The following is a 56809-nucleotide window of genomic DNA, read 5'->3' on the forward strand; positions in this document are numbered from 1 at the left end:
CGATGCTAGCATCGTTGAACTTTAAGTAATAAATTTAATCCTTTAATAATCTGTATCGGTTATTTAGGACTGGACAAAAGTATTTAACTTAATGAAAGAAATGCTTTTCAAACTCAGAAAAGGTGGACTTTATGTCATTTTTTGTGCATTTCATCGATCATTTTGCATTTCATCGATCTTTTAACAATATCTGCTCTTACAAAATTTATACAGGCATAAGAATTTATATATTTGTGGTACACTGTTTGTATACCATTACTTATGAAGCACTTTTACCTACTAATTTTCTTTTTATTCTTTTCTTTTAGCTATGCACAAAGCGCTAATAGCAAAGGAGAAATTAATGGGTTTAAATTATATCCTAACCCTGTTACAAACAGTAAAGTTTTTATTAGTACTTCTGAAAATGGCCCAAAGAAAATATTAATTTTTGATGTCTTTGGTTCTCAAATTCTTAAAACCACCATATTAGGAAAAGAGCTAGGGCTAAATAATATAGATGCAGGGGTTTATGTTCTACGCGTTTATGAAAAAGATAAAGTTGCTACTAGAAAACTTATTATTAAGTAAATAACCTCGGGGCAAGCCCGCGAGGCATTAGAAGGAAAATTAGTATTGATTTCGACGCAAGCGTCGGAGCATTTAAATCTCGATTATCGAGTAACAAAGCTTATTTTACTTTCGTTGTTTTACCAACTTTATCGATGAAATACACTTCATAATTCATTGACATACAATTTATTGTAATTCACAACATTTTAGAATTTTACATAAAACTATAACATACCTTTACAGTATTGATCCCAAATCAATACTTATGAAAAAAATCTACTTGCTCCTACTAATAGTAGTTACCTACACTGTATCTGCACAAGAAGATAAAAATTCTTTTAATTACACTAGCAGTGAAATTGCAGAATTTAAGTTGTACCCTAATCCGGTATCTAACGGATTGGTTTATATTACTACAAAAAATAATTACGAAAAAGAAGTTATAATTTATGACGTCTTTGGTGAAATTGTTTTAACAAATAGGATTAATAATAAAAACTTAGATGTGTCTAGATTAGTTTCTGGAGTATATGTGGTTACTGTTATTGAAAACGAAAAATCTACTAGTAGAAAATTGGTGGTTAAATAAATATATTTAGACTACATACTAACTTATATATAAATTACCTCTTGACATTTTTGGCTATTTTTGCAATCGCGAATGATAGACATAAAAGACATCTTTACCATAAATTCTAAAGCAGACTTTAATGCTTTAACACTACAAGTTTTTAAACATCAATTTAAAACAAATTTGGTGTACCAAGAATTTTGTAATCATTTAGGAAAAGATAGTTCCAATGTGTCCCAAATCCAAGATATTCCTTTTATTCCTATAGATTTTTTTAAATCTAAAACAATACTTTCTGGAAAAGAAAAAGCAAGTACAATATTTACGAGTAGTGGTACTACTGGATCTATTACCAGTAAACATTATGTTACAAACACCAAACTATATGAAGAAAGCTATTTAAAAGCTTTTAAGCATTTTTATGGCTCTGTAAAGGATTATTGTGTTTTAGCATTATTACCTTCTTATTTAGAGCGTAAAGGCTCTTCTTTAATTTATATGGTAGACGATTTGATAAAAAAAAGTGAACACCCAAAAAGTGGCTTTTTTTTAAATAATACGGATACTTTACTAGAAACTTTAAAAACACTACAAAATACCAAAACAAAAATACTTTTAATAGGGGTTTCTTTTGCTTTATTAGACTTGGTTGAAGCCAACCAATTACATATAAAAAACACTGTTGTAATGGAAACTGGTGGAATGAAAGGTAGACGTAAAGAAATGATTAGAGAAGAACTACATGAAACTTTAAAAAAAGGTTTTGGGCTTTCTAAAATTCATTCTGAATATGGTATGACGGAGCTCTTGTCTCAAGGGTATTCTAAAGGCGATGGTATTTTTAATTGCCCACCCTGGATGAAAATACTAACCAGAGACACGGAAGACCCATTAACATTACAAGACTATGGAAAAACTGGTGGTGTTAATGTAATAGATTTAGCCAATATAAACTCTTGTTCTTTTATTGCAACTCAAGACCTTGGTAAGGTCTATGAAAATGGTAGTTTTGAAATTTTAGGGCGTTTTGACCATTCAGATATTAGAGGTTGCAATTTAATGGTGCTTTAATTTACTTTTTTAGCTGTTTATATTCTAAGCTTGGACCATCACAAGCATCCCAGCTACCTCTTAAAACATCTCCTTTTTTATAAAAAAGTTGTTCTTTATTGTTGCTTGTACAGCCAGCTACAAGTTCTGTTCCTTTAGAATAAGTAAGTTCTAAATACTCTTGAGTATCAAAATTTTCTCTTGTGTAAGTTCCAGAAGATTCTTTTACCTCACCTGCTATATCTTTAGATTTAATAAAAGTAGCATTAGAATTAAAAATATAGTATTCTTGCCACTCCATATCCTCCCCTGTAGTTTCTATACCTTTACTACTAGATATCATTTTTACAAGCTCCCATTTTTCAGAATTAACATCTAAAGTAGGTTCCTTTACCTCATCCTTAGAGCTACAAGAAATAGCTAATACCATTAATAAAACACAATGTAAAACTATAGCTCTCATAACTATTTATTTTAAGATGTCTGTACCTTTATATAGTTACTTTAATTTACAACTAACACAAAATAGTTCTTTTTACCACGTTGTAACAAAACAAACTTTTCATTAATTAAATCTACCTTTGTAATCTTAAAGTCTTCTTTTACTTTTTCTTTGTTTACAGAGATAGAGTTCTGTTTTAATTCTCTACGTGCTTCCCCATTAGACCCTAAAAATCCTGTTTTTGCAGCTAATGCACCAATCATATCTAAGCCTTCCTCTATTTCAGATGCAGAAATTTCTGCTTGTGGCACTCCTTCAAAAACATCTAAAAAAGTTTTTTCATCCAACTTTTTTAAATCCTCAGAAGTAGATTTTCCAAATAATATTGCACTTGCTTGCAACGCATTATCTAAGTCTTCTTTAGAGTGTACCGCTACCGTAATTTCTTCGGCTAATCTTTTTTGTAATAAACGCATATGTGGCGCTTCTTGGTGTTCTTTTACCAAAGCTTCTATCTCTTCTCTAGAAATAAAAGTGAATATTTTTATATATTTCTCTGCATCTGCATCCGAAGTATTTAACCAATATTGATAAAATTTATAAGGTGACGTTCTATTTGCATCTAACCAAACGTTACCACCTTCGGTTTTTCCAAACTTAGTACCGTCTGCTTTTGTAATTAATGGGCATGTTAATGCATAACCTTTACCACCACCTATTCTTCTTATAAGTTCTGTTCCTGTAGTAATATTTCCCCATTGGTCGCTACCGCCCATTTGTAGGGTACAATTATGTTCTCTAAAAAGGTGTAAAAAATCATAGCCTTGCACCATTTGGTAGGTAAACTCTGTAAATGACATTCCTTCTTTAGCTTCGGAAGAAAGACGCTTTTTTACAGAATCTTTTGCCATCATATAATTTACCGTAATATGCTTACCCACATCACGAATAAATTCTAGGAATGAAAAATCTTTCATCCAATCATAATTATTTACAAGAACAGCAGCATTTTTAGCATCACTCTTAAAATCTAAAAAACGAGATAATTGTTCTTGTAATCCTGCTTGGTTATGACGCAACGTTTTTTCATCTAATAAATTACGTTCTGCAGATTTTCCAGAAGGATCCCCAATCATACCTGTAGCACCACCAATTAAAGCATACGGTTTATGGCCTGCTAATTGAAAGTGTTTTAACATCATTACTCCTACTAAATGACCAATATGTAAAGAATCAGCAGTTGGATCAATTCCTACATAAGCAGATTGCATTCCAGATAATAAATGTTCTTCTGTTCCTGGCATTGCATCATGCAACATTCCACGCCATTTTAACTCTTCTACAAAATTGGTAGCCATTATAATTCTATTTTCAATAAGTAAGATGCAAATATAAAAGTTATTAATACATTCTCCCATCTACATAGCTAATCTTATTACTGCTAGATTCTAAAAAAATCTATTTCTAAAAATTATAAATAACATTATGCGAACTCTCCTTGCTTTTGCTACATTTGAAGTATGATTCTTGTTACTGGTGGTACTGGTTTAGTGGGCTCGCATCTTCTTCTGCAATTGGTACAGAACAAAGAACGTATTAGAGCAATTTATAGAGAAGGTAGCAATCTAAAACGTGTTGCTACTATTTTTTCTTATTATGTTGAAAACCCTCAAGAGTTATTTGATAAAATAGAATGGGTAAAAGCAGATTTATTAGATATACCGGCTCTAGAAGCTGCCTTTTTAGATATTGAATATGTTTACCATGCTGCTGCATTTATTTCTTTTAACCCCAAAAAATACCATCAATTAAAAAAAGTTAATGTCCTAGGAACCGCTAATATTGTAAACCTTTGTATTGCGCATAGCATTAAAAAATTAGCGTATGTTAGCACCATTGGCACCATTGGCAGAAGCCTTAAAAACCAAAAAGCAACTGAAGAAAATGAATGGAAAGAAGACCATACCAATGTATATGCTTTAACAAAATACAAAGCAGAGATGGAGGTATGGCGAGCATCTCAAGAAAATGTTCCTGTTGTTATTATAAATCCTGGGGTAATTATTGGCCCTGGTTTTTGGGAAAGTGGTAGTGGAGCCTTTTTTACAACTGCAAACAAAGGTTATTCTTATTATCCTCCTGGGGGAACAGGTTTTATATCTGTTATGGATGTTGTTAAAATTCTTGAGCAATTAATGATTCTCCCAATACAAAATGAACGCTTTATTACAGTATCTAACAATCTAAGTTTTAAAGAAATTCTAAGTTTTATTGCCACTAATTTAGATAGAAATATCCCCAAAAAAGAACTTAAAATTTGGCAACTGCAACTTGGACGTTATGTAGATTGGCTTATTTGTTTATTAACTAAAAAAGAAAGACGCATTACAAAAAACTCTATTTTTTCTTTAAAAAACAGAGAAATATATTCTAGCGAAAAAATATTAAAAAGAATGCCTTTTAAGTTTGAAAACATTAAAAAAACCATAGATTTTTGTTCCTCTCTTTATAAGAAAGAACGTTAATTATTGGTCTTTTTTAACTATCCTTTTTCTTTTTTAATGCCTGTTTTTCAATCCTCTTTAAACTATCCTTTTCTTTTTTTAGATTTTGCAACCTTACTTTATCAATATTAAGTAAGGTATCTACCTCTTTATATATAGACTCATACTCTAAAGGTATTGCTGCGTAATACTTATCGCTTAAAACAAATTGAGCACTATCTATCTTAAATTTATTAAAAACATAGGTTGTAGGGTCTATTTTATTATCCCTTAACAAATCTATATTCGTGTTTTTTGAAGCATTAATAATGGCCATTTCTTTAAGAATCATAACCATTTTATCTCTAGGAATAAGATTTTCCGGTTTTTCTACTAGTTTTTCATTACATGCAAAAAAAGTAACTAGTAAAATAAAAGCTCCAATTTTTTTCATGTTTACCTATTAAAAGTTAGCCTTTTTCCGTTTCGCTTATCCGAAAATTTTCCGTTTTCATAAGCCAAATGTCCATTAACGAAAGTATGTGTAATTTTAGAGTTAAAGGTTTGCTCTTCAAAAGGAGACCAACCACATTTATACGCAATATTTTCTTTAGTTACTTTCCAAGCATCATTTGTATTTACAACAACTAAATCTGCAAAATAGCCTTCTTTTACAAATCCCCTTTTTTCTATTTCAAATAAAATAGCTGGGTTATGGCACATTTTCTGCGCTATTTTTTCTAAAGAAATAACACCCTCTTTATATTTTTGTAAGAGTGCAGGTAGCGCATGTTGTACCAAAGGCCCTCCGGAAGGTGCTTTTGTATACACATTCTTTTTTTCTTCTAAAGTATGTGGTGCATGATCTGTTGCAATAACATCTATACGATCATCTAAAAGTGCTTTCCACAATGCATCTCTATCTGTAGCTTTTTTTACTGCCGGATTCCATTTTATAAAGGTTCCTTTGGTTGCATAATCTTCTTCTGAAAACCATAAATGATGCACACAAACCTCTGCAGTAATTTTTTTCTGTTCTAAAGGAATATCATTTTGAAACAAATCCATCTCCTTAGCAGTAGTTAAATGAAAAACATGAAACCTTGCTCCTGTTTTCTTAGCAAGTGCTATTGCTTTAGATGATGAAATGTAGCAAGCCTCTGCACTTCTAATTTCTGGATGGCACTTAATAGGAATGTCATCTCCATACTTGGCTTTATATGTATCCATGTTTTCTCTTATAGTAGTTTCATCTTCACAATGAGCAGAAATTACCATTTGCGTACTATTAAAAATACTTTCTATTACTTGCTCATTGTCTACTAACATGTTTCCAGTAGAGGAACCTAAAAATAACTTTACACCAGAACATGCATTTTTATCTAAACGCTTTATTTCTTCTAAATTATCATTTGTACCACCAAACAAAAAAGAATAATTAGCATAAGAAACCTCTTTTGCCAATGCAAATTTAGCTTCTAATTTTTCTATAGTAGTTGTTTGCGGATTAGTATTAGGCTGCTCCATATACGTAGTAATACCACCAGCTACGGCAGCCCTACTCTCCGATGCTATATCTCCTTTATGTGTTAGTCCTGGCTCACGAAAATGTACTTGATCATCTATTACTCCAGGAAAAACATAATTACCTTCTACATCTATAATTTTAGCAGTAGCATCACTAATATTCTTTTCTATTTTTAGAATTATGTCATCCTGTATTAAAATGTCATTTTCAGAAATAGTATTTTCATTAACTATTTTTGCATTCTTAATAATAATTTTACCCATACTTAAAACTTATTTTTTTGAAAAAGACTTCTTAGTTTCATAACTAAAACACCCCAAATAGCTTCTTTTATAATTGACCCACTCATTTTAGATTTTCCTCGTACACGATCCCTAAAAACGATAGAAACTTCTTCTATACTATAATTCTGTACATAAGCTCTAAACTTCATTTCTATTTGAAAAGCGTACCCAATAAAACGAACTGAATCTAAGTTTACATTCTCTAAAACATACCTTCTATAACATACAAAACCCGCTGTAGGATCATGTACCCGCATCCCTGTCACCATTTTTACATAAAAAGAAGCTCCATAGGATAATAAAACCCTATATAAAGGCCAGTCTACTACATTTACTCCTTTTTTGTATCTAGAACCAACAGATACATCTGCGCCATTTAAACAAGCCCTATGCAATCTTATTAAGTCCGACGGTGTATGAGAAAAATCGGCATCCATTTCAAAAATGTAATCGTACTTTTTTTCTATTGCCCATTTAAATCCATGGATATATGCAGTACCTAATCCAGATTTCTCTTTCCTAACTTCTATAAAAAGACGATCTGGAAATTTTTTCTGTAATGCATATACAGCTTCAGGAGTACCATCTGGTGAGTTATCATCTACAATTAAAACATGATAATCTTTCTTTAACTCAAAAACAGCATGAATTATAGCCTCAACATTTTCTATTTCGTTATATGTTGGGATTATTACTAAACTATCGGACATGGAATTCTTTTGAATTTTAACAAAAATAGTGTTTTAATGTCTCTAGAAAAATGAGATTTTAGTATTTATACTTTTTTTAAATAGAAACATAAGAAGTAGAATTCGTAATTTTGGCTTAAATTAATTTTTAAAATGCTAAAAAAGCTTCCTAAATTACTAGTTATTTTATTAGCTAGCCTTCTTATTTTAAACTTATTACAGGCATATTTTACGGAGCTTATTTATGACGAAGCTTATTATTGGCACTATGCACAAGATATGGCTTGGGGTTACTTTGATCACCCTCCAATGGTAGCTTTTCTTATTAAAATTAGTAGTTTTTTCTTTGATGGTGAGCTTGGGGTTCGTTTTATGAGTTGTATTCTCTCTATTGGTTCTATAATTATATTATGGCTTTTAATAGATAACCCTAAAAAAAGAGAGCATATACTTCCTTTTTTCACCTTTGCCTTTTCCCTAACACTATTAAACGCATATGGTTTTTTTACATTACCAGATACGCCACTTGTATTTTTTACTTGTGTTTTTCTTTTAGTTTACAAACACTTTATAAAAAATCCTAACTACTACAAAGCCATGATTTTAGGGGTTATTATTGCCGCTTTAATGTATAGTAAATACCATGCTTTCTTGGTTATTTTCTTTATAATTTTATCTAATTTAAAATTAGCTTTAAATAAATACGCATGGATTGCCGTAGGTATAGCTTTAGTATGTTACACACCACATTTTATATGGCTATATGAACACGAATTTGTTTCTATAAAATATCATTTGTATGAACGCCCAAATGGCGCTTATAATTTTGAAAAATATACTGTTGGCTTCTTCATTAATTTAGTAGCCGTATTGGGCTTTACTTTCCCGTGGGTATACAAAGCCTTGTATAAAACCAAAGCAACAGACCTTTTTATAAAGGCTTTACTATACCTAACTTATGGCTTTATTATATTTTTCTTTATTTCTAGTTTTAATAGAAGAATACAAACCCAATGGGTTATAATAATATCTATACCATTATTTATACTAGCATATAATTATATGCTAACTAACAAAAATGCATTAAAATGGATTTATAGAACAGCTATCATAAATACCATTGTTTTAGTTATTCTAAGAATAGGTTTAATTTACAAGCCACTTTTTCCTATCTATTATGAAACTCATGGAAATAAGTTATGGGTTAACAACTTACATTCTCAAATAGGCGATACTCCTGTAGTTTTTGAAAATTCTTACAGAACCACGCCTATGTATGCTTTTTACACTGGAGGTAATACCTATTCTTTAAATAATATATATTATCGACAAAACCAATACACTATTGATAAGACAGAAGAAACGGTTCAAAACAAGAAAGTACTTTACGTTACTAATTACCATAAAAAAGGGGACATAAAATACAAGCGCATAGATGGTACCTTTTTGTACGGTAATTTTATCGAAAATTTTGAATCTTATAGAAAACTTAAGTGCAGTATAAAAGAAGACATAGAAACACTTAATACTACCAAAGAATACACCCTACAAGTATACAACCCATATGATAAAGCAGTACCTCTTAAAAAATTAAAATTTTCTGTAGTATACTTAGATAAATACAAAAAAGTAAAAGATTTAATTTCTATTACACCAACTACATTAAAAGAAAATATTTTAACTTTAAATGCCAAAGACACTACCAACTTTAAGATAAAACTACCTAAATCTAAAATGGAAAAGCCAAGTTACTTTAAAATAAGTATCTCAGAAAATGGTTTTATTCCTGGATTAAATGGCTCAAATATAAAATTACACTAATGGAGCCTATTTTTAGAACAACTGGAACTTTAGACTGGATTACTATTCTACTTTTTAGTAGTTTACTATTTATTATTATAGCTAAAAGTCTGTTTTATACTAGATTTTTAAATTATATAATTCTTCCTTTTAATAACAAATACATTTTCATGTATAATAAAAAGGAAAAATTAATGAACTGGTTTAATGTCTTTTTTACATTATTTCAAATTATAAATTTTTCACTTTTTTTGTTTTTTGCATGGTGTATTATATCGCAACCGCATCCGGACCAAAAAATATTTGGCTATTTTATAATACTAGGAACAGTAGTATTATTTCAAATTATAAAATTTATCTTACAAATTGGAAATGGCTTTATATTTAGTAATATTAAACTCTTTTCTGAATTAGTTTTTAAGAAAATTTCTTACTTAAATTATAGCGCAATACTTATGTTTATTGCTAACATAATCCTTTGTTATATTCTAAAAGAATCTAAAACAGTAGTATATATAACTGTAGTTTTAATACTAATAATTAATGGTATTGGCTGGATTACAGTACTAAAGAACCATCAAAAATTTATTACCCACAATTTTTTCTATTTTATTTTGTACCTTTGCGCACTCGAAATTGCACCCTTCGTGATTATGGGAAGCCTACTATAAAATAGTATAATGTATGAAAGTAAAAACGATTTTGGTATCTCAGCCAGAACCAAAAATGGAAAACTCTCCATATTCTAGACTTATCGACAAAGAAAAGGTTAAAGTTGACTTTAGACCTTTTATTCATGTAGAAGGAGTAAACGCCAAAAATGTACGTCAACAAAAAATAGACTTACACAAGTATTCTGCTATTATTCTTACAAGTAGAAATGCTGTAGATCATTTTTTTAGAATTGCAGAAGAAATGCGTTTTAAAGTACCAGACAGCATGAAATATTTTTGCCAGTCTGAAGCTGTTGCTTATTATTTGCAAAAATATGTAGTTTATAGAAAACGTAAAATATATGTAGGTAAAAGAAATTTTGATGAATTAGTTACTTTATTTAAAAAATATAAAGACGAGAAATTTTTATTACCATCGTCAGACGTTTTAAAGCCTATTGTTCCTGAAACATTAGATAAACTAGGTATACAGTGGACACGTGGTATATTTTATAAGACTGTAATTAGTGATTTATCAGATTTAAGAAATGTTTACTATGACATTCTGGTCTTTTTTAGTCCGTCTGGAATAGAGTCTTTATTACAGAATTTTCCTGACTTTGAGCAAAATGAAACGCGTATAGCTGTTTTTGGTAATTCTACCGTAACTGCTGCTAACGGCGCTGGTTTACGTATAGACATTAAAGCACCAACACCAGATACACCGTCTATGACAATGGCATTGCAGAAGTATATTAATGATGTTAATAAAAAATAAATTAGTTCCTATTTTATTTTTTAGGAAACTGGAAACTATAAATAACAAAAAAACCCTGAGAAAATTCTCAGGGTTTTTTACTTTTCTAAAATGCATATCGTTGTGGTCCACCACGCCTTATCTCTTCACTTGCATAAGATTCAAACTTTTCAAAATTCTTTCTAAATGCATTAGATAATTTAAATGCCGTTTTATAATATTTATCATCATCATTCCATGTAGTTCTTGGGCTTAACACTTCTGTTGGGACCCCAGGACAAAACCTTGGTTGTGCCACCCCAAAAACAGAATGTATATGGTACGTATCATACGAATAGGAACCTAAATCTCCATTTAGAGCAGCATGTATCATAGCACGTGTATATTTTAATTTCATACGTGTACCAACACCGTAAGGACCTCCTGTCCAACCTGTATTTACTAACCAAACATTTACTCCAGCATCTTTCATTTTTTTACTTAACATCTCTGCATATTCTGTAGGGTGCAATGGCATGAATGGCGCTCCAAAACAAGCCGAAAAAGATGGTTGTGGTTCTACAACGCCAGCCTCTGTACCTGCTACTTTAGCAGTATAACCAGAAATAAAATGATATGCAGCTTGGTTAGGTGTAAGTTTAGATATTGGAGGTAAAACTCCAAACGCATCTGCTGTTAAAAAGAAAATGTTTTTAGGATTATGTCCAATAGAAGGTTGCCTTACATTTTCTATATGATATAATGGGTAACTAACTCTAGTATTTTGTGTAATACTAATATCAGAGAAATCTACTTCTCCTTCATCGTCCATTATAACATTCTCTAGAATTGCTCCTTTTTTTATAGCTCCAAAAATCTCTGGTTCATTTTCGCCAGATAGGTTAATTACTTTAGCATAGCAACCTCCTTCAAAATTAAAAACTGCATTTTCATTATTCCAACCATGCTCATCGTCTCCAATTAATTTTCTAGTAGGATCTGTAGATAATGTTGTTTTGCCTGTTCCAGATAAACCAAAGAATATAGCAGTATCGCCGTCTTTTCCAACATTAGAAGAGCAATGCATTGGTAACGTATTTTTTTGTACAGGTAAAATAAAATTTAATGCAGAAAAAATTCCTTTTTTAATTTCTCCAGTATATCCTGTTCCTCCAATTAAAGCTATTTTTTTTGTAAAATTTAAAATAGCAAAATTATGCTGTCTTGTTCCATCTACATTTGCTACTGCCATAAAACCAGGCGCATTAATAACAGTCCACTCAGGGTCAAAATTCTTAAGCTCTTCAGAGGTAGGTCTAATAAACATATTATATGCAAACATGTTAGACCACGGGTACTCATTAATAACCCTTATATTCATTCTATAATTAATATCTGCACAAGCATAACAATCACGAACATAAAGCTCTTTTTCATTTAAATAGGAAATAACTTTATCATGTAATTTATCAAAAGCATCTGGTTCAAATGGGATGTTTATATCTCCCCACCAAATTTTATCTTTTGTAATAGCATCCTTTACAATAAAACGATCTTTTGGAGACCTTCCTGTAAACTCGCCAGTATTAATTGCCAAAGCTCCGCTAGAAGCTTCTACTCCTAATCCTTTCTCTAAAGTAATGGCATGTAATTCATCCGCAGAAAGTTGATAGTTAAAATTGTCATGATTGATTCCATATTTTTTCAACGAAATCGTTTTCGTAAACTGCCTAATTTTATCCATGTAAATTTTAATTTAGGGTACAAACATATATAAATTTTACGCCCTCCCCAATATAAAAGCTAATTAATTAGACAAATTACTTAAATGTTCGATAGCCTAATACTACCCATCCCAAAATTAAAATTGTACCGCCAATAGGGGTTAAAAGGGCAATAGTTTTAAAATTAAAACCTGTAAGGCTATTTGTAGCTAGTAAATAAATAGAAAAAGAGAAAAAAATAATTCCTACAGTTAATAGATAATAAACTAGCTTTTTTCTTTCTTCTTTAATCTGAGAACTAGTGCTCAAAAATAATAACAGTAAAGCATGATACATTTGATAACGAACCCCTGTCTCAAAACTTTGTAAACTATCTACACTTAATACTTTTTCTAAAGCATGTGCTCCAAAGGCTCCTAATATAACAGCAAGAACTCCTAATAGAATCCCAGTACCAAAAATTGTTTTGTTCATAACTTATTTTATTGTTATTTTCACATTTGTAACAATTATATATTATAATATTTGTCTACTTAGACACAAAAGTACAAAAACCATGTTGCGAAAAATACTTATTGTAGGTGCTGGTAAATCTACATCCTACTTAATAAACTACTTTTTAGAAAAATCCGAATCCGAAAAATTACATATTACCATTGGGGACATTAACCCTAAAGCAATTTCTGAAAAATTCGCTACGCATGCTGCTTGTACTATTTTAAAGTTAGATGTTTTTAATGATGAGGAAAGGCAAAAAGCTATTAACAATAGTACTATAGTTGTGTCCATGCTACCTGCACGTTTTCATATACTAGTTGCTCAAGATTGCATTACCTATTCTAAACACTTAATTACTGCATCTTATGTAAGTGACGAAATAAAGTCCTTAGATAAACAAGCCAAAGAAAAAGGCCTTGTTTTTATGAATGAAATTGGCTTAGACCCAGGTATAGATCATATGAGTGCTATGCAATTGTTAGACTCTATTAGGAATAAAGGTGGCAAAATTTTACTTTTTGAATCTTTTACAGGTGGCTTAGTAGCCGCAGAAAGTGATACTAATTTATGGAACTATAAATTTACTTGGAACCCTAGAAATGTTGTACTAGCAGGACAAGGCGGTGCAGCACAATTTATTCAAGAAGGAACGTATAAATATATTCCCTATCAAAAATTATTTAGAAGAACAGAATTTTTTAATATTCCTGGATACGGACAGTTTGAAGGATATGCCAATAGAGATTCTTTAAACTATAGAGAAGCATATGGTTTACATGATGTATTAACATTATATAGAGGAACATTACGTAAAGTAGGCTTTTCTAAAGCTTGGGATATCTTTGTACAACTGGGAATGACAGATGATAGTTATACCATTGAAAATTCTTTAGGTATGCGCTATAGAGAATTTGTAAATTTATTTTTACCATACTCCCCAACAGACTCTGTAGAACTAAAATTACGTCATTATTTAAATATTGATCAAGATGATATTATTTGGAGTAAGCTTATTGAATTAGACTTATTTAATGCCAACAAAAAAATAGCTCTTGAAAATGCAACTCCTGCCCAAATACTACAAGAAATATTAGAAGCAAGTTGGTCTTTAAATGAAGACGATAAAGATATGATTATCATGTATCATAAAATTGGATATGAGCAAGATGGTAAAAAATATCAAATTGATGCAAATATGGTGGTAATAGGGGAAAATAGAACTTATACTGCCATGGCAAAAACTGTTGGATTGCCAGCTGCTATAGCAACCTTATTAGTTTTAAATGAAAAAATAACCACTCCAGGAGTTCAAATACCGCTTACCAAAGAGGTGTATACTCCTATTTTAAAAGAATTAGAAAACTACGGAATATTATTTACAGAACAACAAGTTCCTTACGTTGGCTACAATGTATAAAGCCAAAAGTTATTATGTGTTAGCTTTTCTTTACTTTTACTAGATATTTGAAACTACTTTTATGAAATCTACTGATAAAAATGTTAAAATAGATGGAATAGACAAGAAAATTCTAAGATTTTTAATGTCTGATGCAAGAAAACCTGTCTTAGAAATTGCAAGAAGCATAGGCATTTCTGGTGCTGCTATTCATCAACGTTTACGAAAATTAGAGTCCTCAGGACTTTTAGCCGGTTCTAAATTTATTATAAACCCAAAAGTAATGGGCTATACCACTATGGCTTATATTGGTATTTACTTAGATAAAGCAATGAGCAACCCTATTGCTGTAAAACAGCTAGAGAAAATTCCAGAAGTTTTAGAATGCCATTACACTACAGGAAACTGGTCTATCTTAATTAAGATACTTTGCAGAGATAATGAACATTTAATGAATGTATTAAACAAAGATATACAGCAAATAGAAGGTGTCTCTAGAACAGAAACATTTATCTCATTAAATCAACAAATAGACAGACAAATTACCATATAAAAAAGCCTCCAAACTGGAGGCTCATATTTTTTATTACATCAAGCTTTATTAATCTCTACTTGCTACTCGCATAGCAAAATATAACAAAGTTGCCAACGCTCCAATAGCTGCAACTAAATAGGTTCTAGCTGCCCATTTAAGTGCATCCTCTGCTCCAGCATATTCTTCTTGACTTACCATATTTTTATTCTTTAACCAGGCCAACGCACGGTTACTAGCATCATACTCTACAGGAAGGGTTACAAAGCTAAATAATGTTCCTATTCCATATAATGCAACACCAACCCATGCTATAGTACCCCCAATAGCTGTAGTACTCATAAGAGCCATTCCTCCAAAAATTACCCACATAGAAAATCTAGAAGTAATATTTAAAACTGGAACTAATTTAGAGCGCATTTGTAACCAACTATAAGCTGTTGCATGTTGTACAGCATGCCCAACTTCATGTGCTGCTACAGCAGCCGCAGATGCATTACGTTGTGCATACACTCCTTCACTTAAATTAACTGTTTTATTTGCTGGGTTATAGTGATCTGTTAACATCCCTGGAGTAGAAATAACTTTTACGTCTGTAATACCGTGATCAGCAAGCATTTTTTCTGCAATTTCTGCACCGCTTAAACCATTACGTAAATATACTTGAGAATACTTTTTAAATTTACTTTTAAGACGGTTACTAACAAACATACTAAAAAGCCCAAAAGCTCCAGCAATTATTATATAACCTATATCAAATCCAAACATAACTTTCTATTTTTAATTTTAAATAAATATACTAAAGAATTATTCTTACAAACAAATTCTTTTAGTAATAGAAAGCAAAAACCCCGCCAATATTCCTGAATTAGCCAAAAAGGAAAATTGACGAGGTCTCTAAAACTAACTTAATCTTAATTTATACCATAGAAGATTGCCAACCAAAGGCTTCTATAATTTCTTTATATACTACTCCTCCATTTACAATATTTAGCCCTTTTTGTAGCGCTGCATTTTTAGAACTAGCCACTTCCCAGCCATCTTTTGCTAATGCTAAAACATAAGGCAAAGTAACATTGGTAAGGGCCATTGTAGAGGTATATGGCACTGCTCCTGGCATATTTGCTACAGTATAATGCACAACGTCTTCTATTATATAAGTAGGGTCTTCATGAGTTGTAGGCCTTGTAGTTTCTACACACCCGCCTTGATCCACTGCAACATCTACAATTACAGTTCCTGGATGCATTTCTTTTAACATATCTCTAGTTATTAGATTTGGCGCCTTAGCTCCTTTAAGCAAAACTCCTCCAATAATTAAGTCATGTGTTTTTATATGTTTTCTTATATTAAATTCATTAGAAAATTCCGTTACAACATGTGGCGGCATTACATCATTTACATAACGCAAACGTTTCATGTCTATATCTAAAATAGTGACATGCGCTCCTAAACCTGCTGCCATTTTAGCAGCTTGTATACCTACTACACCTGCTCCAAGTACCAAAACTTTGCCAGGTGCCACTCCGGGAACACCTCCTAAAAGTACTCCTTTACCCTTTACAGGTTTTTCTAAATATTTTGCTCCTTGTTGTATTGCCATTCTACCAGCAACCTCAGACATTGGTGTTAATAATGGTAAGGTACCATCTTCATCCTCTACTGTTTCATAAGCAATACAAATGGCCTTACTTTTTATCATAGCCTTAGTTAAGGCTTCACTAGATGCAAAATGAAAATAGGTAAATATAATTTGTCCCTCTTGTACCAATGTATATTCTTCCTCTATAGGTTCTTTTACTTTTACTATCATTTCACTCATAGCATAAACCTGACCTATAGTATCTAAAATAATAGCACCAACTTGTTGGTAATCTTCGTTCGTAAAACCACTTCCTATTCCAGCATTAGATTGTACATAAACTGTATGGTTAGAACGAACAAGCTCAAAAACCCCTGCTGGAGTCATTCCTACACGACTCTCATTATTCTTAATTTCCTTTGGGACACCAACTATCATTTGTTACGATTTTAGTAATACTGAAGCAAATTTGTGATAAACTTTTGAAATAAAAAAATTTTTACAACAAAATATTAGGGGTCAAAGACAAAATATATCAAATATGAAATAACAACCCCCTAATTTTTTAGGGTCAAAAATAAAAATAATATTATTTTATGAAAAAATATTGTCAATTTATAGGGGTGATGCAAAAATAAGTAAGAAATTATAATAAATGAATTGTCGAATGAGAATACTATAAAAAGGGAGTAAAAAAGTTAAAAAAGAAGAAAAAACGGAGCGCTTTTTTTATGAAAAAAGGAATAGCACACTTGAAAAAGCAAAAGTACAAGTTGTTTTTATTCAATAATGAGAGTTTAAATACTCTGAAACTTGTCTTAAATTTTAGAAGTTATCTTTTTAACTAGAATCCGTGGTCTTGGCTCGAAACTTTTTTTCTATTTGTATTTAAACTTTAATACAATAACAATTAGCACCAATACTAAAGTTACTGTATTGGCAATTACCATAGATATACTATTAATATAATACCCATAAATTAACCAAAGTATTATGCCTATTAAAAAAGCAATGTACATGGTTAATGATATATCTTTAGTAGATTTTTCTTTCCAAGCTTTATATACTTGAGGAAAAAAAGAGGAAGTAGTAAACACTGCTGCTACTAACCCTAAAATTTCTATATTTTTCATAGTCTATATTATTTAGAGTAGTAGAACCCTCTCCTAAAAAAGGAGAGGAATCCTTTTTTTTATCCTACTATATTCACAATTTTACCAGGAACTATTATCACCTTCTTAGGGGTCCTTCCTTGTAATTGCTGTTGTGTTTTTTCATGTGCCATTACCACTTCTTCAATCTGGTCTTTACTCATATCTAGCGGTAATTCTAATTTAAAACGCATTTTACCATTAAAAGAAATTGGATACTCTTTACTGCTTTCTACTAAATGACTAGCATCAAAAGTTGGGAAAGGCGCGGTAGAGATAGACGCTGTATTCCCTAACTGGCTCCATAATTCTTCTGCAATATGTGGCGCATAAGGGGATACCAAAATAGCCAAGGCTTCTAATACAGATTTACTAGTACACTTTTGCGTAGAAAGTTCATTAACACAAATCATAAAAGTAGATACCGAGGTATTGAAAGAGAAATTAGCAATATCTTCTTCTACCTTTTTAATGGTTTTATGCAAGGTTTTAAGGTTGTCTTTAGTTGGCTCCGTATCCGTAAACTTTGCGCCGTTATCATCAAAATACAAACGCCATAATTTTTTTAAGAAACTGTGTGTTCCGGTAATACCTGCCGTATTCCAAGGTTTAGATTGCTCCAATGGCCCTAAAAACATCTCGTACAAACGTAAAGAATCTGCACCGTATTCTGCACAAATTTCATCTGGGTTTACCACATTGTATTTGGACTTAGACATTTTTTCTACCTCGCGACCAACGATAAAAGAACCTCTCCATTTATCCTCTGGAAAAGATTTTGAATCATATACATTTCCATCTTCTAAAATAAACACAGCATTTTTATATTCTTCTCGCCAATTTTTAAATGCTTCAATATCTAATTGGTCTGTAACACTAACCAAAGAAACATCTGCATGAATTGGGTTTAAATGTTGAAACTTTAAGTATACTTGATCCTCACTTATTTCAAATTTATTTAAAACATAATCAGACCATTCCTTAGCAATTTGATTATTAAATAATGAATTATTTAATATTTTTTCTAAATCCCCGTATTCTTTATCCACATAAGATTTAGGTACAAATAAACTTCCTATTTTGCTTGTTAGATTCTTTTCAAATTCAGAAAACAATCTTATATCATCATCATTCATATCTGAATCATGCTCAGGATTAAATGCAGATTCAATACTAAATTCAACCCTATAAACAAAAGCACTCGTCCCCGTAATCATCCCCTGATTAATAAGTTTTTTTGCAAACTCATCTTTAGGAACAAAACCTCTATCGAACATAAATTTTTGCCAAAAACGGCTGTATAACAAATGGCCTGTTGCATGCTCGCTACCACCAATATATAAATCTACATCTTGCCAATAATTCATGGCTTCTTTAGAGAAAATTTCATTGTTGTTCGTAGGATCCATATACCTATTAAAGTATTGGGAACTTCCTGCCCAACCTGGCATGGTATTCAACTCCAACGGCCACACCGTGGCATTATTTATTTCACTGTTATGCACTACTTTATTCTCTTTAGTACACCAAGCCCATACCTCAGCATTCCCTAATGGTGGCTCACCGGTTTCTGTTGGTAAATACTTTTCTACTTCTGGTAATGCAATTGGTAAATGCTCCGCTGCTATCATCTGCGGCATACCATCTACATAATATACAGGGAATGGTTCTCCCCAATAACGCTGTCTGCTAAAAACAGCATCGCGCAGCCTATAATTTATTTTTCCCTCACCTTGCCCCAATTTCTCTAACTCATAAATCGCCAATTTCATGGCTTTCTTATATGGTAATCCGTTTAAGAAATCGGAATTTGCAATCACGGTTTTACTCTTATCTGCAAAAGCCTCTTCCGAAATATCTACGCCTTCAAAAATATTAGGGATTGGAATATTAAAATGTTTTGCAAAATCATAATCGCGCTGATCCCCACAAGGAACAGACATTACAGCTCCTGTACCATACCCAGCCAACACATAATCTCCTATCCAAATAGGAATAGGTTCTTTGGAAAACGGGTGTTCTGCATACGCACCTGTAAAAGCACCAGAAATGGTTTTAACATCGGCCATACGATCACGCTCGGATCGTTTTGCTGTCGCTTCAATATAAGCTTCTACCTCCGCTTTTTGTTCTGGTGTGGTTATTTGCAATACCAACTCATGTTCTGGAGCCAAAGTCATAAAACTAACGCCAAAAATAGTATCGGGTCTAGTGGTAAATACCTCTATAACCGCATTATGATCATTCACTTTAAAAGTTGCCGAAGCACCTTGACTCCTTCCTATCCAATTGGTTTGTGAATCTTTTAAAGGCTGTGGCCAATCTATCTTTTCTAAACCATCTAATAAACGCTGTGCATATGCAGAAATACGCATACTCCACTGTGTCATTTTTTTACGAACTACAGGATGACCTCCACGCTCAGATACGCCGTTTACAATCTCATCATTAGCTAAAACCGTTCCTAATGCTGGGCACCAGTTAACTTCAGTTTCCGCCAAATAGGTTAATCTATATTGTAATAAAATCTCTTGTTGTTTTTTACTATCAAAAGACTTCCATTCCTCACTACTAAAAATCGCTATATCTTCATCACAAACGGCATTAATACTAGCATTTCCTTCTTTTTCAAAAACGGCAACTAAGCTAGAAATATCTTCTGCCTTATCGGTATCTTTATTATACCAAGAATTAAATATTTGAATAAAAATCCACTGTGTCCATTTATAGTATTTTGGATCCGATGTTCTTACCTCACGACTCCAATCAAAAGAGAAACCAATTTGATCTAACTGCCTTCTATAGGTTGTAATATTTTCGGCTGTAGTTATTGCCGGGTGCTGCCCAGTTTGTATAGCATATTGTTCTGCTGGAAGTCCAAAAGAATCGTACCCCTGCGGATGCATTACATTAAAACCTTTATGCCTTTTGTAACGTGCATAAATATCACTGGCAATATACCCTAACGGATGTCCAACATGCAACCCTGCTCCAGAAGGATACGGAAACATATCTAGAACATAGAATTTTTCTTTGTCCGAATTGTTTTCTGCTTTAAATGTTTGGTTTTCTGCCCAATATTTTTGCCACTTGGCTTCAATTTCATTGAAATTGTACTGCATAATAGGATTACTTTTATTCCCGGCAAAAATAAGTTTAATAAAGGAAAGAGGAAAGCTAAAGCAAAAGCTTGTTTATGGCATTAGTAATTTTCCACTATACAACACCCAAAACATAGATAATATGGCAGAAATATTAATTGCATAACCAAATAATTTCATTTGAGATAAAGTATATGGCTTGTCTTTAAAGAAAATTAAAACATCTAGTAATAACCAAATACTAAAAAATGCTAGAAAAAGAGCCAAAACAATATCTTGAAACCAAAACCAGACTAAAAAAGCTTCTAGCAATACAATAGCGGTCATGAGCATTTTAGATTTTTTTCTGCCTAAAATTCCTGCGGTGGTTTTTTTACCCGCCAATACATCGGGCTCAATATCCATTATTTCTCCTGCAATATGTGCCTGAAAAGCGAAAAGGGCCAAATATACTAACGTTTGCCAAGGTAGTTCTGGTAGATTATTTAATTGAATACTAAAAAGAGCTGTAGTTACATAACCAACTTGAATAAAAATCTCAAACGGAGGTCTTTCTTTTATTCTAAAGGGTTCAAAATTATAAGCCATATTAATGAGCACCATAAAGACCAACAACAATAACATGTAAAATCCAGATGTCACAGAAAACCAAACTATAAATGGTAAAATAACAGCACCTATTTTCTGCAAAAGACCCTTTAACTCTTCTTTAGAAGCACTAGCACCAAACAGGAAATTTCCTTTTCGTTTATTAACTGCATCTGCCTTAACATCATTATAATCATTTAGTCCATAAACTAGATAATTTAATGGAAATGTCACAAAGAAAAGCCCAACCCAAAAAGGAATGGTATTCCAAAAAGTAGTTTTTCCACTAAATGGCACTAGATATATCCAAATAGTAGGAAACCACAATCCTGGCCTAGAAATTTTTATATGAAAAAGTACGTTGTTTAAAAAATTGGACACTCTGTTTTATCTTTAAGCTTGCTTAAAATGTTTATCTTAACGCAAGCTTAATCACTATATTTTACAATTGAAAACTTATACCACTTTTTCTCTCCTTCTATTTCTGTTTTTTTGCCTTATATCTACCCAAATTCTTTTTGGACAGTTAGGTTTTTGCGGAGGAAATTCTGGCGACCCTATTTTTACAGAAACTTTTGGAACTGGAACAGATAGAGGGCCTGCGCTACCAACAGGGATTACCTCTTACTTCTACACTACGGGTGTACCGGCGGATGGAGATTATACTATAAGCAGCAACACCAATTTTTACGATTGGCATAATACTACAGACCATACTCCCGGGGATACAAATGGAAAATCTTTTATTGTAAATGCTCATTTTACAGCAGGTGAATTTTACAGAAGAACTGTAAGTGGTTTATGCGAGAATACTTCTTACGAATTTTCCTCATGGCTAATTAATTTGCAAAGTCCTAATGGTTTTTGTGAGAATGGTGGACTGCCCATAAACGTACGTTTTCAAATATGGGATAGCACAGACACAACCCTTTTAGCATCTGGAGATACTGGAAACATTATGAGCCAAGCCAATCCTGTTTGGGAACAATATGGCTTAGTTTTTAAAACTGAAGTAGGGCAAACTTCGGTAATTTTAAAAATGATAAATAATGGTAACGGTGGTTGTGGTAACGACCTAGCTATAGACGATATTGTTTTTAAATCCTGTGGAGATTTTATAACTGTTCGTAATAATACCAATGAAAATAGCATTTCTAGTTGCGCAGACCAAGGGCCTATTTCTACAACTTTAACTGCCACTCCAGATTTTTCAATTTTTAATACCCATGCATACCAATGGCAAGAAAGCGTAGATCAAATTATTTGGACAGACATTCTGGGTGAAACAAATCCTAACTTTACAACTCCCTTAGTGAATACAACTACACATTATCGTGTAAAAGTTTCCGAAGATCCAATAAACATTTCTAATGACCAATGTAATGTGTTATCAGAAACTTTTAGTGTATACATAATCCCTATTCCAGAGGAACCTATAAATAATGGTGATAACAATAACTGTCAAGGAGAAATTAGTGGCTTAAGTGTTACTGTTCCAGAAGGTGTTTTAGTAAATTGGTATGATGCTGCATCTGGAGGAAATTTATTAGAATCTAACACTTCCTTAATACAAGTAACAACAGCTGGAACTTACTACGCCGAAGCTGTTTCTGAAATAGGCGGATGCATATCTACCTCTAGAGTAGGTGTAACAGCTAATTATTACCCAACGCCAATAGTAGTAGATGAAAATTTAATTTTCTGTGAAGGAGAATACATTACATTCTCTGCAGATATTCCCAATGAAACTTACTTGTGGAGTACTGGTGAAACTACTTTTTCAATTTCAACTAATACGCCAGGAACATATACTGTAGAAGTTACAGATACAAATGGTTGCTCCGCTACAAAAACAATTATTCTGGAACAAATTGATGCCCCAATATTAAAATCCATTACTTCAGACGGTCCTTCTATTATAATTAAAACAAAAAACACTGGAGAATTTGAATACGCTCTAAATTTTGGAATTTTCCAAACTAACCCTGTATTTGAAGCTGTCTCTGGAGGCCAATATTTTATTACAATAAGAGAACGCAACTTTTGCGGAGAAATCTATGTTCCCTATTTTCATTTAGTAATACCAAAGTTTTTTACTCCAAATAATGATGGTTTTCATGATAATTTTATCCCAGAAGGGATTCCTCCTGGTGTTTCTTATTCTTTAAGTATTTATGACCGCTATGGAAAGTTATTATTTAATTCTTTAGACAACCAATTAGGTTGGGATGGCACTTTTAATAATTCTAAACTTCCTGCAGCAGATTATTGGTACTCCATTACAATAGAAAATTTTATACGCAAAGGACATTTTTCTTTAAAAAGATGATTCCCAATTTATGCTATATACTGTTCTTTTAAAATTACTTTCCTATTTTTACAACTCGGAATACCAATTATGAGCAAATCTTTTGAAAATTATCAAAAAAGAAAATTAATTTCTTCTTACTTCTCTGTAGTACTTAGCATAGCTTTAGTATTATTTTTATTAGGTATTTTAGGTCTATTGGTATTAAATACCAAAAAAATGGGAGACCATTTTAAAGAACAAATTACTATTTCGGTGTTTTTAAAAGACAGTGCTAAAGAGGTAGAAATAGATCAGATGCAAAAAAGCCTTTCTATGGCAGAATATACCAAAAAGGCTATATATGTTTCTAAAGAAGAAGCTGCAAAACAACATACTGAGGAATTAGGAGAAAACTTTCAAGATTTTTTAGGTTACAATCCTTTAAAAAATTCTATTGATGTACAATTAAATGCCGATTTTGTTTCTCCGGAACAAATTGCAACTATTGCCGAAGAAATTTCTGGTAAAGGATATGTAGACGAAGTTAGTTATGACAAACCCCTTGTTGGTTTATTAACTGAAAATATTAAAAAAATTGGTTTGTGGATTTTAATAGCAAGTGGCATTTTTACCTTTATTGCTGTTTTACTAATTAACAGCTCTATTCGTTTATCTATCTACTCTAAACGTTTTATTATAAAGACCATGCAAATGGTAGGTGCAACAAAAACATTTATAAGACGTCCATTTATTATAAATAATATAAAGCTTGGCATACTAGGTGCTGTTTTAGCATTAATAGCCCTTGGTGGAGTTCTTTTATACATAAATGAGCATTTTAAAGAGCTTGGTCTTTTTGAAGATGCAACCATTTTAGTAGTCCTATTAGTATCTGTTTTTGTCTTAGGTGTACTTATTTCGTTTATTAGCACCTATTTTGCTACACAACGCTTCTTAAATCTTAGAACCGACGAATTATATTATTAAATTTGCCCTATGAGTAAAAAACAAAATTCTAATATAGGTAACTCAGAAAAACAAGAGTTTATTTTTCAAAAGAAAAACTACCTATTCATGTTCATAGGATTAGCCTGTATTGCCTTAGGTTTTATTTTAATGAGCGGTGGTGGCAGTGATGACCCCAATGTTTTTAGTGATGACATCTATAATTTTAGAAGAATACGTTTAGCACCAACACTTGTATTAATAGGGCTTGGCATAGAAATTTATGCTATTTTGTTAAATCCACATAAGAAAAAATAATTTGGAAACTTTAGATGCTATTATCCTTGGAATAATACAAGGTTTAACCGAATTTTTACCTGTTTCTTCTAGTGGCCATTTAGAACTTGGTAAAGCTATTTTAGGAGACAATTCTGTTCCAGAAGAAAGCTTGTTATTTACAGTAATACTACACTTTGCAACTGCATTAAGTACTATTGTTGTCTTTAGAAAAGATATATGGGAGATTCTTAGTGGCTTATTACAATTTAAATGGAATGAACAAACACAATTCTCTCTAAAAATTATTCTTTCTATGCTCCCTGCTGTTATTGTAGGATTACTTTTTGAAGAGCAATTAGAAAGTTTTTTTGGAGGTAATATTCGCTTTGTAGGCTTCATGTTACTTATAACTGCTGCTTTACTTTATTTTGCTGATAAAGCAAAAGATACCGATAAAAAAGTAAGCTTTGGCAATGCTGTTATTGTAGGTATTTCGCAAGCCATTGCAATGCTTCCCGGAATTTCTAGAAGTGGGGCTACTATTTCTACATCTGTTTTACTTGGGGTAGATAAAACGAAAGCTGCTCGTTTTTCTTTCTTAATGGTTATTCCTTTAATTTTTGGAAAAATTGCTAAAGATTTATTTAGTGGCGATTTAACGTTTACTGGCGAAAATAATTTTGCGATGGGAGCAGGCTTTATTGCTGCTTTTTTAGCTGGTTTAGTTGCCTGTACCTGGATGATTCAATTAGTAAAGAAAAGCAAACTTTCTTACTTTGCTATTTACTGTTTAATAGTTGGTATTATTGCTGTTACCTACGGATATATAGGATAAACCCTAATATATAAACCTATTGAAAACTAAAGAAGATTTTTTAGAAGGACAATTATTACTGGTTGACAAACCATTAAACTGGACCTCTTTCCAAGCGGTAAACAAAATAAAATGGGGAATTCGTAAAGCTTTTAATTTAAAAAAAATTAAAGTTGGCCATGCTGGCACTCTAGATCCTTTAGCTACAGGGTTGCTAATTATTTGCACAGGTAAATTCACTAAAAAGATTACCGAAATTCAAGGACAAACTAAAGAATATACCGGTACAATAACGGTTGGTGGCACAACGCCTTCTTTTGATTTAGAAACCGAGGTAAACAAAACTTTTGCAACGGAACATATAACTCCAGAACTTATTACTACTACTATTCCTAAATTTTTAGGAGAAATAGAACAAGTGCCTCCTGTATTTTCTGCTTTAAAGAAAGATGGAAAACGTTTGTATGAATATGCAAGAGAAGGTAAAGAAGTAGAAGTTAAAAAAAGGCAAATTACCATTTCTGAATTTGAAGTTACAGCTATAAATTTACCAGAAATAGAATTTAGAATTGTATGCAGCAAAGGAACTTATATTAGGTCTATTGCAAACGATTTTGGAAAAGCACTTAACTCGGGAGGGTATTTATCTGCCTTACGAAGAACCAAAATTGGGGATTACAACGTAAATATAGCAATAGACCCAACAACGTTTGAAAAAACATTACCAAAAAGAGAAAATATATAAAACTATTTTTCTCATTTTTAAGGTCTTGTAAAATATTTTAGCAAAAAAGAGGTTATAATCCTATGCAATTAAATCGTAAACATTTATCCTTTTTAATTACTTTTTTCTCCCTGTCTATCATGGTGTTAGCATTATACAATATACACTTAGGCAAAGAGGAAGATAAAGAGGAATATGTTGTAGAAATGGTTATGCTAGATGAGGAACTTGAAGAGCTTATTGAAGAGAAAGAAAAACTTGAAGAGCAAGCTAATGCAGACCCAATAAAGAGTCATTTAGCATTTAATGAAACTGCTAAACCTAGTTACGGTAATCCAGAACCCTTAAAAACATTAGATGAAATTTTAGAAGAAAGAGAACTTACTAGCAATAGTGATTCCCCTTCAGATAATTCTAATTCTGAATATAATGCTCGTGTAAAAGAATTAGCTAAAAAAAGAGAAGAAAAAAAGCAACTTTTAGGAGAAAGAGACGCACAAAAAGAAGAGTTTACAAACAATTTAGCGGCACGTAAAACATCTGTTTCTTATTCTTTAGTTAATAGAAATAACTACAAATTACCCCCACCTATTTATACTTGTATAGAAGGTGGTAAAGTGGTTATTAATATTCAAGTAAATGCGGTTGGCAATGTTACCGATGCTTCTTTTAATGCAAAAAGCTCCACTACAACAAATGGTTGCTTAGTAGATAATGCTATTACATATGCACACAAAGCCAAGTTTAATTCTTCAGACAAAGCTTCTCAAAAAGGAACAATTACTTACATTTTTCAAGGTAAATAAAAAATTTTACTCGATAATCGAGATTTAAATGCTCCGACACTTGCGTCGAAATCAATGCTAATTTTCCTTCTAATGCCTCTTGGGCTTGCCCCGAGGTAGTTTATTGCTATTCTAAGTTTTCTACCTCTAACACTATAAACTGATTTAGTTGTGGTGCAAAAGAACTAAAATTATCATCTGCTATAACAACCAAAGAGCGGTTACCGTTTTTAAAATCTGGTCCAAAAGTTACACCTTCTATATTATCTACTACACCATTTGTTAACTTACTTCTAATAGATTCAAAATCGAATAGTAATTTTTTAGTAGAAGCCGTATAAACTGCTCCTTTTAAACTTGCAACATTACTTACATTTGTTGCATTAGAAATATCTACATTATAAATTTTTACGGTATTACCTCCATTTGCATAACCAGAAGAAAAAGAGCGTTCTATCGCTAAAAATTTATTAGCTTCATATGCTAAAAGCTCTACAAGACCATTTACCTCTAAATTTGTATCATTAATAGCAGGTTTAGGAACAGAATTGAGCTCATACACAAATTCTTTTCCAAAATTTCCTTCTTCATCAATATTAATTATTCTTACGGGAGTTACTGCTTCTGTTGTTGTAGGTACTGCCCCATCTTGTTTTAGTGGTAGCTCAGTAGCTGTCCAATATTCTCTGGCATTAACATCTAAAGAAAGTGCTTCAAAAACACCATTATTTCTAGGACCTATATTCTCTTCTGAAGAAACTTTAAACTTATCTGCTATATTAAAAGAACTTATATAATCCCCAGTTAAAGAAGCTTCTCTAATAAAGGGGTTAATTCCATTATTTATGCCCCCTTCACTACTCCAAACTATTGTATTATTTTTAGTAATACGTATAGATTCTGGGTCCGCAACGCCACTTGGTAAAGGCTCTCCATTTTCTCCTTTAAATGCTACAACATCAATTAAATTTAAAGTGTTAAACCCTTCTAAATCATAATCTATTTCAGCAGTGTAAAATCTAACAGGCGCTTTAGAATCATCACAAATAAAATACCATTTTCCATTATGATAATCTATTCCTGAGAGTCCGCCTACTAAAGTATTCTTAAAAAGTTCTTTTTCTGGAAATACGTATTCATCAATAAAATTTATTGAAGTTTCTTTAGTTTCCAATTTTGGTTTTTCTACTTTTCCACTAGAAGAGCTACAAGTAATAAAAACAAGAGAGAAAGCACTAAATACTATAGATAATAATCGCATAACATTTTAAATAAATACTATTCAAATATCTTAATTATAACCCATAAAACTTAAAAACAAGATAAAAAATTATCTTAAACATAACCATAATTCTCCATAAAAAGGAATAATCACTTTCATAGCATATTTTTTTATAATTAAACACCAAGCAGTTTTACTAAATCTTGGATTGTATTTTGTCCTTTATCTTTATTATACCAAACCTGTAAATCTTGTTTAAACTCTGGAGTTAGGGTTCCATGCTCTTTTTTATAATCCTCTACCATTTTTGTAGCTATCGTAGGTCTAGAACCCCATTCTCCAAGAACTTCTAAAGTGTCATTATCTATCATGATTAATTTAGGAATAGAGAGTGTTCCATGTACCAAAAACCTATTCATTAATTGTAGATTCTGGTCTCTTTGTATAATTCGAAAATTTATATTCGGGTTTAATATTGCCAATTTATTCATTATTGGCATTGTTTGGGCAGCATCTCCACACCAACTTTCTGTTAAAACTAACCAAGTAACTTTTTTAGAATAAGCCTTTACTTTTTCTATTACAGCTTCATTTACTTTTATAGTTTTATCTAAACGTTTCATACGTCTATTATTTAAAACAGTATAATTAGCTAAAGATTCCGTTTGATTTTCCCCTGTAGATTTTTCTTTTTCAGCTAAAAATCCAACTAAAGCTCTATATTCTTCATAAGAAATAGCTATATCTAGGGCTTCTTTAATTAGAGTTGTCGTTTCTTTTTCTATTGTATTATTGCCTAATGTTTCCATTCAAAATAATTTTATCTCCAAATTTACTTTAGTCTGCTTTTAGAAAAGCTGATATTGATCATATTGGTAGGATAAATTTTATAAAACTTACATATCTTTAGTTTTTAGAAAATAAACTATGGAAAAACATAAATGTGGTTGGTGTTTAGGAGATAACCTTTATGAACAATACCATGACCAAGAATGGGGTGTTCCTGAGAAAGAAGATGCTGCGTTGTTTGAGTTTTTAGTGTTAGAAACGTTCCAAGCAGGTTTAAGTTGGATTACCATCTTAAAAAAACGAGAAAATTTTAGGAAAGCTTTTAACAATTTTGAGTACCAAAAAATTGCGAAATATGAGCAACCAAAAATAGACTCCTTATTACAAGATGCTGGAATAATTAGAAATAAATTAAAAGTTAATGCTACCGTTACTAATGCAAAAGCTTTTATGAAAGTACAAGAAGAATTTGGTAGTTTTAGCAAATACATTTGGGACTATGTAGACCATAAACCAATAAAAAACAAAGTTGTTAATTACAAAGAAGCCCCTGCTAACACCCCACTTTCTGATACTATTAGCAAAGATTTAAAAAAAAGAGGTTTTAAATTTGTAGGCAGTACTGTAGTGTATGCTTTTATGCAAGCAACAGGTATGGTAAATGATCATGAAATAAATTGTTTTAGGTATAATGAAGTATAAATTCCTATTAGTAATAGTCTTTTTTAGCGCTTTTAAAATACAGGCGCAGTTAAAGTATGAAAGAGAATTTAGAATTAAAAAATCTCAATTTCCTACTAGTGCTTTGCAATTAGTTGAAGAAAAACTTACTGGGGCAAAAAACATTAAATTTTATAAAGAAATAGATAGCTCAGTAGCCATATATAACGTTAAATTTAAAAAAGAACGGTTATGGTATAGTCTAGAATTTACTAAAGAAGGAATCCTTAAGGATATTGAGGTGAAAATTAAAAATATTGATATTCCCGAAGAAAGTTATGAACGTATTCTTCAATTTTTAAAACAAAGTTTTACTTCCTATAAAATAAAAGAAATACAACAACAATATGTGGTACTTAACAATGAGAAAGAAATATTAAAAATTGGTTTTCAAAACTTAATTACTCCCGATATTAATTACAAGTTATTGGTAAAAGGAAAAAAAGAAACCCGTGGTAAAAAACAATATAAAGTACTCTATAATTCCGAAGGAAAAAATATATCTATTAAAGAAACCTTACCACCTAACTACGACCACACTTTATACTAAAGCTAAGTACGTTACTTTTCTTTTAGAACAGAAATAAAGTCATCTCTTGGTATTTCTCTTGCTCCTAAGCTCTCTAAATGTGGTGTGTACATTTGGCAATCTATAAGTTTGTATCCTTTTTCTTCTAGTTCCTGTGCCATTTTTATAAATGCAAATTTAGAAGCGTTACTACGCGTACTAAACATGCTTTCTCCACAAAAAACAGTTCCTAAATCTATACCATACAACCCACCAACAAGCTCTTTATTTTCCCAAACCTCATAAGAAACCGCTTTACCCAATTTGTGTAGTTTTACGTAAGCATTTATCATTGCAGTAGTTATCCAAGTACCTTCTTGTCCTTCTCTTTTTGCAGTAGCACAATTAATTAAAACATCTCTAAAACATTGGTTTTTTGTTATAGAAAAAGAGTTCCCTTTTAGCACCTTACGCATACTTTTAGAAATCTTAACTTCCTCAGGAATAAGAACCATTCTAGGGTTTGGGCTCCACCAAAGAATTTGTGACCCCTCATTAAACCAAGGAAAAATTCCAGACTCATACGCTAAAAGTAAGCGTTCTGGAGACAAATCTCCACCAATTGCCAACAAGCCATCTTCATGAGCATTTATAACAGGCGGAAAAAATAATTCTTTGTTTAAAAAATATAAAGACACTTTTATTTAATTTATCTTATTTATAAATACTAAAAAGCCTTCCTAAATTAAACTAGGAAGGCTTTAATATTATTTACATTTATCTTTAATTAAAAAGGTAAATCGTCGTGATCTTCTTCATTTAAATTATCTGCAGGCTCAAAAGCATCCATTGGAGGTACAGGAGGAATATTCGCATTTGGAGCTTCAGATTGTAAACTTTCTATTCTCCAACCTTGTATAGAGTTAAAGTACTTAACTTCTCCTTGTGGGTTTGTCCACTCTCTACCTCTTAAATTAATACTTACTTTTACATCTTGCCCTACAGTATGTTTATTAAGTAAATCGCACTTATCCTGCACAAACTCAATCATTATACTTTGCGGATATTGCTCATCTGTTGTAACTACTAACTCTCTTTTTCTAAACCCATTGTTTCCAAAAGTTTGTTCTTGGTTAATTAGCTTAATTTTTCCTTGTACTTCCATATTCTCTTAATTTACTGTACTTACTTTTTTCTTTTAAAAGTGATTGTTATTTTTCTATTCCTAAATTAAGTTTAGTTTTATATAATCTTAATTATATAGAATTACAAATGTATGAAAATTGTAATCTATTTAAAACTCTAGATCACTACCTAAAAGCAATATTATTGCATTTTAATGTATCTTTATTACCAGAAATCATGTTCCATGAATTTTAATTCTCGTAGAAAAACGTATAACCTCGTTTTATTAGCAATAGCTTTTGGTATTGTAAGTCTTATTTTATGGAATACTAATAGTTTTTTTAAAAAGTTTAAAGAGGAAGAACGCTTAAAAATGGAGATTTGGGCAACTGCACAATCTGAGCTTTTACAATCTTCAGAAAACATGGATTTGGGAAACCTTACCATAAAAGTTCTTCAAAACAATTCTTCCTCGCCCATGATTTTAGAAAATAAAGACGGTTCTATTAGGGTAAATAATATGCCCCATAAAAAAATAGAAGACAGCCTATATATTAGAGAAAAAATACTTCAATTTCAGAATGAAAATACCCCTATTTCTATAGATCAACAAGGAGAACATTTAGCAACTTTATATTATGGTAATTCTGATGTTTTGAATAAACTTAAATATTATCCTGTTGCATTACTCTTAATAATAATTCTTTTTGGCGCCGTTATATTTTTCTTTTTTAAGACCAATAAAGCATCGGAACAAAACAAATTATGGGCAGGGATGGCAAAAGAAACTGCGCACCAAATTGGAACACCACTTTCTTCTTTATTAGGTTGGAATGAGTTACTTAAAATGGAAAATATTAACCAAGATATTACCCAAGAAATAGAAAAAGATATTGCCAGATTAGAAACTATTACAGAACGTTTTTCTAAAATTGGCTCTTTACCTACCCTTAAAGAAGCAGATATTGTAAAGGAAACACGAGAAGCTTATGAATACCTTAGAAGAAGAAGCTCTAAGCTTATTCATTTTTCTTTTGTTTCTAAAGTAGAAACTTTGCCTGTACTTATTAATAGTTCTTTATACAATTGGACTATAGAAAATTTAGTAAAAAATGGCATAGACGCTATGAAGGGCAAAGGAAGTATTGCAATTGAAATAGTCCAAAACGGTAAATATGTAAATATTTTAATTGCAGATACTGGATCTGGAATTGCTAAAAATAATTTTCAAACTATCTTTAATCCTGGAGTTACTTCTAAAAAAAGAGGATGGGGATTAGGCCTTTCTTTAGTAAAAAGAATAGTTGAAGAATACCATAATGGAAAAATTAAAGTACTTTCGTCTGGTAAAGAGGGTACCATAATGCAAATATCCTTAAAAGTAAAAAGTACGTAATGGCTGAAGTAAAATTAGTAGTTATAAAAGAAGCCGATATAACTAACAACTGTCCAGAATGTTTTAATCAAGATTTAAAACTTTCTTTTTATCAAAAACACAGTTATGGAAAATTTGTGCACAAAACAACTAATGTGGTTACACATAGGCTTACTTGTAACACCTGCAAATCTGATATTTATCCTGTAAACTGGACAGATGATATTGAACGTATTTTTAAATATTACCAGAAAATGGCAATTCCAGAAAAAAAATCTATAAAATATACTACTCTATTTTACATTTTATTATTATCCACATTTACTCTAATAGGTGTTGGAATATATTTATTTACTTCTGGAATTATTAAATTTTAGCACGTATTTTAGTCGCAATAGCTTCAAATTCTTCTGTAGTTAATTTTACTTTATTTTGAAAAGTTGCTTCTTTCATTTCATTAAGAGGAATAAGATGTACATGGGCATGAGGAACTTCCAAGCCTATAACAGTTATACCAACACGTTTACAATCTAATGCAGCTTCTATTGCCTTACCCACTTTCCTAGAAAAAGCCATTAAACCCATATACGTTTCTTCATCTAAATCCATTATTTTATCTACCTCTTTCTTTGGAATACATAATGTGTGCCCTTTCGCATTTGGGTTTATATCTAGAAAAGCAAAAAAGTTATCATCCTCTGCTATTTTATAACAAGGAATTTCTTTATTAATAATTTTGGTAAAAATGGTTGGCATATTGTTGATTTTTAGGTTTTTCAAAGGTACAAAAGTAGTCTTAGAGAGATGTAATTTGAGGTAAAAATAAATAGTAGAAAGAAAATTCTTTAAAATTTGTTTACAATTAATTTACATTATAGAAACATTTTAGTAACTTTGTGATTCACATATTCATTAACCTAAAAAGAGAAAATGTCGAAAAAAAGTAAAAAAAAGGCTAGTAAAAAAGTTGATAAAAAGAAACTTAAGAAAAAATTAGCTAAAAAAATTGCTGCTAAAAAAGCAAAGAAAGCTGCAAAGAAAAAGAAAGCTAAAAAAGCCTTAAAAAAGAAACTTGCTAAGAAAGTTGCCGCTAAAAAGGTAGCAAAGAAAAAAGCGAAGAAAGCAAAATTAAAAGTGGTTAAAAAAATTAGAAAAGCTAGTTAATTTTATCCCTTTTTTGTAATTATAAAAATTACATTAAAAACAAAAACCCGGAAATATCCGGGTTTTTTTATATCTAGAATTAAGTATTTTAAGCTCTAGTAATTTCTAAAATATCAAATTTTAAGGTACCATTAGGAACTGTAATTTCTGCAACATCTCCTACTTCTTTTCCTAATAATCCTTTTCCTATAGGAGAGTTAACTGATATTTTACCAGTTTTTAGATCGGCTTCACTTTCTGCTACAAGAGTGTACTTCATCTCCATACCATTGGTTTGGTTCTTTAATTTTACGGTAGATAAAACTAAAACCTTAGAAGTATCAAGCTGAGATTCATCAATTAACCTTGCATTTGCTACAATCGCTTCCATTTTAGAAATTTTCATTTCTAATAACCCTTGTGCCTCTTTTGCAGCATCATATTCTGCATTTTCAGATAAATCTCCTTTATCTCTTGCTTCTGCAATTGCTTGCGATGCTTTTGGCCTTTCTATATCTCTTAATTGGTTTAACTCTTCTTTTAAGTTTTTTAACCCTTCTGCTGTATAATAGGATACGTTGCTCATTACTCTAAATTTAATAAATCAGAAAATCCTCTACTTATACCACATTATAAGGGTTTTTTAGTGAGGATTTAACGCAAATATACATATTTTTTGTTCATTTTTGTAAAACATATCTTAAGCTTATCTTAATTATGAAATATATCTTTTCCTTTTTTATACTTAGTATTTTATTTTCTTGTAGCTCTGATAGAGGTAATAGAAACCCATATTTACAAGATATAGGATTTCGTTTTGATATTAACTTAAACTTACCAAAGTACAGTCCTTTAACTAATGTGAGCAATGCTGTTTTTGTAGATGCAAATGGTGTTGGTACTAAAGGAGCTTTTGTAATTAATACAGGTAGTACCTATAGAGCTTTTGAAGCTAGTTGTCCTAACCATGCTCCAAGTGAATGTTCTACTATGACCTTAAATAATTTAGTAGTTACATGCCCTTGCGACGACTATGAATATCATTTACTTACAGGACAACTCTTAAACACTCCTAAGGATGGGAATCGTTATTATAACCTTTTAGAATATAGAGCTACAAGGAGTGGCAATATTGTAACTATATCTAACTAAATTTATATATTTCCTAAAATTTTATCCATAACCCAACTACAATGTAAGCCAGAATTCCCTAAAGATGGATGCTCTTTATTTTCTAATAGATGTTTTTGAATGTTCTTTACATGAAATTCTTGCACATGTTTAGGGTTTTCAATAAATAATTTTTCTGTCTCTTGCGCTGTAATTAATTCTATTTCTTCTTCTTTAAATACTGAAAAAACTATTTTCCCTTTACTTCCTATAACTTCAACTTTGTCTTCTCTAGAAAAACTTCCAAAATTCCAGCTTCCTTCTCCCGTAACTCCACTTTCATGAACCCAAGAAGCTGTTATAGCGTCCTTTGCTGAATATAATTTTTGCTGGTTTGTTGCTATTCCTTTTACTTCTTTAAAATCTCCTAATAAAAAAGAAAAAAGGTCTAATCCATGACTTGCCAAATCATCAAAATAACCTCCTGGAGCAATGATAGCGTCTGTACGCCAATTATAAACTCCACTTATATCTATGTCTGACGGGGTTTTGCTTAAATACCAGCGAATATGACGAATATCCCCAATTTGGTTACTATCTATCCATTCTTTTACTTTTAAAAAACGTGGTAATGAACGCCTGTAATAGGCAATAAATAATGGAATGTTCTTTTCTTTAAATGCTTCATAAATTTCCAAACTATCCGCATAGCTAGGTGCCATTGGTTTTTCTATACAGCAAGCTTTACCAGCAGCAGCAACTTTTAAACCATAAAACTTATGCGTATCTGGGGGTGTTGCTATATAAATAGCATCTACTTCCTTATCTAAAATTAAATCTTCTGCATTGTTGTAAAATTTAGCAACATTATGCCTTTTGGCATAGTCTTTAGCCTTTTTGGCATCTCTTCGCATTACTGCAACAAGCTCAAAACCATCAGTATTTTGGTATGGCGGGCCACTTTTTACTTCGGTCACTGCACCGCAACCAATAATTCCCCATCTAATTTTATTTTTCATACTAGATTTATATAAATGCTCCCTAACAAAAATAGAAAAAGGGAGTTTCTCTTTTAAAAAAATCTCCCTTTTAAATAAATAAACACTTAATGTTTAAAAGTTAATGGTTGCTCCTAATAAAAAATTAGTTCCTGCTTGAGGGTAATAACCAGCACCCTCTATTGTTGTTGTTACCCCTGGGTTAGACCAGGTATCGTCAAACGTAAAAAAATATCCATTTGAAATATATTTTTCATTAAATATATTATTTACCAATCCAGATAAAACAATACTCTTTATAAATGAATTTGTATTAATCTCATATTGTACATTAAAATCAAACTGCGAATAGCTATCTAATTTAGACCCTTCTGCATCTATATTTCCCATATATTGCTCCCCAACAAATTTACCTAACAAGGCTAATTGTAAATTATCTTTTGGCATATAGGCAAAAGCACCACCTGCAACTACACTTGGAGAAAAAGATATTTCTGTATCACCTAAATTCTGTACCACACCATCTCTTTGAAAGAGAAAATCTTTATTTTTATTCTGACTTAGTGTAATATTTGGTCGTATAGCAAAATGTTCTCCTAAACTAATATTAGCATCTATCTCTAATCCTAACCTATAGCTATCTCCAACGTTTGCTCTTAAAGGTGCACCAACATCATTAAGCTCTCCTGTAAGTACTAACTGATCTTTATACTTCATATAGTATATGTTCGTATTTAATTGCACTTTTGGAGACACATAACGCCAACCCAATTCTAAATCGCCAAGACGTTCTGGTTTTGGGTTTCCATTCTCATAATCATTTCTATTTGGTTCTCTATTTGCAATCGCATAAGAAAGATAAAAGTTATTATTCTTATTTAAATCAAAAGTTACTCCTGCCTTAGGATTAAAAAAAGTAAAGGTATCATCCACAATTCCAGTATCCTCTCCATTTGCTTTATAACCAACAGTACGTAATTGTAAATCTCCGTATACACTCCATTGCTGGTTTAATTTATAATTTGCTTTTGTGTAAATACTAAAATCTGTTTTTATAGAATCGTCATCATAATACAGGTCCCCATAATTAATGTTATTTGCAAATTCTGCCCAAATAACTTCTCCATAATGAGCTCCTTCATATTTATTCCATGCACCACCAATTATTAAATTAATTTTATCATTACTATAATTTGCGGAGAATGTTGTTCCATAAAAATGATTATCTAACCAACGTCTTCTAATAATATCGGTAGTATTTACATCTTCTCCATCAACATTGATAGGGGTTATCCCATAGGTTTCAAAATCTTCACCTACTTTAAATTGCTCAAAATATCCTCTTCCTCTTGTATAATGAAAAGCTAAATTAGAGCTCCAATTCTTGTTTAAATTTTGGTTCCAAAGTAGTTGTGCATGATTTTGCTTGTAATTATCTACTTCATTTTCATAGGTATAATAGTTATATCTACGATCTGAGTTTCTTAAATTTTCTGCTTCTGCGTCTGAAAGTCCATTATTAACAATAAATTCTTCTACTCCAGCAGCATCATTATTAATTCTTGCTAATGGTGTTCCATACCAAGCCTGATAAGTTACTTCATGACCACCAAAAATTAAAGCTTTTAATAAGGTTTTATCACTCTTATAGGTTCCTTGTAAAAAATAAGAGTCTAAATCTGACGATGCTCTATCTATATAACCGTCCGAAGTAATTCTAGATAAACGCCCTGCAATTTCTACATGATCATTTAATAATCCAGTGCTAAATTTTACCGAATTTTTTAACGTATTAAAACTACCTATAGAAGATGCTATTTGTGCAAAAGCTTCTTCAGAAAAACCATCGGTAAGGACATTTAAACTTGCTCCAAATGCTCCTGCTCCATTTGTTGATGTACCAACACCACGTTGCAATTGTAAGCTTTGTGTAGAAGATGAAAAATCTGGCATATTTACCCAAAAAGTACCTTGAGATTCTGGGTCATTATATGGTATACCGTTAATAGTTACATTAACTCTTGTTGCATCACTACCACGCACTCTAATACTAGTATAACCAATACCTGCTCCTGCATCTGATGTTGTTACTACAGATGGTAAAAAGTTCATTAAAATAGGAATGTCTTGTCCTAAATTTCTAGGTGCAATCTCATCTTTAGTTAAATTAGAAAAGGTTACTGGAGATTCTTTTGTTACTCTTATTGCAGATACAAAAACCTCGTCTAAGACTACTTTATTTCCTTCTAAGGAATCTATTGGTTGCTCTTGTGCAAAAATACTCCCGGTTAAGATAAAAACTGTAATTGTTATGAAAATAGATTTCATTCGTACTACTTTAGCTACGAATAAAAGGGGCAATTATTCTAATTGTTATTTTGATTTTTTGGCCTATTATTTGCCTTCTGGAAAAAATTCAACGTATCCCTTAACAGCATTACCCGCCCAGGTTCATTGGGTATAATCTCAGCCTACTTTTGTAAGCACCCCTTTGAGATGCAGCAAATGTAATACTGCTTTTCATTTTATCATAATAAAAAGTTAAAAAAAGCTTAAAACAAAAAAGGAGCTGCCGAAGCAACCCCTAACAACCAACCAAAAATAAGTATAACTTTTATTTGCAACTAACTCAAAAAACCCTTTACTTATTAAATAACCTTACTTAAGAAGAAATACGACTTTAAAAAAGGGGGAACTTTGCCTAAAAATTAAATTTAATTGATTATATCCTTATAGCTCATGGTTAGTGTTTCTAAAAAGGACTCTTTGTATATCTTCATTGTTCTCTACAACAACTGTTTTTATATTTTTTTCTTTACTCTCTATAGAATGCAATTCTGTACTAGCAAATAACCAAACTAGAATAGTTATTATTCCTAAAATTAAAGATGTCATAATATGCTTCATTTTTTATTTATGTTATATAATAACCTTTAACCTTAATCATTCTCCCAACAAATTGCTGCAATTACGCAAAGAGAAACTATAAAAGTGACACATCCGACTATTGCAAAAACTGTAGAAATCATTTTTTTTTAGTATTTAAAAAAGGTTATTATTATTTGCCTTACATATATTAAGACACAGGTGTTTTTAAAAAGTCACATTTTTAAGCAAAAAAAAAGCTGCGAATGCAGCTTTTTCTTTTTTAAGTAGTAATTTTTATACCTGATGTGATGGTTTTAAAAGGTCATTTACCGTTTTTACAGGATTAAAGGTTTCTAGCGGAACCTCAACAAATATAGTATTCCAGAAGGCCATTGCTCCATTCCACAAGCCAGGTAGTTCTAATGCTTTTAATTCTCTTCCTTCTTTTGTTTTTCCTGTGATAAAACCTTGTTTAATATCTACAAAATTTAATAAATTATATTTTTCACCTTTATAATTTTTAACTCCGCACACTAAATCTACAGGATTAAAGTGTGTTGCATTCTTTACTATTGCTGCTTGGCTTTCTATAGACATATCTATTTGCGCAGATTCTATTATTTGCAAAGATGTTCTTCCAGAAGAATCCTTAACCCAGAATGGCCCTCCTCCAGGTTCCCCTTCATTTTTTACCATTCCGCAAACGCGTATAGGCCTATTTAATTTATCTTTTAGAACACTTATTTTTTCTTGAATAGTATAAGAATTAAAATTCTCTATAAATCTTACGTTTAACCTGTCTTCTAAAAATTTTTTGATTTTTTGTAATTCTTCTTCAGAAGCAGCGCTATCCTCTAAAAATTCTATAAACTTAAATGCTTTTTGTTGTACTTGAAGTAGTACTCCTGCTAATATTTTTTTGCTATTGGCAAGTATTTCTATTTGTTTAGGAACTACAACATTATCAATGTTTTTTATAAAAATTACATCTGCATCTTGTTCATTTAAATTTTCTATTAAAGCTCCGTGCCCTCCAGGTCTAAATAATATAGATCCATCAGAATTTCTAAATGGCTTATTATCCATATCTACTGCAATAGTATCTGTAGCGCTTTTTTGGAAAGAATATGATATGTTATATTCCATACCTGTTTTCTTAACTACTCTATCCTTTATAGCTGCATATTCCTTTAAAAACATTTCTTTATGTTGTTCGGAAATAGTAAAATGTAAATTTGCCTTTGCTCCAGATTTAGCATAAACAGCACTTTCTAATAAATGTTCTTCAAAAGGAGTTGCGGTATACTCTGTATAATCATGAAATGGAAGAAGTCCTTTAGGGAAAAAACCATAGTTTAACCCTTTTTCTGAAAGTAGTTTCTCTACAAACAAGAAAATCACTTCATTCTCATCTGATGTTTTACCAGCAATTAATTCTTTTACTTTATTATAAAATGGAAAAGCTTCAATCTTATTTACAAAAGCCTCCATATTTTTATCATTAGTTCTGGCTAAGTATTCTTTAAAAGTTTCTTGTTTATAATTGTAAGAATCTAAAAAATTAAAAAGAGCTTTAAACATTCTTGATGCAGCTCCAGATGCAGGAACAAATTTTAATATAGAAAGATTTTCTGGAAAAGAATTGTAGTATTTAATTAACATTTTTTCATCATTATCAGAGAATTTATATATTCCTTCTCCAACGATTGCGGCTTTTTCTAAGTTAACAAATGGTATACCTTCCGAAAAAGTTTCTATTTGATTTCTAACTTTTTCTGCAGATATTCCTTTTTTCTCTAATTGAACTTTATCATTATCAGTTAGTTGCATCATTTTTTTAATAATTTATCTATATGATTAATTGCGATTGTAAGGCGTTCTTTTTTATCTCCTTTTAAGGTAATAAAATTCTTGTTATATTTTTCTAGAGTTTCTTTAAAATATAAAAACATTTTCTCTCTCTCATTTGGCTTATCTCTAAGGTCATCTTTTTCCCAAGGAATGTCTATGTATGTTAATAAATATAAATCATAGGAATTTTCAAGAGCATATTTTTCCAAAATAGGGTCACAATAACCCACATAATAAGCTTCGGAATATACTTTTGTTTCTAATAAGTCTGTATCACAAATTAACAAATTTGTAGCATTTTTAGAAAGCGCATTTTCTAACTTCATTTGCCCTTCTGCAATTGGAAGCAAATCTGATGGTTCACAGGTTTTTTTTTCTTTATCCCATTTAGCCTGTAAATACTCTCTTGCATATTCTGCAACCCAAGTGGTATTGTAATACTTAGCCAATTGCTCTGATAATGTTGTTTTCCCTGTTGATTCTGGTCCAAACAAAACTACTTTTACAATATTTGTGGGCTCTTGCTTATACTTTTCTTCCATGCTTTATATCCATAAACAGCAATTATAGTAAATAATAAATATTGTATTGCTGTAAAAACTAATCCTTTATATAAATATAATGGGACTGAAATAACATCTCCAACAATCCAAAAAATCCAATTGGCTAGTTTTTTCTTTGCCATTAACCACATTCCCACAAAAAATATTGCTGTAGTAAAACTATCTACATATGCCGTCCAACTATCAAATTTATTAAATACAAAATATACTAAACATACAAATAGGATAGTACTAATAAACATAATTATACTGTACTTCTTATCTATGTTTGTCATTTTAGTAATAGGCGTATACCTATCCTTATCTACTTTTCTTGTCCAAAAGTACCAGCCATAAATACTCATTATAAAATAGAAAGCATTTATTAACATATCTCCTAAAAGTCCAAAAACTAGTAAGATATATACAAAAATAGCCGTGCTTATTATACCCGTTGGAAAAACTAAAATATTTTCTTTTTTAGAATACCATACACTTAAAAACCCAAAAAATACACCCACAAACTCTAATACTATTAAATGGGTTGCAGTGCCTTGATATTGAGCAAAAATCCAATCAAAAATGAGGCTCATATTCGCTACGGTCTGTTTTTACTATTTTCATAAACAATAAACCTTTGTCCATCATTTCAAAAGCTTCTTTTATATCTAAAAAAAGAACTTTCATTACTTTATCATAATCTCCATAGACCTGGGTACTTAATGGATTTTCTAACACCGTTAAACCTGAGCTTCTTATTTTTTTAATAAAATTAATTATATGCTTTTCAAAATCGTCCTGTAAAGGAGAAAAAGTTAATTCAATAGATACATTCATAATAATAGTTAAAGTAAATTATTCTCTTATAGCGTAAACACATGTAAAATTTTCAAACTCTAAGAAGTTTATTTTATAATATGTATGCTGCCTATTATAAATAATTTCGCCTGTAGTTTTTCCATCTATCATATCAAAATCATTCACAATAATATCTTTTAAGAAACTAAGCCCTTCTTGCTCGTAAATTTTATACAAAGATTCTTTACAACCCCACACTATAGTAAGTTTTCTAATTAATGCAGCTGTATTTGCAATAGTTCTATATTCCTTTATTGGCGTAAATTTATAGGCTATTCTTAATATTTTCTCGCGTTGTCTTTCTATGTCTATACCAACATGATCTGTAGCACTAATTATAATTCCTGTGAAATGATTTGAATGTGTTATCGAAATTTTTTTGCCATCTTTTAAATGGGGTTTCCCAATTTGATCATAATACATATCGGCATCTTTATAACCAGCTAAAGCCATTAAATGCCGTATACTTAAAAAACCTTTTCTATGCAATTCAGATTTCATTCTTTTAAGTCTATCTAAACTATGCTTAGTTAAACTAATATTTTTAGAAAGTTTCTCTTCCGTTTCTTCAATTTTCCAAATGTAAATTGCGGTAGATGTATTTACCTCTAATGTCTTATAAAGTGGCATTCTTTTATTTAAGTTATTTGTACCTTTGTATTTGGTAAAAGGCTATTATTAGCCTTAATAACGAAAGTAAAAAATAAAAAACAATATGAGCACCAAAACTACTTCTTATGTGCCTTATAAGGTAAAAGATATTTCCCTAGCTGATTGGGGTAGAAAAGAAATTAATCTTGCAGAAGCAGAAATGCCTGGTTTAATGGCTCTCCGTGAAGAATATAAAGATAAGCAACCTTTAAAAGGAGCAAGAATTGCTGGTTGTTTACATATGACTATACAAACTGCTGTACTTATAGAAACTTTGGTTGCCTTAGGTGCAGATGTTACTTGGAGTTCTTGTAACATATTTTCTACACAAGACCAAGCAGCAGCAGCAATTGCAGCAGCTGGAATTCCTGTATATGCATGGAAAGGCATGACAGAGGAAGAGTTTGAATGGTGTATAGAACAAACGTTATTTTTTGGTGAAGAGAAAAAACCTCTAAACCTTATTTTAGATGATGGTGGCGATTTAACGAATATGGTTTTAGACCAATTTCCAGAACTAGCAGCTGGCATTAACGGTTTAAGTGAAGAAACTACTACTGGTGTTCACCGTTTATATGAAAGAATGAAAAATGGCACATTACCAATGCCTGCTATTAATATTAATGACTCCGTTACTAAATCTAAATTCGATAATAAATATGGTTGTCGTGAAAGTGCTGTTGATGCTATAAGAAGAGCTACAGATTTAATGCTTGCTGGTAAGCGCGTAGTTGTTTGTGGCTATGGTGATGTTGGTAAGGGTTCTGCTGCTTCCTTTAAAGGTGCTGGTGCAATTGTTACAGTAACAGAAATTGACCCAATTTGTGCTTTGCAAGCAGCAATGGATGGTTTTGAAGTAAAACGTTTAGAAACTGTTGTTGGTAATGCAGATATTATTATAACTACAACAGGAAATAAAGACATAGTTCAAGGGAAGCATTTTGAAGCTATGAAAGACAAAACTGTTGTTTGTAATATTGGTCATTTTGATAATGAAATTGACATGGCTTGGTTAAATAAAAACCATGGTGCTAGCAAAGTAGAAATTAAACCACAAGTAGATAAATACACCATTGATGGAAAAGATATTATTTTACTTGCCGAAGGACGTTTAGTAAACCTTGGCTGTGCTACTGGACACCCAAGTTTTGTAATGAGTAACTCTTTTACCAACCAAACTTTAGCACAACTAGAGCTTTGGACTAATAGAGATGCTTATGAGAATAAAGTATATATGCTTCCTAAGCATTTAGATGAAAAAGTAGCAAAACTTCATTTAGCAAAAATTGGTGTAGAACTTACAGAATTAAGAGAAGACCAAGCAGAATATATTGGTGTAACTGTAAAAGGACCTTTTAAACCTGAATATTACAGGTACTAAAAAGCTATTCTTCTTAATAAGCATAACAAAAGCCCTTATTAAAATTTAATAAGGGCTTTTTATATACCTATTGAGTAAACTTCAGGTATAAAAAAACCCTCTCAATAAAATTGAGAGGGTTTTTTACTTTATTATTATAGGTTTATTAAGCCTCAAAAGGCTCAATGGAAACATAAGATTTTCCTCCTACTTTTTTCTGGAACTTAACAATACCATCTACACGTGCGTGTAATGTATGGTCTTTACCTAAGTATACATTTTCACCTGGATTATGTACTGTTCCTCTTTGTCTTACGATAATGTTTCCGGCAATTGCTGCTTGCCCGCCAAAAATCTTAACACCTAAACGTTTCGATTCTGACTCTCTACCGTTTTTAGAACTACCTACACCTTTTTTATGTGCCATTTTGTTACGGTTTTATATTGTTACTACTTATGCTGGTTTCCCACCATCTAATTCGTCTTGCCATTTTTTTAACTCGTCCCATTTGCCTTCAGCTGCTAATTTAGCTTGAGCTGGCCAAGTATCTGTTACGTGATTTCCACGAACATCTGAAATAACTTCAGAAATTTTCTCTGCTTTTGTTTTTGCTAAATCAGCAAAAGTTGCAATTCCTGCAGCGGTTAAAGTTTCAGCGATTTTTGGACCAATACCTTCAATCTTCTTTAAATCATCTGCTTTAGCACTTGCTGCCTTCTTTGGAGCTGCTTTTTTAGCCGCTACTTTAGGAGCTGCTTCTTTTTTAGGAGCGGCCTCTTTCTTTGGAGCTGCTTTTTTAGCACCAGAAGACACTATGCTCTCAATTACGATTTCAGTTAAAGACTGGCGGTGACCATTCTTTTTTCTATAACCTTTACGTCTTTTCTTATGAAAAACGATTACTTTATCACCTCTTAGGTGCTTAATGACTTTAGCCTCAACAGCGGCTCCGTCTATAGCTGGGGCGCCAATAGTAACATTCTTACCGTCATCTAAAAGAAGTACATTGTCAAAAGTTACCTTTTTTCCTTCTTCCGTTTGTAAACGGTGAACATACACTTTTTGGTCTTTTGCAACTTTAAATTGCTGCCCTGCCATCTCTACAATTGCGTACATAGCGTGTATTAATTTAATATTAAAACCTATTTATTTTTTAAATAGGCGGGTGCAAATATACTTCTAATTATATAATTCACAAGGTTTTTAGTGCTTTTTTTACGTAAATTTTAATGCTTTTTAGTAGGGTGCTTTTTTTTATTTACTAGCCAAACTCCAAAAAGAATTATTACACCTCCAACTATTTGGTATAAATTTATTGTTTCGCCATCTAAAATACCCCATAAAATTGCAACCAAAGGAATTATATATGTTACAGATGCCGAAAATACAGGGCTAGATATATGAATTAGTTTATTAAAAAGAATATTTGCTACTGCAGTTCCCAAAATAGCTAAAACAAGTATGTAACCCAATGCCTTTTGTATTTCTATACTTTTATAATTTACTTCTAAAATCCCACCATATGCTAACATAATAATCGCAGGTATAATTACTACTCCAAAACTACCAGTAGTAACCTGCAATGGTGTTAAATGCGCTAAGTGCCTCTTAATAATATTTATGTTAAAAGCATACCCCAAAGCAGATAAAAAGATAAAAATAGAATACCAATAATTTTGGTTAGGACTAAATTCCAAACCAACAACTACCAAAGCTATTGTTCCTAAAAGACCAATAAACACCCCTAAAATTTGCCTTTTATTTATAGCTAAACCAAATAACCAAACCCCTACCAAAGTAGTTGCTAACGGAACTATAGAGTTCAAAATAGAGGTTATTCCACTGTCAATTTCTGTTTGCGCAATAGCAAAAAAGAATGGTGGAAAAAAAGAACTTAAAAAACCTGCTATAGAAATCCATTTCCAATCTCTTAAGCTTATATTTTTTAAACTTTTTATTCCAAATACAAATAAAAATAGAGAGGCAAAAATAATTCGTAGACCACCTACTTGCAAAGAACTAAACCCTACTAGACCCTTTTTTATTAAAATAAAGGAAGACCCCCATATAAAGGATAATAGTGCCAGATAAAGCCATTTCTTTTTAAAATTATTCACTCCAAAACATTTCGTACAAATTTGACTCAATTTTTAATATTACGTAATATAAAACCTTATTTTTTTTATCAATAATTGTGTCCTACTTTTACAAAAATTAAATTTCTAACATTTTATATTGAAACTTTATTTTTCCTATTTTCTTGTATTACTTTATTTACTTGCTATGACAAGGCCTGTTCTGCCTTTATTAGAATATATTTCTAATAAAGATTATATAGCAGAGGTTCTTTGCATCAATAAAGAAAAAACAGAACTTAATTGCCAAGGAAAATGCTATTTAATGCAACAATTAAAAGCGCAAGAAAAAAACAAAACACCTAATGTTCCTAAAGTTTCCTTGGAAGAATACCCAATAGGTTTTGTTTATTTAGCAAAACTTGAATTGCCCTACAGAGAAAACTTATCTTCTAAAATTTATATAAAACATACCGAAAATTATCACTTTCTCTTCTACAAGAGCTCATTAAAACCACCTATTTATTTAAGCTAAAATAAATACATTCTAGGTTTTACAATTCTATTTTAAAAATTTGAGTGAGAGCAAAACAGCTGTCACTTAAACTTTAACAATCTCACAAATGAAAAAAATTAGTACATTATTGCTTGTTTTAGCAATAAGCTCATTAACATATGCTCAAAATACATATAAAGGAAAAGTAGTAGGCGAAAATAATGAAGCGTTATATGGAGCAACAATAATCTCCACAACAAAAAAAGGAACATCAACAAATAAAAAAGGAGATTTTTCAATTACATTAAAAGACAACTCCGAGGTTACTGTTAGTTATATTGGATATAAAGATGCTTCTATAATTCTTACTTCTGAATTAAATGTAATACAACTTCAAACATCAGAAGAATCACTAGAAGAAGTTGTAATATCTGCCAGCAGAGAACAACAAAAAAGAAAGGAAGTACCAGCAGCTATTTCGGTTATTAGTGCTCAGAATATAAAAGAAACAAAACCCTTTGGTATTGAGCAAATTGTTAACCAAGTTCCTGGGGTTTTTATGGCTACCTCTAAGGCGTCTAGTAATGAGGTTCACTTTATGTCTGTTCGCTCTCCTATTTCTACAAAATCTTTATTCTTATATGTAGAAGACGGCCTTCCTATTAGGCCAACAGCTGTGTTTAATCACAATGCCTTATTAGAAATGAATAACACTTCTTTTGAAAGGGTTGAAGTTTTAAAAGGGCCCGCATCAAGCATATACGGAAGCGAATCTATTGGTGGTAGTTTTAACTTTTTAACCAAAAATCCTAAACCCGGATTACATGGTAGTATTGGCTTCCAAGCAAATGATATGGGCGTTAAAAAATACGAAGCTGAAATATCTAACCATAACTCCAAAAATTTTGGCTTTTATGTTGGTACACACTATATTTTTAGAGAAAATGGACCAATTGAACATAGCGATTATGAAAAGTTTGCGATTACTTTTAAAACTATTAATGATTTTTCTGAAACTCTAAAATGGACAAATGCCATTACTTTAGTAGATTTCAGGACAGATATGACGGGTTCTTTAAGTGAATCTGATTATCTGGGTGGTAATTATGAAAGTGACCAAACTTTTACAGAAAGGGTTGCTCTTGCTTTTAGATATAGAAGCACTTTGGATAAATATTGGAATGATAACAACAAAACATCATTCAACTTTATATACAGAGACAATAGGATGGACCAAATACCATCTTACAGAGTTCGTCAATTTAGAGATGATAACAGACAATTAACTGGTTTTGCTTCCGGAGAGACAAACTCGGATCAATTTGTTAGTTATGTAGGATTAATACAACATAAAATAGATTTTAATTTTCTTAATTCTTCATTAATTGTTGGTGGTTTTGCAGATTTATCTCCTCAAGACTATGTAGCCGAAAACATAAGTATTACGGTAGACCCTACTACAGGGCAAAACCTTAGCTACTCCAAAAATTCTAACGATTATATTTTAAACTACGAAGCAGATATTTTAAACTACGCTGGTTATTTCCAATATGAAATTTCACCTATTAAAGATTTAAAAATCACTGCTGCTTTACGTTATGACAAATTTACGTATGATTATAATAACCGTATAGACGGGCAAGCTGGAGCTCAGGACACAAAATCGGAATACAATAACATTTCCCCTAAATTAGGCGCAAACTTTAACTTTTCTAACACTGGGGGTATTTATGCAAACTATTCTAATGGTTTTACTCCGCCCCAAACTTCTGATTTATACAGAAACAGCCTTGTAGATATTGGCGGAGAAATTTTTGATTTAAAACCAAGCGATTATAACAACTATGAAGTTGGTGGTTACTTTAAAAATAATACTTGGAAGTTAGATGCAGCTTTGTATATATTAAAAGGAAAAAATACATTAATAACACTTAGAGACCCTAATGATCTTTTCTACAATGCCAATGCAGGAAAAACACGATCCATGGGAATAGAATATGGAATAACATTTAATGCCACAAAAGAAATTACATTAAGCTATAATGGTAGTTATACCAACCATAAATATATTAGCTTTTTTGAAAGGGGAACAGATTATTCTAACACACCTATGGAGACTGCACCAAAACTATTAGGCATGTCTACAATAACCTACAAACCATCATACTTTAAAAATTTTAAAATAGCTGCCGAACATGAATTAGTTGGCAAATACAATACTAGTTTTGAAGGCCAAATTGATAATCAAGATGGAACTTTTAGTACTGCCACCTATGATGGACACAACATCATAAACCTAAAAGCAACGTATGGCTACAAAAAATTTGAAATCTGGGCACATGCCCTAAACATCTTTGATGATTTATACTCTGTTAGAGCTTCTTACAATAGATTTAGAGGTGAGAACAGTTATATAATTGGAAATCCAAGAGCTTTCCACGGAGGAATAAAATACTCCTTTTAATTTATCTATGGGGCGTTAGTTTTAACACCCCATTTTTTAAAATCAAAGAAATGAAAAAAAATGATTTATTAAATAAGTGGCTTTGGAAGTGGCATGTAATTGCGGGATTAATTTCTGCCCCTTTTGTTATAATACTAGCTATTACTGGTTTTATATATTTATTAAAAGCAAATTATGAAATTCCAAGACAAAAGAATATTACACAGGTAGAAGTAAAAGGCTCTCCAATAAATTTTCAGGAACAATTAGAGATTGCAAATAAAAAAGCAATAAAAAAACCAAACGCTATGGTTATTCCACAATACAAAAACCAAGCAACAGAATTTGTGTCTGGTAAATTTGGAGGAAAAACCACACTTTATGTTAACCCATACCAAGGAAATGTTTCGGGTGAAATTGTACCTAAAAACACTTTAATGTATAAAATAAGAAAAATACATGGCGAGTTATTATTAGGTAAATGGGGCACTAAAATTGTAGAACTCATTGCCAGTTGGATGGTTGTTCTTATTATTACTGGTCTTTATGTTTGGTGGCCTTCTAGAGATTGGAGCTTAAAAGGCTTTTTTATTCCTAGAATTAACCAAGGAAAACAAATTCTCTTTAGAGATTTACATGTAATTTTTAGCTTCTGGGTATCTGGTCTTTTACTACTTACTTTAGCTGGTGGTTTTCCATGGACTGATGTTTTTGGTGCTAATTTTAAATGGCTACAAGAAGTAACTAATACCGGATACCCTGCAACATGGCAAGGGCGTAGCTTTAAATCTAGCGTTACTGGAGGAGCTCCGCTTAGCCTTGATGCTATGGTAATTAGAGCAAAAGCACTACAATTAGAAGGCAAAGTATCAATAGAACTTCCTCAAGGTAAAGAAGGAGTCTATAGTGTATCCAATGAATTATTTTCTAATTTAAGCGCACAAAAAAAATTACATTTTGACCAGTATAGCGGAAAACTAATTCACGAAAACACTTGGAAAGATGTTGGTATTCTTATGCGAGGAAGAATGTGGCTTATGGCTTTTCATCAAGGGCAATTTGGCGCTTGGAACTGGTGGCTCATGCTGTTTACTGCTTTCGCATTATTTACAGCCAGCACTTCTGCTGTAGTTTCTTATATAAAAAGGAAAAGAAAAGGCAGTTGGAGTATTCCTAAAGTGCCTAAAAAATTTAATGTTGGTTATGGCATTATTACAGTATTAATCATATTATCTATAGTATTCCCCTTATTTGGTATTAGTCTAATTTTAATTTCTATTGTAGGATTTTTTAGAAAAAGAAAAGTAGCTTTAAGCTTATCATAAAAAATGAATTTTAAAATTTCTATGAATGCTTTACAATTCATAAAGAAAGGAATAAAGCTGTTTTGTATCTTTGAAACAGCTTTATTATGTTATACAAAATAACTATCCTAACCATGAAAAAATATATACTTGTTCTAATTGCAATTGCAACGTACACTCTTACCTCTTGTAAAGAAGAAAAAAAGGCGGCTGCCCAACCAACTCAAATGCAGCAAGTAATGGCCATTCATGATGAGGTTATGCCTAAAATGGGTGAACTAGGAAAACTAGTTAGTACTTTAAAACCTATGATAGATTCTACCGAAACAGGTATGCAATATGAAAAGGCTATGATAGATTTGCAAAATGCCAATAAATCTATGATGGATTGGATGCAAGGTTTTGGTTCTAAATTTGATTCTGACGAAATTCTTAATGGAAAAGAGTTAACTGCCGAAAAACAAAACTTATTAAATGAAGAAGAAGAGAGTGTTAAAGAAGTTGCAAATTTAATACATACTAGTATTGCTAATGCAGAGGCCTTACTTAAAAAATAAGAACTTCAATCTTTCCATTTTAGGCTTTCCATTATTTTTCCTATATCTTCCTTTAAATATGCTGCTGCAGGATAAATAGAATCATAATTTGGTTTTGTATAAAAATATAAAGAACCCGTAATAAAATGTTTTGTACTATCAGTAGCAAAAAACTGAGATTGTGATGCTGCATTACCAACAACCTCAAACAAAACACCATGTACCTTTTTTTCTGGGTTACTAAATACTTGCGGATGAATACCATCTGCCTTTACTGCATGCTCATAACTAAGCCTTTCCGCATCCGTAATTAATTTACTTAAATTGTTATCTACTTTTTTATAGCTAATAAAAATTGCTCCTTTCATCTCAGGATAAGAAATAACAAAAGAATTATCTTTCTTTTTATCTATTAACGCATTATCATTATAAAGAAATTCAAAATTACTAGTCTCTACCTTTTTATTATTACCTAAAACATACTCTAAACGCAATTGCGCTTTAGGTTTAGGCAGAGGTTCTTTTTCTTGACAACTTACCAAACAAATTAGCAATATTAATACACTAAAGCTATATTTAAGAATCATGTGGCAGGGTTACTTTTATTTGTTTTAATCTTTTTTTATCTAAACTTTCTACAACAAATTTATAGTCCTTAAATTTTACTAGCTCTCCTTTTTTAGGAAAATTACCTGCTATTTCTAAAACAAAACCTGCTATAGTTTCCGATTCTCCTTTTTCTTCTTCAAAGAAGTCTTCATCTTCAAGTTTTATAACTCTATAAAAATCTTTTAAGGCCGTTTTGCCATCAAAAACATAATTATACTCATCTAACTTAGAATAAATTAAATCTTCATCATCAAACTCATCACTAATATCCCCTACAATTTCTTCTATTATATCTTCTAATGTAACTATACCAGAAGTTCCCCCATACTCATCTACCACAACTGCTAAATGATTTTTCTTTTCTTGAAACTCCAATAACAAATCGTCTAATTTTTTATTTTCAGGAACAAAAAAAGGATCTCGCATTAAGGATAACCAATTAAAAGTTTTACGGTCTAAATATGGTAATAAGTCTTTTACATATAGCACCCCTAGCACATTATCCATGTTTTCCGAAAAAACAGGAATTCTAGAATACCCATGTGTTTTAATTTCTTCTAAAACTTCTAGAAATTTCATTTTCTCATCTAAAGCAAAAATATCTATCCTTGGGCACATAACTTGTTTAGTATCTGTATTACCAAAAGATACTATTCCTTCTAAAATTTTTTGCTCTTCTTTTGTTGTATCACCGTCTGATGTAAGCTCTAATGCTTGGGATAAATGATCTACACTTAAACTAGATTTTTCTTTGCCAAGTTTATTATATAAAAATACAGTGCCATAACGCATGGGTAAACTTAAAGGAGAAAATAACACATCTAAAACCTTTAAAGGATAAACCATAAATTCCGAGAAGCTTTTTTTATTCCTGTTGGCATAGACCTTTGGCAAAATTTCTCCAAACATTAAAATTAAAAATGTAGCTACAACTACCTCTAATAAAAAACGAACAGAAACAATTCCAAAAATTACCGTAGTAATATTTGCAAATAAATTATCACCAAGAACATTAAATAATAAAACTACTCCTATATTTATAGCATTATTGGCTATTAGTATGGTAGCTAATAATTTTTTTGGTTTACTAAGTAGTTTTACAACCAAATTACCTTTGTTTGTTTTTTCTTCTTCAATGTCCTTTACATCTGTTTGAGAAAGTCCAAAAAAAGCTACTTCTGCTCCAGAAATAAGGGCAGAACAAACTAATAAAAGTATAAGAATAGCTACTTTAATAATAAAAGCACTATCCATTATAACAAAACTTAGTACTAAACTAAGGGGGTCAGGATCCAATTGTTACTATTTAGAGTTTAAAAAGGTAAATCATCGTCTTCTTGGGGAGCAGCAGACTGCGCTGGTTGTTGCGGCGTTGGCTTAGAGGGTTGTGCAGCTTGTTGCTGTGGTTGGCTCTTAGCATTTGCCATACTTTCTTTCTTGGTAGACAAAAAAGTAAAATCTTGTACATGAACTTCCGTAGTATATCTAGTATTGCCATCTTCTCCTTGCCACTGACGGTTTTTTAAACGGCCTTCTACATATACCTTATCTCCTTTACTTAAATACTTTTCGCATATTTCTGCAGCTTTATTACGAACAACAACATTGTGCCAATCTGTATTTGTAACTTTTTCTCCAGTTTGCTTATTCGTATAGGTTTCATTTGTTGCAATAGGAAAACGCCCTATACTGTTTCCACCTTCAAAATAGTGCATTTTTACCTCATCTCCTAAATGCCCAATTAGCATTACTTTATTTAATGTTCCGCTCATAATTTTTATCTAATAATCAAAAGTACTAAAATTTATAGGTTTTAATAAAATCTGCAATTAAAACTGGTACAGGATATTTTTCTAGTTCTTCTATTGTAACCATATTATCTATCTCCTGCGTTGTTTCTAAAATCCAAAATTTTGTATATAAATGTTGGTGAGATAATTTATGCACTACTGCAACATCCTTATAAACATGCAAAGATGCATTTATATTTAATAAGGTAGTTGCTTCCTTTTCTACCTCATTTAAACTAGCTTCTTTTGGCAGCTCTATTAATGGAAATTCCCATAAACCCTGCCAAATTCCTTTTCCTGTTCTTTGGTTAAGTACTGTAAAACTATCTTTAATGATAGGAATAATATAATTAAAGTATCGTTTTTTTATTTTAGTCTTTTTTATTTTAATAGGCAAACCACTTATCAAGTCTTTTTCCAAAGCAACACAACCATCTTTTAAAGGACAAGAAATACAATCCGGGTTTTTAGGAGTACACTGTATAGCTCCAAATTCCATAATTCCTTGATTATAATCTCTAGTATTTTCCTTATCTAACAGTTCTACTGCTAATTTTTTAAAATATTTAATTCCCTCTGTACTATTAATAGGAATATCTATACCAAAATATCTAGAAAGAACTCTATATACATTACCATCTACAACTGCTTCTTGCGCATTAAAACAGATAGATGCAATTGCACTTGCAGTATAATCTCCAATTCCTTTTAATTTAATTAATTCCTTATAGCTCTCCGGAAATTTTCCATCCAAATTAGAAACAATAAATTTAGCTGCTTCATGTAAATTTCTTGCTCTAGAATAATAGCCTAAACCTTGCCAAAGTTTTAAAACTTTCTCTTGCGGCACATTCGCCAAATCCTGTATTGTAGGAAAAGTATCTGTAAATTTTAAATAATACGGCGTTCCTTGTGCTACTTTTGTTTGTTGTAAGATAACTTCAGACAACCAAATTTTATACGGATCTCTTGTGGTACGCCATGGTAAAGTCCTTTTATTTTGGGCATACCAGTGTAAAATTTTATGCGAAAACAACATGTTCAATTAGAGTTAAATATAAAAGTAGTAGTTTAAATACTTAAAATTAGTTCTTTAGGGTGAAAGATTCAATTTAATTTATATATTTGCATCCCGAAAAAACATACAGAAAATCTAAAATTCAAGATGACGAAAGCGGAAATTGTATCGAAAATCTCAGATAAACTGGGAATTGAAAAAGGAGATGTACAGGCAACAGTTGAATCTTTTATGGAAGAAGTAAAGACTTCTTTAGAAAGTGGAGATAATGTTTACTTAAGAGGTTTTGGAAGTTTTATTATTAAAACTAGAGCTGAAAAAACTGGAAGAAATATATCTAAGAACACAACAATAAAAATACCTGCTCATAATATCCCTGCATTTAAACCTGCAAAGGTTTTTGTAGAAGGTGTTAAGAGTAATGTACAAGTTAAATAGAAAAATAACCTAAAAGTAGAATTTTATGCCGAGCGGTAAGAAAAGAAAAAGACATAAGGTAGCTACTCACAAACGCAAAAAGCGTAGGAGAGCTAACAGACACAAGAAAAAGTAGTTTTAAAAACTACTTTTTCTTTTTAAATACGTTCATTGACATAGAAGTCAGATGATTTCGGCGGGTTATATATAACCTGTTTTTGGTATTATATAAACTATTAATCTGTATATTACAGATTAACCTTAAATAAATTCAGGTGAATAGAGAATTAATCGTAAGATCAAGTTCTGATTCCGTTGACTTTGCTTTACTTAAGGATGGAAAACTTACAGAATTACACAAAGAAGAAGATAATAACGATTTTTCTGTTGGCGATATTTTTATTGCCAAAATTAGAAAACCAGTTACTGGTCTTAATGCTGCATTTGTAAATGTAGGGTATGAAAAAGATGCTTTTTTGCATTATCATGACCTTGGACCGCAGTTAGCTTCTATGCTTAAATTCACAAAACAAGTAAGCACAGGGAAACTTCAAGATTATTCCCTTAAAAATTTTCCAACCGAAAAAGATATTGATAAAAATGGAGCAATAACAGATGTTATTAAAGCCAACCAATCAATATTAGTACAAATTGTAAAGGAACCAATATCCACTAAAGGACCAAGAATAAGTTCAGAGCTATCAATTGCTGGGCGATATTTAGTAATGGTACCTTTTTCTGATCGTGTATCTGTATCACAGAAAATTGCGAGTTCAGAAGAAAAAGACAGACTTAAAAGGCTAGTACGAAGTATTAAGCCTAAAGGATTTGGAGTAATTATCCGTACAGTTGCCGAAGGCAAAAAAGTAGCAGAATTAGACAAAGATTTAGAAAACTTGCTGAACAAATGGTCAGCAATGTGTAAAAAATTATATAAAGCACCAACACCATCCAAAGTATTAGTAGAGCTTACTAGAGCATCTTCTATACTTAGAGACATATTTAACGATTCCTTTACAGGTATTCATGTTGATGATGAAACGCTTTATGAACAAATTAAAGATTACGTTCAAGAAATTGCACCTGCTAAAGAATCTATTGTAAAACAGCATGCATCTAGTGTACCTATTTTTGAAAAGTTTGGTATTGAAAGGCAAATAAAAACGTCTTTTGGCCGAACTGCTTCTATGAGTAAAGGAGCCTATTTAATTATAGAACATACAGAGGCACTACACGTTGTAGATGTTAACAGTGGCAATAGATCTAATAAAGCTAAAAATCAAGAAGACACAGCTTTAGAAGTAAATCTTTTAGCAGCATCAGAAATTGCAAGACAATTACGCTTGCGAGACATGGGAGGTATTATTGTGGTAGATTTTATTGATATGGTTAAAGCGCCACATCGTAAAAAACTTTTTGATCACCTTAGAGACGAAATGAAGGATGATCGTGCAAAACATAAAATTTTGCCACCAAGTAAATTTGGTCTTATCCAAATTACCAGACAAAGAGTACGCCCAGAAATGAACATTAAAACAACAGAGGAAGATCCTAACCAATCTGGAAAGGAAGTAGAAGCTCCAATTGTTTTAATAGACAAAATAAACTTTGCTTTAGAGAAACTCTTAAAAGGCCCTGCAAAAAATAATAGTATAACACTAAATATACACCCTTTTATAGCAGCATACCTTACACAAGGTTTCCCATCTATACGTTTTAAGTGGTTTTTAGAACACAAAAGATGGATTAAAATACAACCTCGAGATGCGTATACGTATTTAGAGTACCGTTTTAAAAATAAAG

61 protein-coding genes (1 of these 61 cut by a window edge) are annotated in these 56809 nt (G+C 31.4%); 28 read left to right on the top strand and 33 right to left on the bottom strand.

The window, feature by feature from the left end; genetic code table 11:
- The first annotated feature begins 261 nt into the window (after positions 1–261).
- The 3 genes from Q0820_RS15960 (at position 262) to Q0820_RS15970 (ending at position 2194) form a co-directional block, all read left to right on the top strand.
- Positions 262–570, top strand: a complete 309-nt coding sequence (locus Q0820_RS15960; RefSeq protein WP_298489135.1) for a T9SS type A sorting domain-containing protein — start codon at positions 262–264, stop codon at positions 568–570.
- 247 nt (positions 571–817) lie between these two features.
- Entirely contained in the window at positions 818–1141 is a 324-nt protein-coding gene (locus tag Q0820_RS15965; RefSeq protein WP_298489137.1) for a T9SS type A sorting domain-containing protein, read from the top strand.
- A 72-nt stretch (positions 1142–1213) separates the two neighbouring features.
- Positions 1214–2194: an acyl transferase gene (locus tag Q0820_RS15970; RefSeq protein WP_298489139.1), complete on the top strand. Its 981-nt coding sequence runs from the start codon at positions 1214–1216 to the stop codon at positions 2192–2194.
- Position 2195: 1 nt separating this feature from the next.
- Here Q0820_RS15970 and Q0820_RS15975 read toward each other — a convergent pair whose 3' ends face one another.
- Positions 2196–2636 (bottom strand): hypothetical protein, encoded by a 441-nt coding sequence (locus Q0820_RS15975; RefSeq protein WP_298489141.1) that lies wholly within the window; start codon positions 2634–2636, stop codon positions 2196–2198.
- 41 nt (positions 2637–2677) lie between these two features.
- Complete coding sequence (gene tyrS / locus Q0820_RS15980) at positions 2678–3973, bottom strand: tyrosine--tRNA ligase (RefSeq protein WP_298489143.1); 1296 nt, start codon at positions 3971–3973, stop codon at positions 2678–2680.
- A 162-nt stretch (positions 3974–4135) separates the two neighbouring features.
- Between tyrS and Q0820_RS15985 the strand changes: the two genes are divergently transcribed.
- A complete protein-coding gene (locus Q0820_RS15985) occupies positions 4136–5140 on the top strand; it encodes an SDR family oxidoreductase (protein WP_298489145.1) in 1005 nt (334 codons plus the stop codon).
- A 13-nt stretch (positions 5141–5153) separates the two neighbouring features.
- Here Q0820_RS15985 and Q0820_RS15990 read toward each other — a convergent pair whose 3' ends face one another.
- Genes Q0820_RS15990 through Q0820_RS16000 form a run of 3 tightly spaced genes read right to left on the bottom strand, consistent with a single transcriptional unit; the run spans position 5154 to position 7620 of the window.
- Positions 5154–5552, bottom strand: coding sequence for a DUF4296 domain-containing protein (locus Q0820_RS15990; RefSeq protein ID WP_298489147.1), 399 nt, complete (start codon positions 5550–5552; stop codon positions 5154–5156).
- A 2-nt stretch (positions 5553–5554) separates the two neighbouring features.
- On the bottom strand, positions 5555–6889 hold the full coding sequence (locus Q0820_RS15995) for a dihydroorotase (RefSeq protein WP_298489149.1): 1335 nt from the start codon (positions 6887–6889) through the stop codon (positions 5555–5557).
- A 2-nt stretch (positions 6890–6891) separates the two neighbouring features.
- Positions 6892–7620 carry a polyprenol monophosphomannose synthase gene (locus Q0820_RS16000; protein ID WP_298489151.1) on the bottom strand — a complete coding sequence of 243 codons (729 nt, stop codon included), beginning with the start codon at positions 7618–7620 and terminating at the stop codon, positions 6892–6894.
- A gap of 132 nt (positions 7621–7752) precedes the next feature.
- Here Q0820_RS16000 and Q0820_RS16005 point away from each other — a divergent pair, with 132 nt between their 5' ends.
- Genes Q0820_RS16005 through Q0820_RS16015 form a run of 3 tightly spaced genes read left to right on the top strand, consistent with a single transcriptional unit; the run spans position 7753 to position 10830 of the window.
- Complete coding sequence (locus tag Q0820_RS16005; protein ID WP_298489153.1) at positions 7753–9420, top strand: glycosyltransferase family 39 protein; 1668 nt, start codon at positions 7753–7755, stop codon at positions 9418–9420.
- Entirely contained in the window at positions 9420–10070 is a 651-nt protein-coding gene (locus Q0820_RS16010; RefSeq protein ID WP_298489155.1) for a DUF4271 domain-containing protein, read from the top strand. Before Q0820_RS16005 ends, Q0820_RS16010 begins: the two co-directional genes overlap by 1 nt.
- Positions 10071–10083: 13 nt before the next feature.
- Positions 10084–10830, top strand: a complete 747-nt coding sequence (locus Q0820_RS16015) for a uroporphyrinogen-III synthase (RefSeq protein ID WP_298489157.1) — start codon at positions 10084–10086, stop codon at positions 10828–10830.
- A gap of 85 nt (positions 10831–10915) precedes the next feature.
- Here Q0820_RS16015 and pckA read toward each other — a convergent pair whose 3' ends face one another.
- Positions 10916–12532 carry a phosphoenolpyruvate carboxykinase (ATP) gene (gene pckA / locus Q0820_RS16020; protein ID WP_298489159.1) on the bottom strand — a complete coding sequence of 539 codons (1617 nt, stop codon included), beginning with the start codon at positions 12530–12532 and terminating at the stop codon, positions 10916–10918.
- Positions 12533–12608: 76 nt separating this feature from the next.
- On the bottom strand, positions 12609–12986 hold the full coding sequence (locus tag Q0820_RS16025) for a DUF423 domain-containing protein (RefSeq protein WP_298489161.1): 378 nt from the start codon (positions 12984–12986) through the stop codon (positions 12609–12611).
- Between the two features lie 82 nt (positions 12987–13068).
- On the opposite strand from Q0820_RS16025, the gene Q0820_RS16030 reads away from it, so the two are divergent.
- A complete protein-coding gene (locus Q0820_RS16030; protein ID WP_298489162.1) occupies positions 13069–14427 on the top strand; it encodes a saccharopine dehydrogenase family protein in 1359 nt (452 codons plus the stop codon).
- A gap of 61 nt (positions 14428–14488) precedes the next feature.
- On the top strand, positions 14489–14959 hold the full coding sequence (locus Q0820_RS16035) for an Lrp/AsnC ligand binding domain-containing protein (RefSeq protein ID WP_298489164.1): 471 nt from the start codon (positions 14489–14491) through the stop codon (positions 14957–14959).
- A 48-nt stretch (positions 14960–15007) separates the two neighbouring features.
- On the opposite strand, the gene Q0820_RS16040 is transcribed toward Q0820_RS16035, so the two are convergent.
- From Q0820_RS16040 to Q0820_RS16060, 5 genes are all read right to left on the bottom strand, one after another.
- Complete coding sequence (locus tag Q0820_RS16040; protein WP_298489166.1) at positions 15008–15706, bottom strand: zinc metallopeptidase; 699 nt, start codon at positions 15704–15706, stop codon at positions 15008–15010.
- Positions 15707–15857: 151 nt separating this feature from the next.
- The gene (gene ald, locus Q0820_RS16045; RefSeq protein ID WP_298489167.1) at positions 15858–16958 is read right to left on the bottom strand and encodes an alanine dehydrogenase; all 1101 of its coding nucleotides are present in this window, start codon (positions 16956–16958) and stop codon (positions 15858–15860) included.
- Between the two features lie 440 nt (positions 16959–17398).
- Entirely contained in the window at positions 17399–17653 is a 255-nt protein-coding gene (locus tag Q0820_RS16050) for a SemiSWEET family sugar transporter (protein WP_298489170.1), read from the bottom strand.
- Between the two features lie 59 nt (positions 17654–17712).
- The gene (locus tag Q0820_RS16055; RefSeq protein WP_298489172.1) at positions 17713–20793 is read right to left on the bottom strand and encodes a class I tRNA ligase family protein; all 3081 of its coding nucleotides are present in this window, start codon (positions 20791–20793) and stop codon (positions 17713–17715) included.
- Between the two features lie 72 nt (positions 20794–20865).
- The gene (locus tag Q0820_RS16060; RefSeq protein ID WP_298489174.1) at positions 20866–21741 is read right to left on the bottom strand and encodes a UbiA family prenyltransferase; all 876 of its coding nucleotides are present in this window, start codon (positions 21739–21741) and stop codon (positions 20866–20868) included.
- A gap of 67 nt (positions 21742–21808) precedes the next feature.
- On the opposite strand from Q0820_RS16060, the gene Q0820_RS16065 reads away from it, so the two are divergent.
- The 6 genes from Q0820_RS16065 to Q0820_RS16090 all read left to right on the top strand — a co-directional run bounded on the left by Q0820_RS16065 (position 21809) and on the right by Q0820_RS16090 (position 27218).
- Positions 21809–23689, top strand: a complete 1881-nt coding sequence (locus Q0820_RS16065) for a T9SS type B sorting domain-containing protein (RefSeq protein WP_298489175.1) — start codon at positions 21809–21811, stop codon at positions 23687–23689.
- 69 nt (positions 23690–23758) lie between these two features.
- Positions 23759–24637 carry a permease-like cell division protein FtsX gene (locus Q0820_RS16070; RefSeq protein WP_298489177.1) on the top strand — a complete coding sequence of 293 codons (879 nt, stop codon included), beginning with the start codon at positions 23759–23761 and terminating at the stop codon, positions 24635–24637.
- A gap of 9 nt (positions 24638–24646) precedes the next feature.
- On the top strand, positions 24647–24913 hold the full coding sequence (locus Q0820_RS16075) for a DUF3098 domain-containing protein (RefSeq protein ID WP_298489179.1): 267 nt from the start codon (positions 24647–24649) through the stop codon (positions 24911–24913).
- Between the two features lies 1 nt (position 24914).
- Positions 24915–25709, top strand: a complete 795-nt coding sequence (locus Q0820_RS16080) for an undecaprenyl-diphosphate phosphatase (protein WP_298489181.1) — start codon at positions 24915–24917, stop codon at positions 25707–25709.
- A gap of 19 nt (positions 25710–25728) precedes the next feature.
- On the top strand, positions 25729–26433 hold the full coding sequence (gene truB, locus Q0820_RS16085) for a tRNA pseudouridine(55) synthase TruB (RefSeq protein ID WP_298489183.1): 705 nt from the start codon (positions 25729–25731) through the stop codon (positions 26431–26433).
- A gap of 62 nt (positions 26434–26495) precedes the next feature.
- On the top strand, positions 26496–27218 hold the full coding sequence (locus Q0820_RS16090) for a hypothetical protein (protein WP_298489185.1): 723 nt from the start codon (positions 26496–26498) through the stop codon (positions 27216–27218).
- 106 nt (positions 27219–27324) lie between these two features.
- Here the strand turns inward: Q0820_RS16090 and Q0820_RS16095 are convergent, their stop codons facing one another.
- Both Q0820_RS16095 and Q0820_RS16100 read right to left on the bottom strand, forming a co-directional pair.
- A complete protein-coding gene (locus tag Q0820_RS16095; RefSeq protein ID WP_298489188.1) occupies positions 27325–28458 on the bottom strand; it encodes an esterase-like activity of phytase family protein in 1134 nt (377 codons plus the stop codon).
- 137 nt (positions 28459–28595) lie between these two features.
- Positions 28596–29228 carry a thioredoxin family protein gene (locus Q0820_RS16100; RefSeq protein WP_298489190.1) on the bottom strand — a complete coding sequence of 211 codons (633 nt, stop codon included), beginning with the start codon at positions 29226–29228 and terminating at the stop codon, positions 28596–28598.
- 118 nt (positions 29229–29346) lie between these two features.
- On the opposite strand from Q0820_RS16100, the gene Q0820_RS16105 reads away from it, so the two are divergent.
- Together Q0820_RS16105 and Q0820_RS16110 are read left to right on the top strand one after the other, a co-directional pair.
- Entirely contained in the window at positions 29347–29910 is a 564-nt protein-coding gene (locus tag Q0820_RS16105; protein WP_298489192.1) for a DNA-3-methyladenine glycosylase I, read from the top strand.
- Complete coding sequence (locus Q0820_RS16110; RefSeq protein WP_298489194.1) at positions 29900–30478, top strand: hypothetical protein; 579 nt, start codon at positions 29900–29902, stop codon at positions 30476–30478. Before Q0820_RS16105 ends, Q0820_RS16110 begins: the two co-directional genes overlap by 11 nt.
- Before the next feature lie 11 nt (positions 30479–30489).
- Here the strand turns inward: Q0820_RS16110 and aat are convergent, their stop codons facing one another.
- Both aat and Q0820_RS16120 read right to left on the bottom strand, forming a co-directional pair.
- Complete coding sequence (gene aat / locus Q0820_RS16115) at positions 30490–31140, bottom strand: leucyl/phenylalanyl-tRNA--protein transferase (RefSeq protein WP_298489277.1); 651 nt, start codon at positions 31138–31140, stop codon at positions 30490–30492.
- Positions 31141–31223: 83 nt separating this feature from the next.
- Positions 31224–31601, bottom strand: a complete 378-nt coding sequence (locus tag Q0820_RS16120) for a DUF3127 domain-containing protein (protein ID WP_298489195.1) — start codon at positions 31599–31601, stop codon at positions 31224–31226.
- Between the two features lie 204 nt (positions 31602–31805).
- Between Q0820_RS16120 and Q0820_RS16125 the strand changes: the two genes are divergently transcribed.
- Together Q0820_RS16125 and Q0820_RS16130 are read left to right on the top strand one after the other, a co-directional pair.
- Entirely contained in the window at positions 31806–32957 is a 1152-nt protein-coding gene (locus Q0820_RS16125; RefSeq protein WP_298489197.1) for a HAMP domain-containing sensor histidine kinase, read from the top strand.
- The gene (locus tag Q0820_RS16130; protein WP_298489199.1) at positions 32957–33313 is read left to right on the top strand and encodes a hypothetical protein; all 357 of its coding nucleotides are present in this window, start codon (positions 32957–32959) and stop codon (positions 33311–33313) included. Before Q0820_RS16125 ends, Q0820_RS16130 begins: the two co-directional genes overlap by 1 nt.
- Here Q0820_RS16130 and Q0820_RS16135 read toward each other — a convergent pair.
- Positions 33303–33692, bottom strand: coding sequence for an HIT family protein (locus tag Q0820_RS16135; RefSeq protein ID WP_298489201.1), 390 nt, complete (start codon positions 33690–33692; stop codon positions 33303–33305). The two genes, Q0820_RS16130 and Q0820_RS16135, sit on opposite strands and share 11 nt — an antisense overlap.
- A 174-nt stretch (positions 33693–33866) precedes the next feature.
- On the opposite strand from Q0820_RS16135, the gene Q0820_RS16140 reads away from it, so the two are divergent.
- A complete protein-coding gene (locus Q0820_RS16140; protein WP_298489278.1) occupies positions 33867–34100 on the top strand; it encodes a hypothetical protein in 234 nt (77 codons plus the stop codon).
- Positions 34101–34188: 88 nt separating this feature from the next.
- Here the strand turns inward: Q0820_RS16140 and greA are convergent, their stop codons facing one another.
- Positions 34189–34665 carry a transcription elongation factor GreA gene (greA, locus tag Q0820_RS16145; protein WP_298489203.1) on the bottom strand — a complete coding sequence of 159 codons (477 nt, stop codon included), beginning with the start codon at positions 34663–34665 and terminating at the stop codon, positions 34189–34191.
- Between the two features lie 131 nt (positions 34666–34796).
- Between greA and Q0820_RS16150 the strand changes: the two genes are divergently transcribed.
- Positions 34797–35231, top strand: a complete 435-nt coding sequence (locus Q0820_RS16150) for a hypothetical protein (RefSeq protein WP_298489205.1) — start codon at positions 34797–34799, stop codon at positions 35229–35231.
- Between the two features lie 2 nt (positions 35232–35233).
- Here the strand turns inward: Q0820_RS16150 and Q0820_RS16155 are convergent, their stop codons facing one another.
- The 8 genes from Q0820_RS16155 to Q0820_RS16190 all read right to left on the bottom strand — a co-directional run bounded on the left by Q0820_RS16155 (position 35234) and on the right by Q0820_RS16190 (position 42936).
- On the bottom strand, positions 35234–36208 hold the full coding sequence (locus Q0820_RS16155; RefSeq protein WP_298489207.1) for a Gfo/Idh/MocA family oxidoreductase: 975 nt from the start codon (positions 36206–36208) through the stop codon (positions 35234–35236).
- Positions 36209–36301: 93 nt separating this feature from the next.
- Positions 36302–38515, bottom strand: a complete 2214-nt coding sequence (locus Q0820_RS16160; protein ID WP_298489209.1) for a TonB-dependent receptor — start codon at positions 38513–38515, stop codon at positions 36302–36304.
- Positions 38516–38917: 402 nt separating this feature from the next.
- Positions 38918–39094 (bottom strand): hypothetical protein, encoded by a 177-nt coding sequence (locus Q0820_RS16165; RefSeq protein ID WP_298489211.1) that lies wholly within the window; start codon positions 39092–39094, stop codon positions 38918–38920.
- A 255-nt stretch (positions 39095–39349) separates the two neighbouring features.
- Positions 39350–40888, bottom strand: a complete 1539-nt coding sequence (locus tag Q0820_RS16170) for a DUF4301 family protein (RefSeq protein WP_298489213.1) — start codon at positions 40886–40888, stop codon at positions 39350–39352.
- Positions 40885–41448, bottom strand: coding sequence for an ATP-binding protein (locus Q0820_RS16175; RefSeq protein ID WP_298489215.1), 564 nt, complete (start codon positions 41446–41448; stop codon positions 40885–40887). Before Q0820_RS16175 ends, Q0820_RS16170 begins: the two co-directional genes overlap by 4 nt.
- Entirely contained in the window at positions 41409–42041 is a 633-nt protein-coding gene (gene pnuC, locus Q0820_RS16180) for a nicotinamide riboside transporter PnuC (protein WP_298489216.1), read from the bottom strand. The genes Q0820_RS16175 and pnuC overlap by 40 nt, the downstream gene beginning before the upstream one ends.
- Positions 42025–42285: a hypothetical protein gene (locus tag Q0820_RS16185; RefSeq protein ID WP_298489218.1), complete on the bottom strand. Its 261-nt coding sequence runs from the start codon at positions 42283–42285 to the stop codon at positions 42025–42027. The genes pnuC and Q0820_RS16185 overlap by 17 nt, the downstream gene beginning before the upstream one ends.
- A gap of 18 nt (positions 42286–42303) precedes the next feature.
- Positions 42304–42936 (bottom strand): 4'-phosphopantetheinyl transferase superfamily protein, encoded by a 633-nt coding sequence (locus Q0820_RS16190; RefSeq protein ID WP_298489220.1) that lies wholly within the window; start codon positions 42934–42936, stop codon positions 42304–42306.
- 85 nt (positions 42937–43021) lie between these two features.
- Between Q0820_RS16190 and ahcY the strand changes: the two genes are divergently transcribed.
- The gene (gene ahcY / locus Q0820_RS16195; RefSeq protein ID WP_298489222.1) at positions 43022–44338 is read left to right on the top strand and encodes an adenosylhomocysteinase; all 1317 of its coding nucleotides are present in this window, start codon (positions 43022–43024) and stop codon (positions 44336–44338) included.
- A gap of 145 nt (positions 44339–44483) precedes the next feature.
- Here the strand turns inward: ahcY and rpmA are convergent, their stop codons facing one another.
- The 3 genes from rpmA to Q0820_RS16210 all read right to left on the bottom strand — a co-directional run bounded on the left by rpmA (position 44484) and on the right by Q0820_RS16210 (position 46435).
- Positions 44484–44744 carry a 50S ribosomal protein L27 gene (rpmA, locus tag Q0820_RS16200; protein WP_121064831.1) on the bottom strand — a complete coding sequence of 87 codons (261 nt, stop codon included), beginning with the start codon at positions 44742–44744 and terminating at the stop codon, positions 44484–44486.
- A 27-nt stretch (positions 44745–44771) separates the two neighbouring features.
- Positions 44772–45434: a 50S ribosomal protein L21 gene (rplU, locus tag Q0820_RS16205; RefSeq protein ID WP_298489224.1), complete on the bottom strand. Its 663-nt coding sequence runs from the start codon at positions 45432–45434 to the stop codon at positions 44772–44774.
- Between the two features lie 110 nt (positions 45435–45544).
- On the bottom strand, positions 45545–46435 hold the full coding sequence (locus tag Q0820_RS16210) for an EamA family transporter (protein WP_298489225.1): 891 nt from the start codon (positions 46433–46435) through the stop codon (positions 45545–45547).
- Between the two features lie 166 nt (positions 46436–46601).
- On the opposite strand from Q0820_RS16210, the gene Q0820_RS16215 reads away from it, so the two are divergent.
- From Q0820_RS16215 to Q0820_RS16230, 4 genes are all read left to right on the top strand, one after another.
- Complete coding sequence (locus Q0820_RS16215) at positions 46602–46928, top strand: hypothetical protein (protein ID WP_298489227.1); 327 nt, start codon at positions 46602–46604, stop codon at positions 46926–46928.
- A gap of 88 nt (positions 46929–47016) precedes the next feature.
- A complete protein-coding gene (locus tag Q0820_RS16220) occupies positions 47017–49353 on the top strand; it encodes a TonB-dependent receptor (protein WP_298489228.1) in 2337 nt (778 codons plus the stop codon).
- Positions 49354–49403: 50 nt separating this feature from the next.
- Positions 49404–50657, top strand: coding sequence for a PepSY domain-containing protein (locus tag Q0820_RS16225; RefSeq protein WP_298489229.1), 1254 nt, complete (start codon positions 49404–49406; stop codon positions 50655–50657).
- A 113-nt stretch (positions 50658–50770) separates the two neighbouring features.
- Positions 50771–51193 (top strand): hypothetical protein, encoded by a 423-nt coding sequence (locus Q0820_RS16230; protein ID WP_298489231.1) that lies wholly within the window; start codon positions 50771–50773, stop codon positions 51191–51193.
- A 5-nt stretch (positions 51194–51198) separates the two neighbouring features.
- On the opposite strand, the gene gldD is transcribed toward Q0820_RS16230, so the two are convergent.
- From gldD to mutY, 4 genes are read right to left on the bottom strand one after another with little or no spacing between them, the layout of a single operon-like run.
- A complete protein-coding gene (gldD, locus tag Q0820_RS16235; RefSeq protein ID WP_298489233.1) occupies positions 51199–51759 on the bottom strand; it encodes a gliding motility lipoprotein GldD in 561 nt (186 codons plus the stop codon).
- On the bottom strand, positions 51749–53077 hold the full coding sequence (gene gldE, locus Q0820_RS16240) for a gliding motility-associated protein GldE (RefSeq protein ID WP_298489235.1): 1329 nt from the start codon (positions 53075–53077) through the stop codon (positions 51749–51751). The genes gldD and gldE overlap by 11 nt, the downstream gene beginning before the upstream one ends.
- A gap of 17 nt (positions 53078–53094) precedes the next feature.
- Positions 53095–53553 carry a single-stranded DNA-binding protein gene (ssb, locus tag Q0820_RS16245; protein ID WP_121064815.1) on the bottom strand — a complete coding sequence of 153 codons (459 nt, stop codon included), beginning with the start codon at positions 53551–53553 and terminating at the stop codon, positions 53095–53097.
- A 25-nt stretch (positions 53554–53578) separates the two neighbouring features.
- Positions 53579–54610, bottom strand: a complete 1032-nt coding sequence (gene mutY / locus Q0820_RS16250; protein WP_298489237.1) for an A/G-specific adenine glycosylase — start codon at positions 54608–54610, stop codon at positions 53579–53581.
- A gap of 126 nt (positions 54611–54736) precedes the next feature.
- Between mutY and Q0820_RS16255 the strand changes: the two genes are divergently transcribed.
- Positions 54737–55027 (top strand): HU family DNA-binding protein, encoded by a 291-nt coding sequence (locus tag Q0820_RS16255; RefSeq protein WP_013306152.1) that lies wholly within the window; start codon positions 54737–54739, stop codon positions 55025–55027.
- Positions 55028–55281: 254 nt separating this feature from the next.
- A protein-coding gene (locus tag Q0820_RS16260; RefSeq protein ID WP_298489239.1) for an Rne/Rng family ribonuclease crosses the window boundary here: on the top strand, positions 55282–56809 show its 5' portion. Its footprint extends 20 nt past the window's final position; 1528 of the gene's 1548 nt are visible here — the first part of the coding sequence; the start codon lies at positions 55282–55284; its stop codon lies beyond the right edge, outside the window.

Source organism: uncultured Maribacter sp. (assembly GCF_947495965.1).
Classification (GTDB): Bacteria; Bacteroidota; Bacteroidia; order Flavobacteriales; family Flavobacteriaceae; genus Maribacter_B.

What these genes read in the sequence shown, in the direction of transcription:
- Q0820_RS15960 (WP_298489135.1), top strand. Translation starts at nt 262, where the DNA reads ATGAAGCACTTTTACCTACTAATTTTCTTTTTATTCTTTTCTTTTAGC.
- Q0820_RS15965 (WP_298489137.1), top strand. Translation starts at nt 818, where the DNA reads ATGAAAAAAATCTACTTGCTCCTACTAATAGTAGTTACCTACACTGTA.
- Q0820_RS15970 (WP_298489139.1), top strand. Translation starts at nt 1,214, where the DNA reads ATGATAGACATAAAAGACATCTTTACCATAAATTCTAAAGCAGACTTT.
- Q0820_RS15975 (WP_298489141.1), bottom strand. Translation starts at nt 2,636, where the DNA reads ATGAGAGCTATAGTTTTACATTGTGTTTTATTAATGGTATTAGCTATT.
- tyrS (WP_298489143.1), bottom strand. Translation starts at nt 3,973, where the DNA reads ATGGCTACCAATTTTGTAGAAGAGTTAAAATGGCGTGGAATGTTGCAT.
- Q0820_RS15985 (WP_298489145.1), top strand. Translation starts at nt 4,136, where the DNA reads ATGATTCTTGTTACTGGTGGTACTGGTTTAGTGGGCTCGCATCTTCTT.
- Q0820_RS15990 (WP_298489147.1), bottom strand. Translation starts at nt 5,552, where the DNA reads ATGAAAAAAATTGGAGCTTTTATTTTACTAGTTACTTTTTTTGCATGT.
- Q0820_RS15995 (WP_298489149.1), bottom strand. Translation starts at nt 6,889, where the DNA reads ATGGGTAAAATTATTATTAAGAATGCAAAAATAGTTAATGAAAATACT.
- Q0820_RS16000 (WP_298489151.1), bottom strand. Translation starts at nt 7,620, where the DNA reads ATGTCCGATAGTTTAGTAATAATCCCAACATATAACGAAATAGAAAAT.
- Q0820_RS16005 (WP_298489153.1), top strand. Translation starts at nt 7,753, where the DNA reads ATGCTAAAAAAGCTTCCTAAATTACTAGTTATTTTATTAGCTAGCCTT.
- Q0820_RS16010 (WP_298489155.1), top strand. Translation starts at nt 9,420, where the DNA reads ATGGAGCCTATTTTTAGAACAACTGGAACTTTAGACTGGATTACTATT.
- Q0820_RS16015 (WP_298489157.1), top strand. Translation starts at nt 10,084, where the DNA reads ATGAAAGTAAAAACGATTTTGGTATCTCAGCCAGAACCAAAAATGGAA.
- pckA (WP_298489159.1), bottom strand. Translation starts at nt 12,532, where the DNA reads ATGGATAAAATTAGGCAGTTTACGAAAACGATTTCGTTGAAAAAATAT.
- Q0820_RS16025 (WP_298489161.1), bottom strand. Translation starts at nt 12,986, where the DNA reads ATGAACAAAACAATTTTTGGTACTGGGATTCTATTAGGAGTTCTTGCT.
- Q0820_RS16030 (WP_298489162.1), top strand. Translation starts at nt 13,069, where the DNA reads ATGTTGCGAAAAATACTTATTGTAGGTGCTGGTAAATCTACATCCTAC.
- Q0820_RS16035 (WP_298489164.1), top strand. Translation starts at nt 14,489, where the DNA reads ATGAAATCTACTGATAAAAATGTTAAAATAGATGGAATAGACAAGAAA.
- Q0820_RS16040 (WP_298489166.1), bottom strand. Translation starts at nt 15,706, where the DNA reads ATGTTTGGATTTGATATAGGTTATATAATAATTGCTGGAGCTTTTGGG.
- ald (WP_298489167.1), bottom strand. Translation starts at nt 16,958, where the DNA reads ATGATAGTTGGTGTCCCAAAGGAAATTAAGAATAATGAGAGTCGTGTA.
- Q0820_RS16050 (WP_298489170.1), bottom strand. Translation starts at nt 17,653, where the DNA reads ATGAAAAATATAGAAATTTTAGGGTTAGTAGCAGCAGTGTTTACTACT.
- Q0820_RS16055 (WP_298489172.1), bottom strand. Translation starts at nt 20,793, where the DNA reads ATGCAGTACAATTTCAATGAAATTGAAGCCAAGTGGCAAAAATATTGG.
- Q0820_RS16070 (WP_298489177.1), top strand. Translation starts at nt 23,759, where the DNA reads ATGAGCAAATCTTTTGAAAATTATCAAAAAAGAAAATTAATTTCTTCT.
- Q0820_RS16075 (WP_298489179.1), top strand. Translation starts at nt 24,647, where the DNA reads ATGAGTAAAAAACAAAATTCTAATATAGGTAACTCAGAAAAACAAGAG.
- Q0820_RS16090 (WP_298489185.1), top strand. Translation starts at nt 26,496, where the DNA reads ATGCAATTAAATCGTAAACATTTATCCTTTTTAATTACTTTTTTCTCC.
- Q0820_RS16095 (WP_298489188.1), bottom strand. Translation starts at nt 28,458, where the DNA reads ATGCGATTATTATCTATAGTATTTAGTGCTTTCTCTCTTGTTTTTATT.
- Q0820_RS16100 (WP_298489190.1), bottom strand. Translation starts at nt 29,228, where the DNA reads ATGGAAACATTAGGCAATAATACAATAGAAAAAGAAACGACAACTCTA.
- Q0820_RS16105 (WP_298489192.1), top strand. Translation starts at nt 29,347, where the DNA reads ATGGAAAAACATAAATGTGGTTGGTGTTTAGGAGATAACCTTTATGAA.
- Q0820_RS16110 (WP_298489194.1), top strand. Translation starts at nt 29,900, where the DNA reads ATGAAGTATAAATTCCTATTAGTAATAGTCTTTTTTAGCGCTTTTAAA.
- Q0820_RS16120 (WP_298489195.1), bottom strand. Translation starts at nt 31,601, where the DNA reads ATGGAAGTACAAGGAAAAATTAAGCTAATTAACCAAGAACAAACTTTT.
- Q0820_RS16125 (WP_298489197.1), top strand. Translation starts at nt 31,806, where the DNA reads ATGAATTTTAATTCTCGTAGAAAAACGTATAACCTCGTTTTATTAGCA.
- Q0820_RS16130 (WP_298489199.1), top strand. Translation starts at nt 32,957, where the DNA reads ATGGCTGAAGTAAAATTAGTAGTTATAAAAGAAGCCGATATAACTAAC.
- Q0820_RS16135 (WP_298489201.1), bottom strand. Translation starts at nt 33,692, where the DNA reads ATGCCAACCATTTTTACCAAAATTATTAATAAAGAAATTCCTTGTTAT.
- Q0820_RS16140 (WP_298489278.1), top strand. Translation starts at nt 33,867, where the DNA reads ATGTCGAAAAAAAGTAAAAAAAAGGCTAGTAAAAAAGTTGATAAAAAG.
- greA (WP_298489203.1), bottom strand. Translation starts at nt 34,665, where the DNA reads ATGAGCAACGTATCCTATTATACAGCAGAAGGGTTAAAAAACTTAAAA.
- Q0820_RS16150 (WP_298489205.1), top strand. Translation starts at nt 34,797, where the DNA reads ATGAAATATATCTTTTCCTTTTTTATACTTAGTATTTTATTTTCTTGT.
- Q0820_RS16155 (WP_298489207.1), bottom strand. Translation starts at nt 36,208, where the DNA reads ATGAAAAATAAAATTAGATGGGGAATTATTGGTTGCGGTGCAGTGACC.
- Q0820_RS16160 (WP_298489209.1), bottom strand. Translation starts at nt 38,515, where the DNA reads ATGAAATCTATTTTCATAACAATTACAGTTTTTATCTTAACCGGGAGT.
- Q0820_RS16165 (WP_298489211.1), bottom strand. Translation starts at nt 39,094, where the DNA reads ATGAAGCATATTATGACATCTTTAATTTTAGGAATAATAACTATTCTA.
- Q0820_RS16170 (WP_298489213.1), bottom strand. Translation starts at nt 40,888, where the DNA reads ATGATGCAACTAACTGATAATGATAAAGTTCAATTAGAGAAAAAAGGA.
- Q0820_RS16175 (WP_298489215.1), bottom strand. Translation starts at nt 41,448, where the DNA reads ATGGAAGAAAAGTATAAGCAAGAGCCCACAAATATTGTAAAAGTAGTT.
- pnuC (WP_298489216.1), bottom strand. Translation starts at nt 42,041, where the DNA reads ATGAGCCTCATTTTTGATTGGATTTTTGCTCAATATCAAGGCACTGCA.
- Q0820_RS16185 (WP_298489218.1), bottom strand. Translation starts at nt 42,285, where the DNA reads ATGAATGTATCTATTGAATTAACTTTTTCTCCTTTACAGGACGATTTT.
- Q0820_RS16190 (WP_298489220.1), bottom strand. Translation starts at nt 42,936, where the DNA reads ATGCCACTTTATAAGACATTAGAGGTAAATACATCTACCGCAATTTAC.
- ahcY (WP_298489222.1), top strand. Translation starts at nt 43,022, where the DNA reads ATGAGCACCAAAACTACTTCTTATGTGCCTTATAAGGTAAAAGATATT.
- rpmA (WP_121064831.1), bottom strand. Translation starts at nt 44,744, where the DNA reads ATGGCACATAAAAAAGGTGTAGGTAGTTCTAAAAACGGTAGAGAGTCA.
- rplU (WP_298489224.1), bottom strand. Translation starts at nt 45,434, where the DNA reads ATGTACGCAATTGTAGAGATGGCAGGGCAGCAATTTAAAGTTGCAAAA.
- Q0820_RS16215 (WP_298489227.1), top strand. Translation starts at nt 46,602, where the DNA reads ATGACAAGGCCTGTTCTGCCTTTATTAGAATATATTTCTAATAAAGAT.
- Q0820_RS16220 (WP_298489228.1), top strand. Translation starts at nt 47,017, where the DNA reads ATGAAAAAAATTAGTACATTATTGCTTGTTTTAGCAATAAGCTCATTA.
- Q0820_RS16225 (WP_298489229.1), top strand. Translation starts at nt 49,404, where the DNA reads ATGAAAAAAAATGATTTATTAAATAAGTGGCTTTGGAAGTGGCATGTA.
- Q0820_RS16230 (WP_298489231.1), top strand. Translation starts at nt 50,771, where the DNA reads ATGAAAAAATATATACTTGTTCTAATTGCAATTGCAACGTACACTCTT.
- gldD (WP_298489233.1), bottom strand. Translation starts at nt 51,759, where the DNA reads ATGATTCTTAAATATAGCTTTAGTGTATTAATATTGCTAATTTGTTTG.
- ssb (WP_121064815.1), bottom strand. Translation starts at nt 53,553, where the DNA reads ATGAGCGGAACATTAAATAAAGTAATGCTAATTGGGCATTTAGGAGAT.
- mutY (WP_298489237.1), bottom strand. Translation starts at nt 54,610, where the DNA reads ATGTTGTTTTCGCATAAAATTTTACACTGGTATGCCCAAAATAAAAGG.
- Q0820_RS16255 (WP_013306152.1), top strand. Translation starts at nt 54,737, where the DNA reads ATGACGAAAGCGGAAATTGTATCGAAAATCTCAGATAAACTGGGAATT.